A 57,671-nucleotide genomic window follows, 5' to 3' on the forward strand; every position below is an offset into this window, starting at 1 on the left:
GAGCAGGATCGGGCGGATGCCGTACTCGGTCTCACCCCGCTTGAACGACCACATGGCCTTGCCGAACCCCAGCGAGTACTGCGTCACCTTGACGTTGAACAGCTTCGCGAAGGACAGGTGCCCCAGCTCGTGGAGTCCGATCGAGACCAGCAGGCCGATGATGAAGACGACCACGCCGAGGACGAAGAGCAGGACGGATTCGACGGTCACCGGGAAAGGGTACGGGACGCTTGCCATGACGGAGCCGAGCGCCGTCTGGGAGGTGATCTGAGCTTCTCCCCACCGGCACGGCCGTCCCGCCGCTGGCGCGTCGCGCCGGAACCGGCGGTGTGGGCCCCGTCCGTCACGTGGTGACCATGCGACCGACGGGAGGCGCGGATCGCGTCAGCGGGTCAGCGCGCGGTCCGCCGCGGCGCGGGCCCAGTGCTCCGCAGCGAGCACGCCGTCGAGTGACGGCTCCCCCGCGGTGTGCTCCTCGACGACGCGCTCGACCGTGTCGACGATGTCGAGGAAGCCGATGGCGCCCGCGTGGAACGCGGCCACGGCCTGCTCGTTCGCCGCGTTGAACACGGCCGGGAAGGTCCCGCCGAGTTCACCGACACGCTTCGCGAGGGCGACGGCGCCGAACGCGTCGGCGTCGAGTGGCTCGAAGGTCCAGGTGCTCGCCGTGGTCCAGTCGAGCGGCACGCCGACCCCGGGCACGCGGTCCGGCCACGCCAGGCCGAGCGCGATCGGCAGACGCATGTCCGGCGGCGAGGCCTGCGCGATGGTGGAGCCGTCGACGAACTCGACCATCGAGTGCACGATCGACTGCGCGTGCACCGTGACCTCGATGCGGTCGTACGGCACGCCGAAGAGCAGGTGCGCCTCGATGACCTCGAGTCCCTTGTTGACGAGCGTGGCGGAGTTCGTCGTGACGACGAGGCCCATGTCCCACGTGGGGTGCGCCAGCGCCTGCGCCGGGGTGACGTCGCGGAGCTGCTCGCGGGTGCGGCCGCGGAACGGACCGCCGCTCGCCGTCAGGACGAGCCGCTGCACCTCGGTGTCGGCACCGGAGCGGAGCGCCTGCGCGATCGCCGAGTGCTCGCTGTCCACCGGGACGATCTGGCCCGGTGCAGCAGCCCGCTGCACCAGGGAGCCGCCCACGATGAGGCTCTCCTTGTTGGCGAGCGCCAGGGTGGCACCGGTCTCGAGCACCGCGAGCGTCGGCCCGAGGCCGACCGACCCCGTGATGCCGTTCAGGACGACGTCCGCCTCGACGTTGCGGACGAGCCGCTCGGAGTCCTGCGCCCCGAACGCCGTGTCGCGGACGCCGAACCGGGCAGCCTGTTCGACGACGAGGTCACGGTTGCTGCCGGCGGTCAGACCGACGACCTCGAACCGGTCCGGGTTGCGGGCGACGACGTCGAGCGCCTGCGTGCCGATCGAGCCGGTGCTGCCGAGGACGACGATGCGGCGCCGGGCCACGGTCAGCCCTTCGCGAGGATGTCGACCACGAAGACCAGGGTGGCGTTCTTCGGGATGCCCGAGCCCTCCTGCGGGTTCGCGCCGTAGGCGTCCTCCGGCGTCGCGACGATCAGCACCTGGGAGCCGACCTTCTGGCCGACGAGCCCGGTGACGAAGCCCTTGATGAGTGCGCTCTCGGAGACCGTGAAGGTCGTCGGGGCGCCCTTCGACCACGAGGAGTCGAACTCCTTGCCGGTGTCGTAGACGACGCCCTTGTACTGCACGAGGGCGGTGTCGCCGTCGGCGATCGCGGCGCCGTTGCCCTGCTTGAGGACCTCGACCGTCGTCTTCGTCGGGGCCTTCACGCCGTCGGGGATCGTGATCTCGGGCTCGCCGCTCGACTTGTCCGTGACCGTCGGCAGTGCCGGGTCCTGGTCCTTCGGGGTGCCGTTCGCCTTGGTGGGGGTCTGCGCGACGACGTCGGCGACGACCACGATCTCGCCACCGGTGTTGAAGCCGAGTGCCGACGACTGGCCCACGGCGGCCACACGGTCGCCGACCTTCGAGCACGCGAGCAGGGCTCCGAAGCCCGAGCCGCCGACGGACAGGACCTGCGGGTTGCCCTCGTCGAAGCCGACGGTGCCGAGCTTCTTGGCGTCCTTGGCCTCGTAGACCGTGTACGACACCTGGGCGTAGTCGCCCTCGTCGAGCGACGCGCCCTTGCCGGACACGAGCTTCGTGGCCTGCGGCTTCTTCGCCGAGAGGCCGGCCGTGAACTTCACCGTCGGGGCCTTCGTACCGCCGAACGAGCCGGTCGCGCGGATCGCGTCGGAGGACTTGCCGGGGTCCGGGCAGGACGTGATCGCCGAGGCGGTCGCGCTGGCGGTCGGGGTCGGCGAGGCCGTGGACCCGTCCGAGCCGGAGCCGGAGCAGGCGGCGAGTCCCAGCACGACGGCGGGGACGAGGGCGATCGGGAGCAGGCGCAGACGCTTCACGGGAACCTAGTCTGCCCCACCCGTTGAAGAGTCCCCTGCCAATGTCGCAGCACGGACGACGGTCTCGGCCTCGTGGTGCACCGGGAACGACACCGACCGGGCGATGAAGCACAGCTGGTTGGCCGTGGCGTGGGCGGCTTCGGCGTCGGCGACCCGGTCCGCCTCGAGGATCGTCACGACCGGGTGCAGCGTCGCCCCGGTGAGCTCGCCCGAGCCGTCGCGGTTCAGGTTCAGCGATGCCGTGGCCGTGTCGCGGTAGTCGACGACGGTGAAGCCCTGGGTCACCGCGACGTGCAGGTAGCTGAGCATGTGGCACTGGGCCAACGCGGCGACGACGAGTTCCTCCGGGTTCCAGCGGTCGCGGTCACCGCGGAACGTGGGGTCGGCCGAGCCGGCCACGTCGGGCTTGCCGACCGCCGAGACCACGTGCTCGCGCCCGTAGTCGCGGTAGCCGGAGGTACCGGTGCCGCGGTCTCCCGTCCAGCTGACGGAGACCTCGTAGGTGTGGTCCTGCACGGGTGCTGCCCCTTCGTCGGCGTCACTGGCGGTCGTCCGCCCTGGCTAGCATGGCGGCATGACGGTGAGCCACGAAGTCCGCACTGATCGCCATCCTCTCACCGCCGACGGGTCGGTCGAACTCGCGGTCCTCGACCGGTCGGGGTTCGACGAGAGCCGGCACATCGGCGCCGGGGTCGTGGTCGACTCCGCAGGTGCCGTGGTCGACTCGGTCGGCGACGTCGCCGCCAGCATCTACCCGCGCTCGACGATGAAGCCGTTCCAGGCCCTGGCCGTCCGCCGAGCCGGTGCCCGGTTCTCCGACGAGGAACTCGTCCTGACCACCGCGAGCCACGCCGGCACCCCCGCGCACCAGGCCCTCGCGCTGCACATGCTCGAGTCGTTCGACCACGTCGAAGCCGACCTCGGGTGCCCGCCGGACATGCCCTTCGACCGAGCCACCGGAAGGACGATGGACGGCCCCCGGCGCCTGGCGATGAACTGCTCGGGCAAGCACGCCGGCATGCTCGCCGCCTGCCGCGTCAACGGGTGGGACGAGGCGACGTACCTGGACATCGAGCACCCGATGCAGCAGCGGGTCCGCTCGGTGGTCGAGGAGTACACGCACGAGACGGTCGACCTGGTCGGCACCGACGGCTGCGGCGCCCCTGTGTTCCCGCTCACACTGACCGGACTGGCACGCGGGTTCGCCGGTGTCGTCGCTCGGGCCGACGACGACTCCGCGGCACTGACCGACGCCGTCCTGGCGCACCCGTGGGCGATCGACGGGGTCGGTCGGGCCAACACCGTCACGATCGAGCGGTTGCAGGTCCTGGCGAAGCTCGGTGCCGAGGGCGTCATGGTGATGGGGCTGCCCGGTGGGGCCGCGGTCGCGGTGAAGGTGCTGGACGGGTCGCAGCGTGCAGGCACCCTCGCAGCGCTGACCCTGCTGCAGCGGAACGGGCTGGTGGGTGCCGACGGCGTGGCCGATGTCCTGGCGGCGACGGGTGAGCAGGTGCTCGGCGGTGGCGTGCCGGTCGGCGCGGTCCGCGTCGGCTCCGGCCTGCGCTGAGGCCGTCACCCGACGAGCTCCGGGAGCTCCGGTGTGAGCATGACACCGCGTCGGTCGGGTGGGCGACGCACGGTGCAGCCGTAGCGGGTGACCTCGACCGCTGTGTCCCACGACCGCGGCATCGTGCCGAGACCCGGGACGAGCACGACCGTGCCGCTCGGACGTCCGGAGCGGTCGAGGCGAGCGAGCACCGCTGTGCCGTCGGGTAGGGCCCTAGCGTCGGGTAGGGCCGCGCCGGTGGGCAGCGCCGCGGCGTCCCCAGCGACAGTTCCGAGTCTGCCGGCTGCGCGGAGGTCGTCCCACGGATCGGCGGTGGCGCGGAGCTGATCGGCGATCGCCTGGAACACCGCGGCGGCGAGTGCCCCGGTGCCGACGACCACGACGTGACCGGCCGCGTGGGTCTCCCACGGGACACCGTCCGGGCCGTGGCCGAGCAGGAGCCGTCCGGGTGCGCTCGGACAGAGGGGCTCGATCGCCGCTGCGGATTCGTCGCCGGACAGCGACTCCGGTTCGCGGGGCCCGCCAGCGCCGGACCGGTGCAGCAGGACGTCGAGCACCGCGCAGCACACGGCGGCTGCGAACACCACCGCACGCGAAGCGCCGTCGATGGGCGCGATCACCCCGGCGAGGACGAGCACGACGGAGGTCCCGACCAGGACGCACCGAGCAGCGAAGGGTGTCATGGCTCCATCGCAACAGGCCGGCGGCGCCGCCGAGGGCGCCGACGGCCGATCTGTGGAGAAGTCCGGCAGCGCTACTGCACGAGGAAGAACTGCTCGCCGATGTCCACCCGTGCACCGCGCTCCACGCGGTACCGACGCCCGGGCTCGCACCGACGGATCGAACCGTCGATGTGGCGGACGACGGTGCCGTTGCCGGAGAACCGGTCGGACACCCACAGGTCGTCTCCGTCACGGCCGAGCTCGAGGTGGGTCTTCGACACCGACTTGCCCGGGTCGTGCACGGTCAGCAGGTCGTCGTAGCGCTCCCCCGGCTGCGGACGAGGCAGACGACCGAGCAGGCCGGTGCCGTGCACCCCGAACCGCTCACCCGTGCTGAAGTGCAGCAGGAACGGCGCGCGCGTCGGGGTCTTCGAGACGATGCGGGTCTCGTCGACGTCCTCGTCGAGCTCGTCGGCGTCCGCACTGGCCGCGGGACGGTCCGACGGCGGGAGCGGGAGCTCGGGTGCCGTCGCCCCGGGGACCGGAGGCAGGGGCGCGGCGAGCGGGGCCTGCGCCGGCGGGGCCCAGGACCGTTCAGGGTCCTGGGGTTCAACGTGCGGTGCCGCGTCCCCGGGCTCGGACGGCTCGGTCACCGGCGCCGCGTGTGCGCCGCGGGGACGCCCACCCGGGCGCGAGGCCTCGCTGTCCGGCAGGGCCGACTCGTCGTCGGCGGCGGTCTCGTCGGCGGCGGTCTCGTCGGCGGCGGCCTCGACGGACCCGTTCTCGTCGGACCCGGTCTCGCCGGACCCGGTCTCGTCGCTCGAGGCCTGATCGTCCGCAGGCGCATCGACCGGGATCTCGTCGTCCGGCACGTCGGTCGACGACGACCCGCCGGCTCCGGCCGACTCCACGCCGGAGTGCTCGGTCGCCCAGTCCGGACGCGCCATCGGCAACGGTACGACCGGTCCGGTGAACGCGGCGGTCACGGCGGGGCGGACTGCTCCGCACTCCCCGCAGAAGATGTCGTCGGGCTCGAGGCGGTTGCCGCAGACGTGGCAGATGGTCGTGGCGTGCATGCCCGGCGTCACGAGCGGCGCGGGCCGCGGCGGTCGGCGGTCGATCAGCGGCTCGACGACGGCGGTGTCCCCCGGCTGCGGCGGCGACACGACGGGCGCGGCGGCGGTCGGTTGGTCGAGCGCACCGTCCTGGACGGGTTCGCCGGAGCGGGTGGACGACGTGTCGTCGGCGTCGTCGGACTCGACGTGCACGGGCGAGTCGTCCGTCGCGTGCGGGGATGCCGCGGTGCCGTCGGGCGTGTCGTGGGACGTGTCGTGGGACGTCTCGTCAGCGGCGGCCGGTGCACTCGGGACCGGCGGGACGACAGGAGCGGACTCGGCTCCGGACGCGGGCGGTGCGGCCTCGGTGGTGGCACCGCGGCCGACCCACCAGGACGGTCCGGCCGGCGCCGCGGTCGGGGCCGGAGCGACCGGCGGCGCCCACACGGGTGCCGGCGCCTCGTCAGCACCAGGCGGGGTCGCGGGACGGTCCTCGACAGGAGCCAGCCGGGTCCGCTCGGGGTCGTCGGCGAGGACGTCTGCGGGCTCGGAGCGGTAGGCGTCCGGGTCCAGTGGCGGTTCGTCCGGAGCAGGGACGGCGTCGGGCTGCGCGGCCGCGTTCGACCAGTTGCCGAGGCCGGAGCCCGCACCGTGCACGTGCGACGGCGCCTCGCGCGGGGCGAGGTCGTCGGGGCGTTGGACCGGCACCGCGGCCGGCGGTTCGCTGCTGCGGCGGTCGGCACCGGTCAGCCAGGCGCGGGTGGCTGGGTCGAGGGTGGACTCGGGCAACCATGCGTCAGCCGCAGGGTCGGAGCGACGTCCGTGGGAGTCGGGCTGCTGCAGGGGCGGTGGCGGCGCCTGCTCGACGGGGGTCGGAGCGACCGGCCGGCGGCTCGCTCCGGCGGTCACCGCGCGTCCGCACTCACCGCAGAAGATCGCCCCCTCCGGGAGCATCGATCCACAGTGTTCGCATCTGATCACGGTCTGCCTCTGTCCTCACTCGGCCGTCCACGACGCTCGTCAGGCCTCCGGCCATCGTAGTCACCGCGTCTCGCCGAGCCCTGACCGGTGGTCGCGCGCGGCCGTTCGGGTCCGCGCAGGGACCGGAGCGACACGGCGGTGCGGAACCGCTCACGACGCGTCCGACCGGCGCGCAGGGTCCCCACCGCGTCGTCCGTCGCCGACCACATCCGGTCGGCAGCGGCCTGGTCGACGTCGCTCGGTCCGAACACCGCCCGGTCGGCGAGGGCGGCCAGTCCGGTCCCGCCCTCACCCGGAGCACCGGCGACGGTCTCGCGTCGCGTGGCCGATCCGGCCACGTCGTGTCCACGGTCGAGGAGCGCATCGCGGTACTCGTCCCAGGCCCCCACGATGCGACCGCGCGGCGTCGGAGCACGACGCCGCCGTCGGCGGCGGACCCGCTTCAACAGGACGATCACCCCGAACGGCAGGAGCACGAGGGCGATCAGCCCCAGTGCACCGAGCACCCACGGCAGCGCTGCGAGCAGGATCTGCAACCACAGCGGCTGCACAGGCGGCGTGTTCCGATCGCTCTGCGGCGGCGCCTGCTGGTCCTGGTCCTGCTGGTCGACGGGAGGCGGCGGCACGACGGTTTCGGGACGGGTCACCGGCTGCGGCGTCTGCTGCTGCTCGTTCGGGATCTCGCGGACACTCGGGTTCGGGTTGAGCATCACCCACCCCCACTGCGCGGTGTCGACCTCGATGCGCGCGGTGACGTCCGAGCCGCGGAACGTCGTGGTGCCCCCGCTCACCGACGCCCCGCCGGACCCCGAGTCGCCGCCCGCAGTGAAGCCCATGACCACCCGTGCCGGGAACCCGAGCTCGTCGGCCATCAGCGCAGCGGCCGCGGCGTACTGCTCCTGGTCGCCGATCATCAGCGGCGACGTCAGGAGCTCCTGGATGCGGTCGGCGCCGTGCCCCGAACGGCTCATCCGGTCGTCGCCCACGCCGTGGCTGACGTACCCGTTGCGCTTGAGCGCCTGGATCACCGCGACGAGCTTCGCACCAGACGTCGCATCGGCATCGGTCGTCGCCTCGACCGTCTCGCGGACGGCGTCCGGCACCTCGCGCGCCGTGGGGACCGCGGCGCTGCCCGGGCGGGCCGCCGCGAGCTGCTCGTCCGTCGGCTGGTCGGGGACCACGGCGGTCAGGTCGTAGGAAGTGCCTTCGCGGACACCGCCGACCACGGCGCCCGTCTGCGTCGAGCCGTTGTAGAAGAAGGACCCGCGCTCGTCGTCGGCGTCGGTCCCGGTGAAGTCGACGCGCTCCAGGTCCCCCACCGTCGGCAGCCAGACCCCGTTGTAGCCGTCGACGGTCACCCCGACGCGCACCGTGGTGCCGTCCACGCCACGGACGTCGACCGACGTCGGCACCCGCTCGAACGTCCCCGACGACGAGGAGCCGTCCGACCCGCCGACGCGGTAGACCACGCCGTCGTAGGTGTCGAGCGTCGCGATGCGCACGAACCCGTTCTCCGGCAGTCCGGTGACCCGGAGCTGTGCGGTGTCCGCCGCGCTCTGTTCCTCGTACGCGCGGAAGCCGCTCAGCGGGCTGACGTAGTCGCGGGGGTCGAACGGCTTCACGACGTCCGTCCGGGCCACGGTGCGCTCGTTCGCCGGCGGTGCGACCAGCCCGAGCCCCGTCGCGACGACGGCCGCCGCCACGATCGTCCCCGTGCCGACGAGCGCCGGGCGGACGACCGACCGGGCGATCGGTACCGACGACCCGATCGTGGTCGCCACGGCGACCGCGCGACGGGCGTGCCGCACCGTCAGCGCCCACACGAGCGCGACCGCGACGAGCACGACGGCCGTCACGATCGACGTGTCCAGCCGGCTCGGCCCGACGACCACCCCGATCGCGAACAGCACCAGCGCCGGGATGCTCGCGAGTTCTTGCCTGGAGGCCCGGGTCGCCACGCTCACGGCCGTCACCGTGGCGACGAGGAGCGTCACGAAGTACGGCACGAGGAGCGCCTCGTACGAGCCGACCGGCAGGCTGATGGTCACCAGCTGCTTCCACCCCAGCGCGACGCCGGCGAACAGCGCGAGCAGGCCAGGGCCCGTCGGCAGGACCCCGTTGGCCTGACCAGGCACGGCGGCGGGTACACCGGCGAGCGTGAACGCCGCCACCGTCGCGATCGCCACCACGACCAGCGGCAGCCGCAGGACCGCGCCGACGAGGGCGACGAGGGTGCCGAAGACGATCGCGGTCACCGCAGCGACGATCATCGAGTCATCACGGTAGACCGGCCACCACGACACACTCGCGACCGCGAGCAGGAGCCACACGACGAGGGTCCCGCCGGCCAGACGGAACGGCACGAGCCGCCGGGCATCGCGGCGATCGGAACGCCGGGTCGACCGACGGGCACGCTCCGCGGGCGGCGTCGGCGCGGCCACCGGAGGGGCGCTCACGCGGCGGCCGATCGGTGCAGGGCGTGCCGGAGGTCGTCCAGGTAGCCGATGGTCATCACGGTCAGGCCCGCGACCCGCAGGAACCGTGGCTGTGCTTCGGGCTCGCAGATCACCGCGACGACCTCGACCCCGACGGGGAAGCGGGTCGCCGCGAGCCGGAGCGCCGGCAGCCCGATCGTCGAACCGACGACCAGGAACGCCACCGAGATGCCTTCGGTGTCGCTGCCGACGATCCGGGAGACCTCGGCGATGGGCAGGCAGGCATCGGCGAGTCCGACCGAGGCGAAGTCGTCGAGCAGTCGCGTCGGGGTGACCGTCGGCAGGGTCCGCACCGCGTAGACGGCACGCTTCGCGAACTCCGGGGTGCGTTCCGACACCACGACCGAGACCTCTCGGCCGTCGCGGATCGCACGAGCACCGAGCGAGGCCGCAGCGCTCACCGCGAGCTCGAACTCCTCGTCGTCCCCGAACTCCGACCTGGCGATGCCCAGCGCCACGACCAGGTGCGAGCGGCGCGTGTCCTCGAACTGGCGCACCATCAGCGCGCCCGACTTCGCCGTCGATTTCCAGTGGATGGTGCGGGGATCGTCACCCGGCATGTACTCGCGGATGGCGTGGAACGCGATGTCCGCCGGCGACAGATCGGTGGTCGCCTGCCCCTCGAGGTCACGCACCAGGCCGGTGCTCGTCGACGGGATCGCGATCGTGCGCGGGTGCACGATGACCTGTTCGCGTGCGGTCCAGACGACCTCGCGACGGACGAGACCGACGGGGTCGGCGCGGACACCGGTGACCGGCCCCACATCGAGCACGCCGCGGCGCACGGTCGGCACGGGTACCAGTTGCTCGAACGTGCCGTGCGCGCCGATCGCCGGGATCGCGACGTCGACGAGACCCGGGCCGACCGGCACCTCGACCGTCGTCGGCACCGAGGGCAGACGCGTCGGGTTCTCCGCCGTGACCACCACACCGGCCTCGTCGCCGACCGCCACACGGTGCTGCGGCAGGCGCATCCGGATCACCAGCCGCGTGCGACCAATGAGCGCGATCGCGGCGACGACGACGAGCACCGCTCCCGCGAACCCGACGACGACGATCTCCCGCAGGCCGAACCGGTAGCCGGCCACGAACGCGACGAGCGTGAGGGCCGCGACCGTCCACCCGAGCCCGGTGACGACGGACGAGACCTCGCCCCAGGAACGCTTGACGAGCCTCCAGGCCGTTGCCCACACCCGGACGATCCCGACGACCGCATCCGCGGCGACGCCTTCGCGGTCACCGACGATGCGCGAGCGGACGTTGGTCAGGCCGGCGACCGTCCCCGTGCGCTCGTACGCCGTCGTCCCGCGACGCGACCGCGTCGAGGACGGACGGCGTGAGCGCGTGGAGACGGGCCGGCGGTCCGTCACGTCGTGACTCGGTCGGCCGGCGGCGGCGTCTCCACCAGCAGCTGTGCGATGACGCTCGGCGCGCTGACACCGTCGAACTCCGCCTCGGCGTCGAGCACCAGGCGGTGCGCGAGCACCGGGACGGCGAGGGCCTTGACGTCGTCCGGCGTGACGTAGTGGCGGCCGCTCAGCGCGGCGAGCACGCGTGCCGAACGGATGAGGCCCATCGCGCCGCGGACGCTGACGCCCAGGCGGACCTCACTGGCCGAACGCGTCGCGTCGACCAACCGTGCGACGTAGTCGGCGATGACGGCGTCGACGTGCACCGTGCGGGCCAGCGCGGCCATCTCGGTGATCGTCGCCGCAGGCACGACGCTCGCGAGCGGAACCGATGCCGACGGAGCCGACGAGGTCTCGAGGATCTTCACGGTGGCGGCGTGGTCGGGGTAGCCGATCGAGGTCTTCATGAGGAACCGGTCGAGCTGCGCCTCGGGCAGACGGTACGTGCCGGCCTGCTCGATGGGGTTCTGCGTCGCGATGACCATGAAGGGGGCCGCCAGGCGGTGGTTCACGCCGTCGACCGTGATCGCCGACTCCTCCATCGCCTCGAGCAGGGCAGACTGCGTCTTCGGGCTCGCACGGTTGATCTCGTCGGCGAGGACGATGTTCGCGAAGACCGGGCCGCGGTGGAAGTCGAACTCCTGCGTGCGCTGGTCGTAGACGCTGATGCCGGTGATGTCGCCGGGCAGCAGGTCGGGGGTGAACTGGATGCGGTTCGTCGTCCCCTGCACGCTCTGCGCCATCGCCCGCGCCAGGCTCGTCTTGCCCGTGCCGGGGACGTCCTCGAGGAGCAGGTGGCCCTCGCTGAGCATCGCCGTCACCGCGAGGCGGATCACGAACGTCTTCCCGAGGAGCACCTGCTCGACGTTGGTCACGATGCGGCCTGCGACGTCGGCGAACCAGGTGGCCTGCTCCGGGGTCATGCTCATGCGGGGTGGTCCTCGTCCTTCTGGATGGTCAGTTGCCGGCGGCGGGGGTGATGATGAACGTGTCCGGGCTCGGGTCGGGCGTGCCGTTGACGGTTGCGGTGACACGGATCGCATCGAACCCGACCGGCACGTTGTCGCTCAGCGCGTACTTCCCCGCACCGTCGGGCTTGTCCTCGGTGCAGTTGTAGCTTCCCAGAAGCCCGTCGGTGCAGTACTCCACCTTGTACGTGGGGATCAGAGCCGCGTTGTTGCTGTTGTCGGGTGGGTTCACGACCGGCGCCTGGCCGACCACGGCGCTCACCACCGAGGCGCGGGTGGTGTACGCGGTGCGCTTCGACTCGCTGCTCGATGCGCAGTAGTCACCATCGGTCGCACACGCGGTGAAGACCACCCTCGACTCGATCCCGTTCCCGGCGCCGGCACCGAGCGAAGCGCTGCCGTTGAACCGAACCCGGGGACCGTCGTTCACCGAGTAGTACAGGTAACGGGTCGTCCCGCTCGCAGCGATGTCGACGACGTGGTTCTGTGGGTTCCGGACGTCGGTTCCGATGCTGACGCTGCCGGTGGGCGCGTCCGGCGTCTGGTAGCCCTCGACGCCGGCGGGCTGGGAGGGCGCGCAGAACAGGCCGTTGTCGGCGTACGCGACGTAGCGGTACTGGCTCGTGATCGTGTCGCTGGCGCTGCTGCTCGACCAGGTCCTCTCCGCGCCGTCGGTCGAACACCCGGCCGGGATCGGAGTGTTGGCGGCGTACTTCGCGATCGTCCATCCCGGTGCTCCACCGGCCCAGTTCGACTCGGTCGCGTTCAACGCGACAGCAGTGGTCGAGCCCTGGCGGTTCCCCGTCGCGCTCAGGGAGGGGGTTCCGGGTCGACCGATTGCCGAGCCCGTCGCCGACGCCGAGTTCCACTGCACCACCGTGCCGTTGCGATCAGCGCTGTTCCGAGCCGACACGGTCACCGTGTACTGCGCCGCGCTCTGGGCACCGGCGAACGAGGTGTTCGTCGCAGTGCCGGTGTTGCGGGTGTCGGACAGCCCCGGACCCTCGATGGTCACGACGTAGTTGTCGACCGAGCTGCCCCGGTTCGGAGTGGCGACGGCGTTCCACTTCACGTCGAGCTGGTTCGGCGTCGACCCGTTCGGCGTGACGGTGATGCCCTTCGGCGGCGCCGGCACGAAGTCTGCACTGATCGGAGCGGAGCTGCCCGACGGCTTCGAGTCGCCGATCGCGTTGGTGGCGATGACCTGGAACCGGTAGGACGCCTTCGGGTCGAGCCCGGTCAGCGTGCAGACGGTCGCGGTGCCGCAGTTCTTCGAGACACCGTTCGTGCCCGTCACGCGGTACCCGGTGATCGGCGAGTTGTTCCCCTGCGGCGTCGACCAGGTCAGCGTGGCCTGACCGCCGTCGTACGAGCCGGTGCGGGTCGGCGTGCCCGGGGCGTCGGGGACGTCCTGCACGGAGACGGTCACGTCGCCCCACACGTACCGGTCCGGGTCGTTCGTGGCGTCCGCGACCTGGTACTGCAGGTGGGCGTCGACGGGCTTCGCGGTGTCGGAGACCCGGACCTGCAGGCGGGAGCGATCGGCGCTCGGCGTCACCGAGACACCGCTCGGCAGGCCGCCGGAGAGCCCGCGGATGTTCACGACGCGCAGCCTCTCACCGGGGAACGGATTGGTCGGCTGGTCGTTCGTCAGCACGTCGATGGTCGTGGTCGCACCACGCTTGGTGATCGACCTGTCGGCGCCGGGTTGCACGAGCGGTCGGGTGGACGCCACCACGCCGACGGTCACGGTGCCGGCACGTCCGGCGTTGGCGTCGTCCTGCACGCCGATGCCGATCGACGCCGTCGTGTTCTTCTTCGCGGTGTCCGGCACGGCGATGGTCAGCTGCTGGCCCGAGATCGTCGCGGTGGCACCGCTGGTCGGCTTGCTCACCACGGAGTACCGCAACTCCGGCAGGTCCTTCGGGTACGGGTAGTCGGTGAGCTTGGTCAGGTCGACGGTGCGGGTCTCGCCCGGCTGCATCTCGACCGCCGATCCGGTGAACGCCGGCGGCTGGTTCGACCGCGGCGTCACGGTGACCGGGAGCACGAGGGTCGCGACCCGGCCCTCCCCGCCGTTGGCCGCGGAACCGTCGGTGACCTCGAACGAGATGGACGCGTTGCCGTAGTAGAGCTTCGACGAGGTGAACTGCAGCGTCGACGAGTCCACGACCAGGCTCTGGCCGTTCGCGTGCGTCGCCTTCACCGTCCCGCGGTCCGTGATCTTCGCCGTCTGACCGTTCGCGGTCACGACGTAGTCCTCGAGCGGGATGCGGACCGTGGCCTCGCTCTTCACGGTGACGGCACCGGCCGAGCGGTTGATCTGCGGCAGGGCGTCGTCGAACCCGGGGACGTTGATGAAGCCGTAGGACACGATGTCGGGGTGGTCGACTCGTGCGACCGAGAACGGGATGACCTGGGACTCGTCGGTGAGCCGGACCGTGATCCGTCCGTCGTCGGTGAGCCGCGCGGTGTCGCCGTAGCCGTCCACGATCCCGACCCGCAGGTCGGCAGCGGTGCCCTCGGCGAAGAAGACGTTCTCGAGCACGTCCACGGTCACGCTCTCGCGCCGCAGGATGTCCTGCAGGTCCAGGGTGGTGTCGTCGACCTCGGGGCGGAGGGGCTGCGCGTCCGGGTCGACGGTGACGGTGAGGAACGCGGTGCTCGATCCCCCGCTCGCGTTCGCGACGGTGTAGAGCACGGCGTAGTCGCCCGACTTCGCGGTCTTCGGGGGTGTGACCCGGATCTGCTGCTTCCGCAGGATCTTCGCCGACACGTCGTCGGCGGTGGGCTCGGCCGCCGACACGGTGAGCTGGCCACCCTCGGGGTCGGAGTCGTTCTGCAGCACCCGGACGGTCACCGACCCGCCGGGGCGGATCGTCACGTGGTCGGCCTCGGCGACGGGGTTCGACGCCTGTTCGGCCCGGGGCGCGATGCCCACGCGGACGGTACCGGTGGCACGCGCCCCCAGGGCGTCGACCACGGTGTAGGTGAACTCGTCGGTGCCGGCCGAGTAGTCGCCCGCCTCATAGGTCAGGGCGTCGGACGCGACGTCGGTGACGGAGCCCTTGTCCGGGTTCGAGCCGACGCCGACGAGCTGCACGGAGTCACCGTCCGGGTCGATCCCGTTCAGCGGCACCGAGATCCGCACCGACGAACCGGCCACGACGCGGGCGGTGACGGTCTGCGGCACCGGCGGGTTGTTCGTCGCGGCGTCCCGCTCGCGCACCGAGATCGAGACGGCGGCGTCGGCGTACTGGCCGTCCGGACCCGCGACCCGGTAGACGGCGGTGTAGTTGCCGGGGGTCTTCGGCGCGAGGTAGCGCAGGTGGTCACCCGAGGCGAACAGCAGACCGCCGTCGCCGGGCACGTTCTGCACGAGCTCGGGCTCAAGGGTCAGGGGTTCACCCTCGGGCTGGGTGTCGTTGTCGAGCACGTCGATGTTCGCGACGTCGCCGACCCGGACGGTCGCACTGTCGGGCTGGGCGACGGGCGGCTGGATCCGGTCGGGCTTGGGGATCTCGACGACGGTGATCGTGCCGGTAGACGACGCGAGGCCGTTCGTCTCGGTGTAGCCGAACGACACCGGCCCGTCGAGCGGTGCGGTCAGCGTGACGCGCACGGTGTGCTGGTCGAGGATGCTCGCCTGGACGCCGCTGCCCCGCTCGGGTCCGTCGAGGGCGGTGACGAGCAGCACCCCGCCCGCGGGGTCGATGTCGGTCGCGGTGACGTCGGTGTCCTTGCTCGAGAGCGTGTTGACGAAGACCGTCTTCGGGGTCGTGATGGGCGCGGTCGAGGCGTCCGGTGGTGCGAGGATCGTGACGCGCACGATGCCGCTCGACGTCTTCACACCGTCGGTGACGGTGTACTCGAGTTGGTGGTCGCCGGCACTCGCACCCTGCACCCGGAAGGTACCGGCGTCGTAGCTCGGGGTGACCGTCAGCCCGGCCGACGACGACACGCTCGTGAGGGTCACGGTGCCGTTGCCGCCCCGGACGTGGTCGAGCGGTTCGACCGTGAGCGCCTTGCCTGCGTAGCCCTGCACCGGGAACGGGTCGGCACGCAGCGGCACACTCCCCTGCTTCGCCACGCGCACGGTCACCGAGCCGCGGCCGTCGGCGCGTCCGTCGCTCACGACGAGCTGCACGGCACGGTCGCCCGTCCGGCCGCTGTCCGCGCGGAAGTCGAGCAGGCCGTCCGGGGTGGTCGACACCCGGTCGCCGTCCGAGGCGGTCGCGGACTTCAGGTACACCGGGTCGCCGTCCGGGTCGACCCAGTCGCCGAGCACGCTGCTGACGACGTGTCCGTTCTGCACCACGTCCGTCGAGGTGTCACGCACCTGCCGTGGGGCCTCGTTCTGCGATTCCGGCCGCACCGTGACACGGACGGTCCCGGTGTCCGACCCGCCATTGCCGTCGGTGATCGTGTACGGGAAGGTCACGGTGCCGGTCGCGCGCGACGACAGCGTCACCTGCAGCCGCTGGCCGTCGGCGACGATGGCGACCCGGCCGGTGGACTCCGAGATGGACCCGACCTCGCTCACGATGATCGGGTCACCGTTCGGGTCGTAGTCGTTGAGCAGGACCGGGAGGCTCGTGGTGCGTCCCGGACGAGCGCCCAGGTCGTCGTCCACCGCCACCGGCGGCTTCTGGTCCTTGTCGACCTCGGGATCGTCGTCGGAGACCTGCTCCTGCTGCTGCTCGTCGTCCTGCTTGATGAGGTCGGCCCAGTTGTCGATGAGCTGGCCACTGCGGTCGATCGCCCACGAACGACCGCTCAAGGGGTCGTTGGCGACGACGGTCTGCCCGTTGTGCAGGATCTGCATCGTGCTGGTCCCACCGGTGCTCGCGAGCCGCTGGAGCGCGTTGCCGTCACAGGTGTCGATCGCCTGACCCCCGGCCCACGCCGCGTAGGTGCAGGACCCGTCGACGTAGGGGCGCGCCGCGCGTCCGGACACCTGGAGCGCGGTGGCGTCGACGGACCCCGAGGCGCTGACCCGGACGAGTCCAGCGGTGCCCGCGACGGTGACGTCCGACGAGGTGTCGGAAGACCGTTGGAGCGCGGGTGCCGCCCCGACCCGGTCCCCCAGCTCCACGGTGCGACCGTCGACCGACAGGGCGCCGCTGGTGCGGTCGAGCACGGCCAGGTGGCCGTCGAAGGTCGCGACCTGGAAGTCGTCGGTGCGGTCCATGTCGACCCTCCACCGTTGGTCGACGGACAACGTCGACCCGACGTCGACGAGCGATGCCGTGCCGGTCTTCGCCGAGTACACCGCGACGTGTCCGTCCGAGGCGTCGAAGACGGTGTCCGCCCCGAGCGTCAGGTCGGCCTTGGTCGAGGCGTCGAACTCGGCGAGGTCGGCCGCGGGCGTCGCCCACAGCTCGCCGGTGTCCTGGTTGCCGATCACCGCGGTGTCTCCCGCGAAGAAGACCTGCGGTGTCCCCGCGGGCAGGGTCACGGCATCGCCGACGGTGGCGTCGGCGACGTCGACCTTGGCCACGGTCCCCTTGGTCTGGTCGACGCTGTAGACCATGGACCCGCGCTGCAGCACGGACAGGTCGTCGCTCGCGGTCTCGACGGCGGTGTTCAGCTGGAGGACCCCGGTGTTGGCCCGACCGACCGCTCCGTACTCGGCGGAGGGCACCCACACCGTGCCGTCCCCGAGGTCGACGCGCTGCGTGTGGTACCCCGTCGAGACGATCGCGGTCGTCGCGACGACCGCAGCGACCAGGACGGAGACCCCGGTGGTGACGGCGGCGGATCGGTGCCTCGCGACGAGCGCGCGGATCACCCGGCGCTCCCGACGGTCGCGCACTTCTGCGCGCTCGCTGCACCGGTCTTGCCGTCGCGGTTGACCGCGACCGAGATGCACTCCTCGTCGCCGCGCTGCCCGGAGACGACGAACGTGGTGCCGGTCTGCTGACTGGATGCGCCGTTCGACGAGATGACGTAGGTGTCGCCGCTCTGCAGACCCGGGTCCGCCCACGAGAACGACACCGCCTGCGCCGAGGGCTGTGCGCGGACGTCCGCCACCACGGGGATCGCCCCGGCGCCGAGCCGCCCGACGACGACCACGGTCGCGATGGCGAGGGCGGCGACCACGACGACGGCGAGGGACGTCGCCCAGACGAGCGTCGACCGGGTGCGTCGACGCGCACGGGTGACCGATCCGGTGCGGTGGACGGTGCCGACGCTCTGCGAACCACCGGCGACGACGCCGCCCTGGACCGCGCGACGGGTGCGGCGGCGGGCGCCGACCCGCGACGGCGGCTGGAGCTCACGGATCATGGTCCGGTCGCCCTCCGGGGTCGGGGTCGCGATGGCCCACGCCTCGACCGCGACGTCGGCCGCGGTCTGCGGGATCCCGAGCTCGGCCTCGACCTGCTGGAACCCGCGCACGAGTTCGAGCACGGTCGTCGGGCGCGACGGCACCTTGCGGGACAGCGCGGTGGCGAGCAGGCGCTCGAGCGACGGTGGGACGTCGGTGCGACCGGTGGGTTTGACGCCGCCCTTGTCGATCCGGCTCATCAGGTCGCTCGCACCGTTCTTGCCGCCCCGGACCTCGAACGGGCTGCGGCCGGCGAGCAGGGAGTAGACGGTGGCGGCGAGGGAGTACACCTCGGACTGGATCGTGCCGCGGGATTCGTCGATCAGGACCTCGGGTGCCGACCACGGGATCGACATGCCGATGGGCTCGTCCGGGTCGGTCCCGCCGATGGTCGCCGCGATGCCGAAGTCGGACAGCACGGGGTTGCCGTACGCCGTGAGCAGGATGTTCGACGGCTTGATGTCACGGTGGAGCACGCCTTCGCGGTGCGCGGTCTCGAGGGCGGAGCCGATCCGGACACCGATCGAGAGCACCTCGGACACCGGGATCGGCTCGCGCCGGTACCGCTCGCTGAGCGACGAGGAGCACAGCTCCATCACGAGGTACGGACGTCCGTCGGCCGCGACGCTCGCCTGGAACACCGTGAGGATCGACGGGTGGGTGCTGAGCCGCGCCATCAGGTTGGCCTCGGCCTGGAACATCTGCCGGACGCGGTCGTCGACGACCTCATCGAGCAGCACCTTCACCGCGACCTGACGACGCGGCATGTCCTGTTCGTACAGGAAGACGTCGGCGAAGCCGCCGGAACCGAGGACGTGCACGGGGCTGAAGCCGCCGATCACGGGCGGGTTAGACGGCAGGCGACGCGCCATCGCTATCTCCTCCCCGGCCGAGCGGCCAACTCTCTCGTCGTGGCACAGTCATTGTACGAAGCGCCGGTGACCGTCGATCCGCGCGCCGACCACCTGTGGACGGGCGCACTCCCCCAGTTCGGGGGGTCCTGTGCCGGCGGTCAGTGCCGCGGCAGGGTGTCCTCGAGGTCGCCGTCGTCCGGGGCGGCGTCGACCTGGAGCACCACGACGGTGACGTTGTCGCGGCCCCCCGCGACGACCGCGTCACCGACGAGGCGTTCGGCGAGTCCCTGCGCACCGGCTTCTCGCGCCGCGATGCGCGCGATGCCGGCGTCGCCGAGCTCCTTCGTCAGGCCGTCGGAGCAGACGATGTACCGGTCGCCCGCGCGGAGCGGCAGGGTCCACCAGTCGGGCGCCGGCGGTTCGCCGAACCCGACCGCGCGGGTGATGACGTTGCTGTCCGGGTGCTGTTCGGCGTCCTCGGCCCGCAGCAACCCGGCGTCGACCATCTCCTGCACCACGGAGTGGTCCACGGTGACGCGGCGCAGCACGCCGTCCTCGATCCGGTAGGTCCGGGAGTCGCCGACGTTGAAGACGAGGGCCGCCGGCTGCCCGAGTGACGCGACCAGCGCGATGCCGGTGACGGTCGTGCCCGCTCCGATCGCGTTGCCGCCGGCTGCGCGCTCGATGTCGGCCGTGGCGAGCAGCAGCGCCCGCTGGATGCCCTGCCGCGTGGTGAAGGGTTCCTGCGTCACCTGCTCGAGTCGACGCACGACGGCGTCGCTCGCGCGGTCGCCGGCGAGGTGTCCGCCCATGCCGTCGGCGACGACGAAGAACGGTGCCCCGACGATGTAGCTGTCCTCGTTGTGGTCACGGCGACGACCGACGTCGGTCGCGGCTCCCCACGAGAGCGTCAGGGTGGCGCCGTCGGCACCGGGGACGTCGATGGCGTGCGCAGTCGCTGCTCGGCCGAGTTCGGTCACGTTTCAGGATCGCTCTCTGGGGGTTCGGGGCGTGCCGTGTGCTGTCTGGTCGGTGGGCCACGGGGGAACCGGTGGGAACCCGTCCGCCGTCGGTGCGACCCGGAGGTACGGCGAGAGGACCTCGATGGCGTTGCCGTCACCGACCTCGACTACCGTACCCGTCAGCGCGACGATCGACGCACCTGATGCCATGCGGTACACCGGCGCGCCGGCCGGTCGGACGACGGTGCCGTTCGTGGACCGCAGGTCCTGCACCACCACGGCTTCGCCCTCGGCGTGGATGCGGACGTGCGAGGACGACACCTGCCCGTTGGCGGAGCGCACCGTCACGAGTTCCGGTTCGGGGCCGCTGGTGATCCGCGGCAGCGACGGACGCCGCCCGATGACGACCGGGTGGTCCAGACGGAAGGTGCGGTCGCCGATGCGGATCGACGGCACACGCGCCGCGGGCGCGGCAGGGACGGACGGGAGGCCCGTGGCGGCTCCGGCGGGCACGCGCGGTCCGGCGGCGCTCCGGACACGGGCGCGGACGACCGTGTCCTCCGGGTCGGCTCCGTCGTCGGCAGGGTCGTCGGCACGGTCGCCGACCGGCTCGGATGGTTCCGTGCGCGGGCGGATGACGGTGTCGCCGAGCACGTCGTCGAAGCGATCGCCGCCGTCCGACCCGCGGGGTCGACGGATGACGGTGTCCTCGATGTCGTCGTCGCGCAACCGGAGCCCTTCGGGTGTGGTGTCCTCCACCGTAGACGATCCGGTCGACCCGTCACACCGCGCCGTCGGCGGTCGGCGCCGGTCACGATCGGTGCCGGTCACGACGGGGCCCGGCCCACGTCGGCGCGCTGCCGGCCAGGACCGACCGCAGGACCAGCCCGGCGAGCGGGTCGTCGGCCCGGGTCTCGAGGGCGTAGCGCGCCCGCGTCTCGGCGCGGGCCGACGACCCGAGCGCCCACGCGCACCAGGCCCCGAGTGCGAGCGCACCGGCGGCTCCGGCCGTGCTGTCCGCCTGACCGCCCTCGGCGCGCCAGACCCGCCAGGCCTCGGCACACCGGTCGCCAGCCGTGCGCAGCCGAGCACGGTCCGGTTCCGGTCCGAGGCCGTGCAACGCCGGCGGGGTGGGATCGCCGAACGGGTCGAACCCCCGGATGGCGCGCGGATCCGGCTGGTCTCGGGCGGCGAGGAACGGGATGAGCGCCATGCGGGTCGACAGCGCACCGCAGGCGGTGACGATCGCGATCGCGCCGACGCGGGAGCCAGCGCCGACGCCGGACGTGACCAGCGCTGCGGCCGCTGCTGGGAGGGTGACCGCCGCCGCGATCTCGCGAGGAAACCGGACTGCGGTGTGGTCAGGGGTGTGTGCCGTCAAGGGGATCATGCACGCCATCGAAGCGTGATCCGGGCCTCCAGTCAGGCACGAACCGACCACCTGTGGACAGCAACGCCCCGGCCCGCCCTGTGGAGGACGGACCGGGGCGATGGTCAGACGGTGACGGGTTCCAGGCTCTCGGCGACCAGGTCCCAGCCGGACTCGCTGCGTTCGACCACGACGCCGTTCGCGGCGGCCCAGTCGACCAGGTCGTCCATGGTCGCGACGACCGCTCCGGTGCGCGCGAGCAGCGCGACCAGTCGGCCCTTCGCCGTCTTGTTCCAGTGGTTCAACGCCCGCCGGCGACCGGAACCGTCGATGCTCACGATGCGCGGGGCGACCGCGTCCAGGACGGGACCGAGCTGCCGGTAGCCCTCGGACCGGAGGTCGAGGACCAGGCCGTCTGCCCGATCGGCCAAGACCCTGGACGAGGTCGCCGGCCAGTGCGACGCCAGCCGGATCGTCCCGAGCCGGGAGTCGTGCGACAGACGGTACGCCGGGATCGGGTCGCCAGCACCGATCGGTCCGAACATGGCCGACTGCACGACCACGTGGTCGTGCCACCACGCCCGCGTCGACGCGTCGGCGGTCTGCGCGCCCAGGGGGTCGTAGAGCACCCCTGTGTAGCGCTCGATCGCCGGCATCGTGCCCGACGTGTCGAGCTCGAGGTTGCGGAACCGTTCGGCGATCGACTTCGGGCCGAGCTTCAGAGCCGTCCTGGCCGAGGACTCCTCGGAACTGACAGAGCGGGCCGCGGTGATCACCGCGGCCCGCTCTTCGGCCAGTTCCGGGAACGAGAGTGCACGCAGATCGAGCGTGCGGCTCGTGTCCCCGCCCTCCCGCTTCGTCTCCGAAGGCGGGAGGAGGACGGTCAGTCCGGTCAGGACGCCAGCGCGGCCTGCCGCGCGACGATCGTCACCGTGTCGTGCTCCACCGACAGGAAGCCGTCTTCGGCGTCGACCGCGACGGTCGATCCATCGGCCCGCGTGATGCGGACCTGACCCTGCGCGAGGATCGCGAGCATCGGCTCGTGTCCTGCGAGGATGCCGATCTGGCCCTCCGTCGTGCGTGCGACGACCATGGTGGTGTCGCCCGACCAGACCTCACGGTCGGCCGAGACGACGCTCACGCTGAGACCCGCCATGTCAGCGGTTCTCCTTCTGGATCTGTGCCCACTTCTCTTCCACGTCGTTGATGCCACCGACGTTGAAGAACGCCTGCGTCGCAACGTGGTCGAACTCGCCGTCGGCGATGGCGCGGAAGGACTCGATGGTGTCCTTGAGCGGCACCGTGGAGCCCTCGACGCCCGTGAACTTCTTCGCCATGTACGTGTTCTGCGAGAGGAACTGCTGGATACGACGAGCGCGCTCGACCGTGATCTTGTCCTCTTCGGAGAGCTCGTCGACACCGAGGATGGCGATGATCTCCTGCAGTTCCTTGTTCTTCTGGAGGATCTGCTTGACGCGCGTGGCCGTCTCGTAGTGGTCAGCGCCCAGGTACCGCGGGTCCATGATCCGCGACGTCGAGGTCAGCGGGTCGATCGCGGGGTACAGACCCTGCGACGCGATCTCACGCGAGAGCTCGGTGGTCGCGTCGAGGTGCGCGAACGTGGTGGCCGGAGCCGGGTCGGTGTAGTCGTCAGCCGGCACGTAGATCGCCTGCAGCGAGGTGATCGAGTGACCACGCGTCGAGGTGATGCGCTCCTGGAGCACACCCATCTCGTCGGCGAGGTTGGGCTGGTAGCCCACGGCGGACGGCATGCGACCGAGCAGCGTCGAGACCTCGGAGCCGGCCTGCGTGAAGCGGAAGATGTTGTCGATGAAGAGGAGCACGTCCTGCTTCTGGACATCGCGGAAGTACTCCGCCATCGTCAGCGCCGACAGGGCCACGCGGAGACGCGTTCCCGGCGGCTCGTCCATCTGGCCGAACACGAGGGCCGTCTTGTCGAAGACCCCCGCCTCTTCCATCTCACCGATGAGGTCGTTGCCCTCACGGGTGCGCTCACCGACACCGGCGAACACCGACACACCGCCGTGGTCCTGCGCAACGCGCTGGATCATCTCCTGGATGAGGACCGTCTTGCCGACGCCCGCACCACCGAAGAGGCCGATCTTGCCACCCTGCACGTACGGGGTGAGGAGGTCGATGGACTTGATGCCGGTCTCGAACATCGAGGTCTTCGACTCGAGCTGGTCGAAGGCCGGGGCCTTGCGGTGGATCGGCCAGCGCTCGGTGATCTCGAGCTTCTCGTCCGTGTTGAGCACGTTCCCGAGGACGTCGAAGACCTTGCCCTTGGTGACGTCGCCGACGGGGACCGAGATCGGAGCGCCCGAGTCACGGACCTCCTGGCCACGGACCAGGCCGTCGGTCGGCTTCAGGGAGATGGCACGGACCAGGTCGTCGCCCAGGTGCTGGGCGACCTCGAGGCCGATCTCCTGCGACGAGTCACCGATGGTGATGGTCGTGAACAGGAGGTTGTACATCTCCGGGATTGCGTCGTGGGGGAACTCGATGTCGACGACGGGACCCGTGACACGGGCGATCCGGCCGACACCGGGCGCCGACGACGTCTCGACCGCGGTGGTTGCGGTGTCGGTCATGGCTGGTGCCTTCCTGAGGGTGGGTATCTGTCCGCGAACGACGCGGACTACTTCTTCTTCGACGAGAGGGCGTCGGCGCCGCCGACGATCTCGGAGATCTGCTGCGTGATCTCCGCCTGACGCGCGTTGTTCGCGAGTCGGGTGAAGTCACGGATCAGCGAGTCCGCGTTGTCGCTGGCCGCCTTCATCGCCTTCTGACGGGCGGCGTGCTCGGAAGCAGCCGACTGCAGCATGGCGTTGAAGATGCGGCTCTCGATGTAGACCGGGAGCAGCGAGTCGAGCACCGCATCGGCGTCCGGCTCGAACTCGTAGAGCGGCAGGGGCTCGTTGCCCTCGGGCTCCTCGACCCCTTCGACGACCTCGAGGGGCAGCAGGCGAACGACCTGCGGCTCCTGCGTCGCCATGCTGAGGAACCGGTTGAACACGATGTGGATCTCGTCCACGCCGCCCTCTGCGGTGTCCTGGAGGAACTTCGCCACGACGGCGTCGCCGATCTCCTTGGCCGTCGAGAACTCGGGCTGGTCGGTGTTGCCGACCCACTGCTGCTCGGACGCGCGCTCACGGAACGCGAAGTACCCGACGGACTTGCGGCCGACCAGGTAGTAGACGACGTCCTTGCCCTCGCTGCGGAGCAGGGAGGCGAGCTCCTCGCCCTGCTTGAGGACGTTCGTGCTGAACGCGCCGTTCAGGCCGCGGTCCGAGGTGAAGAGCACCACGGCCGCACGGGTCGAGGACTCCGGCTCGGTGGTCAGCACGTGGTCGACGTTCGAGAACGTCGCCACGGCCGACACCGCACGCGTCACGGCTCGCGAGTACGGGCCGGACGCAGCCATGCGGGCCTGCGCCTTCTGGATCCGCGACGCCGAGATCAGTTCCATCGCGCGAGTGACCTTCTTCGTGGTCTTCGCGGACTTGATTCGCTGTCGGTAGACCCGGACCTGCGCTGCCATCTAGCGACGACCCTTGACGATCTGCTCCTGGTCGACGTCCTCGGCGTCTGCCGCGTCGAACTGCTCGGAGCCGAGGGTCTTGCCGTCGCTCGTCTGGAAGCTCTTCGAGAACTCGTCGATCTGCTTCGACATCTCGGCGACGGTCTCGTCGCTGAGCTGGTTCGTCTCGCGCAGGGTCGTGAGGACCTCGGAGTTGCGACGCAGGTGGTCGAGCAGTTCGGACTCGAAGCGCAGCACGTCCGGCACCGGGACGGTGTCGAGCTTGCCGTTGGTGCCGGCCCAGATCGAGACGACCTGCTCCTCGACCGGGTACGGCGAGTACTGCGGCTGCTTGAGGAGCTCGGTCAGGCGGGCACCGCGGTCCAGCTGACGACGCGACGCCTGGTCGAGGTCGGACGCGAACATCGCGAACGCCTCGAGGGAGCGATACTGCGCCAGCTCGAGCTTCAGCGTGCCGGAGACCTTCTTGATCGACTTCACCTGGGCGTCACCACCGACGCGGGACACCGAGATGCCCACGTCGACGGCCGGACGCTGGTTCGCGTTGAAGAGGTCCGACTGCAGGAAGATCTGGCCGTCGGTGATGGAGATGACGTTGGTCGGGATGTACGCCGAGACGTCGTTCGCCTTGGTCTCGATGATCGGGAGACCCGTCATCGAACCGGCGCCGAGCTCGTCGGACAGCTTCGCACAACGCTCCAGCAGACGGGAGTGCAGGTAGAAGACGTCACCCGGGTACGCCTCGCGCCCCGGCGGACGGCGCAGGAGGAGCGACACGGCACGGTAGGCCTCGGCCTGCTTCGACAGGTCGTCGAAGATGATGAGGACGTGCTTGCCGGAGTACATCCAGTGCTGGCCGATGGCCGAGCCGGTGTACGGGGCGAGGTACTTGAAGCCGGCCGGGTCGGACGCGGGGGCGGCGACGATGGTGGTGTACTCCATCGCGCCGGCGTCCTCGAGCGCACCCTTGACGGAGGCGATCGTGGAACCCTTCTGACCGATGGCGACGTAGATGCAGCGGACCTGCTTGTCCTCGTCGCCGGACTCCCAGTTGGCCTTCTGGTTGATGATCGTGTCGATCGCGATGGCCGTCTTGCCGGTCTGGCGGTCGCCGATGATCAGCTGGCGCTGACCACGGCCGACGGGGATCATCGCGTCGATGGCCTTGATGCCGGTCTGCAGCGGCTGGTGGACCGACTTGCGGGCCATGACGCCGGGAGCCTGGAGCTCGAGGGCGCGACGGCCCTCTGCAGCGATCTCGCCGAGACCGTCGATCGGGGCGCCGAGCGGGTCGACGACGCGACCGAGGAAGGCGTCGCCGACGGGGGCGGAGAGGACCTCACCCGTGCGGGTGACCTCCATGCCTTCTTCGATGCCGGCGAACTCGCCGAGCACGATGGCGCCGATCGAGTCTTCATCGAGGTTCTGCGCGAGGCCGAGCGTGCCGTCCGCGAAGCGGATGAGCTCGTTGGCCATGACGCCGGGGAGGCCCTCGACGTGCGCGATGCCGTCGCCGGCGTCGGTGACGTGCCCGACCTCGGCCGTGGAGGCCTTCGTCGGCTCGTAGTTCGAGACGAAGTCCTTCAGGGCATCACGGATCTCATCGGGGCTGATGGTGATGTCTGCCATGGGATTTTCCTTGTGGTTTTCCGGGGCCCTTCGGCTCCGAGAGGGTGACGCTGCCGGACTCGGCAGTTCCCGTTGTGGACTTGGGAGGAGCGGCTTCGACCGTACGCCTAGCCGGCGAGCTGGAGCCGGAGCTCCGAGAGCCGCGTGGACACGGTGCCGTCGATGACGTCGCCGCCGATCTGCACCCGGACCCCGCCGACGACCGTGGGGTCGACGACCTGGTTGATGCTGATGTCCTTGCCGTAGCGCTCGGCCAGCCCGCGTGCAACGCGTGCCGACTGGGCGGTCGTGAGTGCCGTGGCGGTGACCACGGTCGCGACGAGCTTGCCGTCCTGCTCGGCTACGATGCGCGAGGCATCGCGGACGAGTTCACCGATGCGGCGGCCGCGAGGCTGCTGCACGAGCGCGGAGACGATCGTCACGGTCTGCTGCGACGCCTTGGGGCCGAGGAGCCGCTCGACGAGCGCGCCCTTCTGCGCCGGGCTGCCGAGCTTCGTGCCGAGTGCCAGCTCGAGGCCGGCGTCCGAACGGACAGCGGTCTCGAAGGCGAACAGCTCGGACTCGATCGGCGAGTCGGTACCCGCGGTGGCGGCGACGGCGCGGATGCCCGCGTCCTCGATGCCGGCGAGCAGGTCCTGGTGCGAGGACCAGCGCGAGCCGGCCACCGCGGTCAGGACCGCACGAGTCGCGTGCGACTGACCGGCGAAGACGCGGTCGATGAGGACCTTCTTGCCGGCCGGGTCGGCCGTCGGGTCGGACAGCAGCCCGAGCAGCTGCGGCGCACCGGCGATCGCGCGCCCGGAGGCGAGGATCTCGGCACCCACGGCCAGGTCGGCGCTCGAACCGAGGTCCGAGAGCACCGCCCTGGTGGACGCGAGTGCTTCTCTGGTAGCGCTGCGCATGCTCAGTGCTCCCCCGTCTTCGTGGCCTGCGAGGCCTCGAGGTCGGCGAGGAAGCGGTCGACGACTGCCGACGACTTGGCGTCGTCCTTGAGCGATTCGCCGATCACACCGGACGCGAGGTCGAGGGCAAGGGTGCCCACCTCGGACCGGAGGGACTGGACGGCGCTCTGACGCTCGGCTTCGATCTGCGCCTGGGCGTTGGCAGTGATGCGTGCTGCATCGGCCGCTGCCTGCTCGCGGACCTCGTTGCCGATCGCCGTGGCGTCGGCGCGGGCCTGCTCACGGATGCGGGACGCCTCGGAGCGGGCGTCGGCGAGCTGCTTGTTGTACTCGTCGAGCGCAGCAGCGGCCTGCTCCTGAGCAGCCTCTGCCTTCTTGATGCCACCCTCGATGGCCTCAGTGCGCTCATCGAGCATCTTCGTGATGCGCGGCGTGACGACACGCCACATCACCAGGAAGATGATGACGAAGGCCACCGCGGACCACACGATGTCGTACACCGGCGGAATGAGGGGGTTGTGCGTCTCCTCCGCCGCGATGATGAGTGCGTTGTGCATCGAGGAACCTTAGTTGGTGAAGATGAAGTACGTGGCGATGCCGATGAAGGCCAGGGCCTCGGTGAAGGCGATACCGATGTACATGAGGGTCGTCAGGCGGCCCTGGAGCTCGGGCTGGCGGGCGACGGACTCGATCGTCTTGCCGACGACGATGCCGACACCGATGGCCGGGCCGATCGCAGCGAGGCCGTAGCCAACCGTCGCGATGTTGCCGTTGATCTCCGCGAGAACGGTCGTTGCGTCCACGTGTTTTCCTTTCGAGGTGCGGGTCCGACGGTTGCCGGTCCCGTAGGGGGTCAGTGAGGAATCAGTGCTCGTCAGCCAGCGCCAGCTGGATGTAGACGGCGGTGAGGAGCATGAAGACGTAGGCCTGCAGCAGCGCGACGAGGATCTCGAAGAAGCTGAACGCGATGCCGAACGCGAGGGTCCCGACGCCGAAGGCCTTGAAGCCGAGCGAAGCGTCGAAGAAGAAGAACTGCGTGGCCGAGAAGAACAGGACGAGCAGCAAGTGCCCGACGACCATGTTCATCAGGAGTCGCAGCGTCAGCGTGACCGGACGGAGCACGAACGTCGAGACGAGCTCGATCGGCGTCACGATGATGTAGAGGAACCACGGCACCCCGGGCGGGAAGAGCGAGTTCCGGAGGAACGTGCCCGGGTGCTTGCGGAGGCCGGCGTAGATGAACGCGACGTAGGCGACGATCGCGAGGATCATCGGCATCGCGATGCGACTGGTGCCGGCGAGGTTCATGCCCGGGATCAGACCGGTCAGGTTCATGAACAGCACGCCGAAGAAGATCGTCGCCAGGAGCGGCAGGAATCGCTTGCCGTCCTTCTCTCCGAGGTTGTCGAAGGTGTTGCGACGAACGACGTCGAACGCGTACTCGATGAACGCCTGACCGCGGTTCGGGACGAGCTTCAGCGCGCGGGTTCCCACGAAGGCGAACACCAGGAGCACGGCGACGGCGAAGAAGCGGATGAGGACGACCCGATCGATCTCGAACGGCGTCCCTGCGAAGAAGATCGCATCCGGGAAGAACTCGTTGATCGACGGACCATGGAACTCGGCGGCCTTGCTGCTCCCCGCCGCAACGGTGTCAACCGCAGCAGAGAGGGACAGGGGAAGAGCGTGGGATAGCAGCGCTGTCTCCTGTGTCGGCGCGCGCACATCATGGCACGCGATGGTGGACGTTGTGGAGGCTTGCCCGCTCCGAGCGAAAGGCTCCGGTGGCGGACTCCGAGAAGCCTATCAGGTGCGAGAGGCTTCCCGGCTTCTCAGTTGCGAGGGGTCGGGTTCTCAGCGTCCGCGGAGCCACCGGACCCGTCACCGGGCAGCTGCACGCCGATCGGGATGCGGGCCTTCGCCACCGCGACGACGTCGATGACCAGGGACCCGACGACCCCCGCGATGATCACGATCGCGAGCACCGGGAAGTCCACCCAGGTGCGGTCCTTCAGTGCCACGAGCAGCACGATGAACACGATGAACTTGAGCAGCCAGGTGCCCATCACGATGCCGAAGAAGGCACCCGAGATCATCTGCCCCTTGGACACGCGCAGCGCGACGAGGACACTGACCGCGGTGAGGCCGAGGAACACCACGCTGAGCACGGCTCCGAGCAGGCCGCCGACGAGCCCGGGAGTGTCGGCGACGAGCAGTCCCACGACTCCCCCGACGATCGCGAGGGCGACCGCGAGCACGGCGCCCCACGTGATGATGCGGCGGAACACCGGCCGGACGTGGTCGAGCGCGTTCGGTGCGGTCACGTGATGTCTCCTGGGATCGTGCGGTCGTTGGCGGCCCGGTCGAGCGGGTCGAGGCTGGCGTCCACCACGGCGGCGGAGCGGTTGGCGGTCTGGGCGGCGATCTCGGTGCGCTTCCGGCCGAGCGGCGCGAACGTGGCGACGGCGCACACGGTGAAGCCGACCGCGACGAAGGCGACCACCCAGTACCAGTCCACGAACAGGAACAGCAGGCACCCGACCGCGACGGTGGCGGTCCACGCGTAGAAGATCAGGACGGCGTGGAAGTGCGAGTGCCCCATGTCGAGCAGACGGTGGTGCAGGTGCTTGCGGTCGGCCGAGAACGGTGACTTGCCGGCGCTGAGCCGACGGGTGACCGCCAGGCCGAAGTCCAGGATCGGCACGATCAGGATCGCGAAGGGCAGCAGGATCGGGATGAACGCCGGCAGCAGCGCCTGGCGTGTCTGCACCGCTGCGGGATCGATGTTGCCCGTGACCGACACGGCGCTGGTGGCCATCAGGAAGCCGACGAGCAGCGCTCCGGCGTCGCCCATGAACAGCTTCGCCGGGTGCCAGTTCAGGATGAGGAACCCGAAGCAGGAGCCGACGAGCACCGCGGTCAGCAGTGACGGCAGGTTGAAGAAGAACTCGGTCTGCACGACCACGCGGTTGATGAAGAACGTGTAGAGGAAGAACACCCCGCCGGCGATGATCGCGACCCCGGCGACCAGGCCGTCGAGTCCGTCGATGAAGTTCACCGCGTTCATCACGAGCACCACCGCCAGCACCGTGAAGATCAGGCTCATGTACGACGAGCCCACGCCCAGGGTGTTGCCGATCGGCAGCGACACGATCGCGACGCCCTGCCAGGCGAGGATGCCCGCGGCGATGATCTGCCCGGCGAGCTTCGTCATCCAGTCGAGGTCCCAGATGTCGTCCGCGACGCCCAGCACCACGATGATCGTCGCGCCCCCGAGCACCGCCAGCACGCGGCCCGGTTCGGAGAACACCAGCCGGAAGTAGTCGGTCCCCGCGATCGACGGGAACAGGAACCACGCCGCCAACAGCGACACGATGACGCCGATGTACATCGCGATCCCGCCGAGGCGCGGAGTCGGCGTGCGGTGCACGTCTCGCTCGCGCACCTGGGGATACCACTTGTACTTCAGACCGAGCTTCCACACCAGCACGCTGACCAGGAAGCTCACGACCGCGGCGATCGCCCCCGCCAGCAGGTAGTACTTCATCCGACGAGGTCGGCTCCGACGACCCGGATGATCTCGTCGTCGGAGATCACCCCGTGCCGGACGATGCGGAGTTTCCCGCCGTCCGACAGCCCCGTCGCGTCGACGATCGTCGACCCGGTGGAGGCTTCGAAGCCCTCGTGCTCCCCGATCGCGCCGCCGTCCAGGTACACGGCGACGCTGTCGCCGAGCATCCGCTCAGCGGCGTCGACGTCCATCGCGGCCGGGTCGCCGGTCGAGTTCGCGGACGAGACCGCGAGCGGACCGACCTCTTGCAGGAGCTCGAGCGCGATCCGCGAGTCCGGCATCCGCAGGGCGACCGTGCCCCGCGTCTCGCCGAGGTCCCAGTCGAGCGACGGCTGCGCGCGCAGGATCACGGTGAGGCCGCCGGGCCAGAACTCGGCGACGAGGTCGCGCACCTGCTGCGGCACGTCGCTCGCGAGCGCGTCGAGCGTCGGCGGGCCGGGGATCAACACCGGCGGCGGCGACTGCCGCGTCCGGCCCTTCGCGTCGAGCAGCCGCTGGACGGCGGCCGCGTTGAAGGCGTCCGCGGCGAGGCCGTAGACGGTGTCGGTGGGGACGACGACGAGGTCTCCGCGCCCGAGGGCGGCACGTGCGAGCCGCATCCCGGTCAGGAGCCCGTCGGAGTCGGTGCAGTCGTATCGGGATGCCATGACTCGACGATGATAGTGCGACACAATGGAGGACATCGTGAACGAGACCCCTGCGCCCCACCTCCTGTTTCTCTTCGACATGGACGACGTCCTCGTCCGGTACGACTGGCAGGTGCGGATGGCCGCACTCTCCGAGTTCACCGGACACGAGTTCGAGGAGCTCCGACGCCGCTGGTGGGACTGCGGCCACGAGATGCGTGCCGAGGCCGGTGGCTTCGCCGACGGCGACGAGTACCTCGCCGCGTTCGAGCGGGCGATGGAGTGCGACGTCCCCGAGGCCGAGTGGGCGCGCATCCGCGGGTCCGCGATGACCGAGCTGCCGGAGCGCATCGAGGCCGTCCGGATCGCGAGCGAGCACGGGCGTGTCGGCCTGCTCACCAACAACGGGCCGCTCGCGGGTCGGTGGATCCACCAGTGGGCACCGTCACTGCCGGGGCTGTTCGGCGAGCACCTGGACACGTCGAGCAACTTCGGCGCCCGCAAGCCCGAGCCCGAGGTCTTCCTCCGCGCGCTCGAGCACCACGGCGTTCCCGCCGAACGCACGTTCTTCGCCGACGACATGCCGGAGAACATCGCGGGTGCCCGGAGCGTCGGCATCCACGCGGTCCTGGTCGAGCGCGACACCGACCTGCGCGAGCACGTCCGCGCCTTCGTCGCGCAGCAGCGCGAGGCCTCCCCCGTCGCCTGATCCTTCCCATCACGTTCGCGATGGCAACAAGCAACGGGCGTACCTGGTCGTTCTGAACGGCCAGGTACGCCCGTTTCCGCTCGGTACGGCAACGCACGGCACGGCAGACAGCCCAGCACGGCAGACAGCTCGGCACGGCATACCCACCGGGAGGCCCGGGGTGCGTCCGCCTACCGGGTCGCGGTGGTCGTGCGGTCGCGACCCGTCAGGTCGACGTGCGTCTCCGGGGTCCGGAACCCCCGTCGCGCCAGGACCTCGCGGACGCCGGCGCCCTGCGGCTCGGCGTGCTCGATGACGAGCACCCCGCCGGGCACGAGCAACCGCCACGCCGTCTCGGCCAGGGCGCGCACGGCGTCGAGGCCGTCCGGCCCGCCGTACAGCGCCATCGCGGGGTCGTGGTCGCGGACCTCGGGGTCGATCGGGATCGCGTCGTCCGGCACGTACGGCGGGTTCGACACGACGACCGAGACGGTGCCGTCGAGTTCGGGCAGTGCGTCGGCGAGGTCGCCCTCGACGAGTCGCACCGTGCCGCCGTGGGCGTCGGTGTTCCGGCGGGTCCAGGGCAGGGCCTCGGGCGACCGTTCGACGGCGTACACGACGGCGTTCGGCACCTCGGTGTCCATCGCGATGGCGATCGCCCCGCTGCCGGAGCCGAGGTCGACCGCGATCGGCGCCGGCACCGCGACCGCCCGGAGCGCGTCGATGCCGAACTGCACGACGCCCTCGGTCTCGGGACGGGGCACGAACACGCCGGGTCCGACCGCCAGGGTCAGCGCTCGGAAGTACGCCTGCCCGGTGATGTGCTGGAGCGGCTCGCGGGTGCTCCGACGCGCGATCGCGTGCCGGAAGCGCTCGACGTGCTCCGGGGCGATCGCTCCCCCGGTCATCGCGCGGGCCTGCACGGCGCCGCGCGAGGTGTCGGTCGCCCACGCGAGCAACAGCTCCGCGTCGACCTGGGGCGTCGGGACGCCGGACGCGACGAGCGCCGCGGCCGCCTGCTCGAGCAGGCGATCCGCGGCGAACGTGAGGGGCGTGTCGGCGGTGATCCGGGCCTCCAGGCTGGGTGAGCGGTTACGCGTCCTGGTCGCCGATGGCGGCCAGACGTGCCTCTTCGTCCGCCTGGATGGCGGACTGGACGACGGGCTCGAGCGCACCGTTCATGACGCGGTCCAGGTCGTACGCCTTGTAGCCGGTGCGGTGGTCCGCGATCCGGTTCTCCGGGAAGTTGTACGTCCGGATGCGCTCCGAACGGTCCATCCCGCGGATCTGCGACTTGCGCGCGTCCGAGGCGATCGCGTCGAGCTCCTCCTGCTGCCGCGCGAGGATGCGTGCACGGAGGACGCGCATGCCGGCCTCACGGTTCTGCAGCTGCGACTTCTCGTTCTGCATCGCCACCGTGATGCCCGTGGGCAGGTGGGTGATGCGGACCGCGGAGTCCGTCGTGTTGACGGACTGCCCGCCGGGACCGGAGGACCGGTACACGTCGATCTTCAGGTCGTTCTGGTTGATCGCGACCTCTTCGGGCTCGTCGACCTCGGGGAACACCAGCACGCCGGTCGTCGAGGTGTGGATGCGCCCCTGCGACTCGGTCTGCGGCACGCGCTGCACACGGTGCACGCCGCCCTCGTACTTCAGGTGCGCCCAGACGCCCTGCGACGGGTCGGTCGTGTTCGACTTGATCGCGACCTGGACGTCCTTGTAGCCACCCAGGTCGGACTCGGTGCGCTCGAGGAGCTCGACCTTCCAGCCCTTGGTCTCGGCGTAGTGCGAGTACATGCGCAGGAGGTCGGCCGCGAACAGCGCCGATTCCTCGCCGCCCTCGCCGCCCTTGATCTCCATGATCACGTCGCGCCCGTCGTCGGGGTCGCGCGGGATGAGCAGCCGGCGGAGACGCTCCTGGCGCTCCGCCAACTGCTCCTCGAGCTCGGGGACCTCGTCCGCGAACGCCGAGTCCTCACGCGCGAGCTCCTGGGCGGCGGCGAGGTCGTCCCCCGCCGCCTGCCAGGACTCGTACGCGGACTTGATCTGGTTGAGCTCGGCGTAGCGCCGGTTCACCTTCTTCGCCCGGGCCGCATCGGCGTGGAGCGCGGGGTCCGACAGCTGCTGCGTCAGGTCCTCGTGTTCCGCCAGCAGCCCTGCCACCGACTCGAACACGCGTTACTCCTGGTGACCGTTGTGGTGAGCGCCGCCGGTCGTCGGGACCGACTTCTGCACCTGCACCAGGAACTCGACGTTCGACTGCGTCTCCTTGAGGTTCCGCAGCACGATCTCGAGGGCCTGCTGCGGGTCGAGCCCGGCGAGGGCTCGGCGCAGACGCCAGGTGATCTTGACCTCGTCAGCGGAGAGCAGCTGCTCCTCGCGACGGGTACCGGAGGCGTTGACGTCGACGGCCGGGAAGATCCGCTTGTCCGCCAGGTGACGGTTCAGGCGGAGCTCCATGTTGCCGGTGCCCTTGAACTCCTCGAAGATGACCTCGTCCATCTTGGAACCGGTCTCGACGAGCGCGGTGGCGAGGATGGTCAGCGAGCCGCCGTCCTCGATGTTGCGCGCCGCACCGAAGAAGCGCTTCGGCGGGTAGAGCGCCGCCGAGTCGACGCCACCGGAGAGCACGCGGCCCGACGCCGGGGTCGACAGGTTGTAGGCACGACCCAGACGGGTGATCGAGTCGAGCAGGAGCACGACGTCGTGGCCCAGCTCCACCAGGCGCTTCGCACGCTCGATGGCGAGCTCGGCGACCGTGGTGTGGTCCTCGGCCGGACGGTCGAAGGTCGAGGCGATGACCTCACCCTTCACCGTGCGCTGCATGTCGGTGACCTCTTCGGGCCGCTCGTCGACGAGGACGACCATGAGGTGCGCCTCGGGGTTGTTCTTCGCGACGGCGTTGGCGATGGCCTGCAGCACGACGGTCTTGCCGGCCTTGGGCGGCGAGACGATGAGGCCGCGCTGGCCCTTGCCGATCGGCGACACGAGGTCGATGATGCGGGTGCTGAGCTTGCCCGGCTCCGTCTCGAGGCGCAGGCGCTCGTTCGGGTACAGCGGGGTGAGGTCCGAGAAGTCGACACGGGCCGCTGCTTCTTCGGCGGTCTGGCCGTTGACCGAGTCGACGGTCACGAGCGCGTTGTACTTCTGACGGCTCTGCTGCTCGTTGTCACGGGGCTGCTTGATCGAACCGACGACGGCGTCGCCCTTGCGCAGGTGGTACTTCTTCACCTGGCCGAGGGAGACGTAGACGTCGTTCGGTCCGGGCAGGTACCCGGTGGTGCGGACGAACGCGTAGTTGTCGAGGACGTCGAGGATGCCCGCGATCGGGATCAGGACGTCGTCCTCGGTGACCTCGGGCTCGAAGTCGTCGTTCTGGCCGCCACGGCCGCGCTTGCGGTCACGCTGGCGACGGCTGCGGCCGCCCTCGGTGTCGTCGGCGTTCTGCTGGGCCTGCTGGCCCTGCTTCTGCTGACCGTTCTGCTTCTGCTGGTTGGCCGCCTGCTGCTTCTGCTCGGCGCGGTCGTCCTGCTTCTGGTCGCGCTGCTTGGCGTCGCCCTGCTTCGCGTCGGCCTGCTTGGCGTCGGCCTGCTTCTGCTGGTCGCCGCCGTTCTGCTTCTGCTGGCCGCCCTGCTGGTGCTGCTGGCCGTCCTGCTGCTCGCCGTTCTGCTCGCCGTTCTCGGCGTTCTGCCCACGGCCACGACCGCGACCACGGCTGCGACGGCCGCGACGCGAACCGCCCTCGCCGTTCTGGTCGTTCTGGTCGTGCTGCTCGCCGGAGTCGGCGGCACCGGACTGGTCCTGCGACTCGCCGTCGGTGCTCTGCTGCTCGGTCCGCGCCTGCTGGTCGCTGCGGGCCTGCTGGTCGGTCTGGGCAGGTGCCGAGGTCGGCGTCTGCTGGTCGGCCGACTCGTTCGGCTGCTGGGCCTGCTGGTCGGCGCCGCGCTGGCCGCGGCCGCGACGCTGCCCACCGGTCTGCGTCTGGGCGGCTTCCTGGGCGTCCTTCTCGGCACGCACCTGGTCGAGGCCCGCGAGCAGGTCCTCGGTGCCGGTGTGGCCGGCGTTGGTGTGCTCGGCGGCCGAGGTCGGGCCGGCGTTCACGGTGCCACCGGAGGACGCACGGCGCGAACGGCGGGCACGCGACGGCGCGGCCGGCTCGGACTCGACGGCGGGTGCCTCGGGTTCGGCGACCGGAGCGGTCGGTGCCTCGGCGGCGGGCTCCGGCAGCGTCGGCTGCTCGGTCACCGGCGCCGCGGCGGGGATCGTCGCGGGCGCTGCCGCGGCGGGGACGTCGTCCGTGACGGGGCGCTTGTCCTCGATGGAGGCGATGAGGTCGCCCTTGCGGAGCTTCGAGAGCCCGGTGATGCCGAGCGAGGAGGCGATGCGCTGGAGTTCCGGCAGGCGGAGGGCGCGCAGGTCGCTGGGGATCTCCACCGGGGTGGAGTTGTTGTCGGTCAAGGTCGGTGTTTCCTTTCGAACCGCAGAACGCGGAGAGTTTCCACCGTCCCGGATGCACGGGTATGCATCGACCGCCGTTCAGACGACGGACCGGGATTCGGTGATCAGAAAGAGATGCACACCCGCGCGCCGGACCCTGCGACGTCGCAGGCGCTGTCCTTGAGGACGGGCATACCGTGCGGTTACGCGGGTTCGGCTTCGAGCGCCGAGTGCGCCACCACTGTAGCACCACCGAGATCGACGGCCAGCATGAGCGCGCGCCAGTCGGATTCCCCGTGTCGGGCGACGAGATCCGCGGCCGTGAGCCGTTGTGCCGGGTCGCTGCCGAGCACGAGCAGGCTCGGTCCCGCCCCCGACACGACGGCCGCGAGGCCGTGCTGCCGGAGCAGTCCGATCAGTGCGTCGGTCTCCGGCATCGCGCTCGCCCGGTACGCCTGGTGCAGGCGGTCCTCGGTCGCGGCGAGCAGGAGCTCGGGGCTCTGGATGAGCGCGGCGACGAGCAGCGCGGAACGGGAGACGTTGAAGGCGGCGTCGGCGTGCGGGACGTTCTCGGGCTGCAGGGATCGGGCGAGCTTCGTCGACAGCGTGGACGTCGGCACGAACACGACCGGTGCGACGCCGCGGTGCACCAGGAGGCGCTTGTACGCGGGTCCCTCGGCCGTCATCCACGCGATGGTGAGCCCACCGAAGAGTGCGGGGGCGACGTTGTCCGGGTGCCCCTCCATCTCGGTGGCCAGGCTGAGCAGGGTCGAGGCGTCCAGGTCGACGATGCCCTCGAGCAGCCCGCGGGCCGCCATCAGGCCGGCGACGATCGCGGCCGCCGAGGAACCGAGCCCGCGGCCGTGCGGGATCGCGTTCGTGGCGTGCAGCTCGAGGCCGGGCTGGTCGACGCCGGCGTGCTCGAGGCCGCGGCGGACGGCGCGCACGACCAGGTTCGTGTCGTCGGTGGCGACCTCGCCGGCACCGACGCCCTGCACCGTGACGGTGGCGCCGGCTTCCGGTCGGACCCGGACGACGACCTCGTCGTACAGCGAGAGCGCGAGACCGAGCGAGTCGAACCCCGGCCCGAGGTTGGCGGACGTCGCCGGCACGCGGACGCGCACGGCCCGTCCGGCGGGCAACACGTGGGCCGCCCGCCCGGCGGGCACAGCGTGGACCGCCCGTCCGGCCGGTACAGCACTGTGGGCGGTGACGCCCTCCCCCGGTCCGGACGAGCGGTCGGGGCTCACTGCGCCGCGACCAGTCCGAGCACGTCCGCGATCGACTTGGTGTCGACCGGCACGCTCGTCGGGGTGACCTCGCTGCCGTCCTCGGTGCGCAGAGCCCACTGCGGGTCCTTCAGGCCGTGGCCGGTGACGGTGATGACGACCTTCGCGCCCTTCGGCACGATGCCGGCATCGGCGCGCTCGAGCAGCCCGGCGACACCGATGGCCGAAGCGGGCTCGACGAAGACGCCGACCTCGGCCGACAGGATGTGGTGCGCGGCGAGGATCGCCTCGTCCGAGATCGCGCCGAAGTAGCCGTCGGTCTCGTCGCGGGCCTCGAGGGCGAACTGCCACGAGGCCGGGTTGCCGATGCGGATCGCGGAGGCGATGGTGTCGGGGTTCTTGACGACCTCGCCACGGACGATCGGTGCGGAACCGGCGGCCTGGAACCCGAACATGCGCGGGAGCTTCGTCGTGCGACCGGCGGCCACGTCCTCGCGGTAGCCACGGGAGTACGCGGTGTAGTTGCCCGCGTTGCCGACCGGCAGGAAGTGGAAGTCCGGGGCGTCGCCGAGGACGTCGACGACCTCGAACGCAGCGGTCTTCTGGCCCTCGATGCGGTCGTTGTTGACCGAGTTGACGAGGTGCACCGGGTAGTTCGCCGCCAGGTCGCGGGCGATGTCGAGGCAGTCGTCGAAGTTGCCCTGGACCTGCAGCAGCTGGGCGTCGTGCGCGACGGCCTGGCTGAGCTTGCCCATGGCGATCTTGCCCTCGGGCACGAGCACCGCGGCGGTGATGCCGGCGTGCGTGGCGTACGCGGCGGCCGAGGCGCTGGTGTTGCCGGTCGAGGCGCAGATGACGGCCTTCGCGCCGTGCTCGACGGCCTTCGAGATCGCCATCGTCATGCCGCGGTCCTTGAAGGACCCGGTCGGGTTCATGCCCTCGAACTTGACGTAGACCTCGGCGCCGGTGCGCTCGGAGAGCCGACGAGCCGGGATGAGGGGCGTGCCGCCCTCACCGAGCGTGACGATCGGCGTCGCCTCGGTCACGTCGAGTCGGTCGGCGTACTCGCGCAGGACTCCCTGCCACTGGTGGGCCATCAGGCTTCTCTCTCTGTCCGGTGGGTCGGTCTGGTGGTGGTCATGGGTCGGCCTGGAGGCGCGTGGTGCGTCAGGCGCCGACGAAGCGCAGGACGCTGGTCACGTCCAGGACCACGTCTTCGCCGCGGAGCGTGCGGACGGTGTCCGCCAGGTCGGCTTCGCGCGCCAGGTGCGTGCCGATGACGAGCGCCGCCGTCCCCTCGGAGGCACCCGTGGTGGTCTGCTCGACGGTCTCGACGCTCACGCCGTGCTTCGCCAGCACGCCGGCGACCGTCGACAGCACGCCGGGGGCGTCCGTGACGTGCAGGGTGATCTGGTAGCGCGTGCGGACGGTGCCGATCGGGAAGACGGGCAGGTCCGACTGGGTCGACTCCGCGACGCCCGGGCCGCCGATGACGTGCCGACGTGCGGCGGACACCAGGTCGCCGAGGACGGCGGACGCGGTCTCGACGCCACCGGCACCGGCGCCGTAGAACATGAGGTCGCCGGCGGCCTCGGCCTCGACGAACACGGCGTTCTTCGCGCCGTGCACGCTCGCCAGGGGGTGCGACTCCGGCACGAGGGCCGGGTAGACGCGGGCGCTGACGCCCTCGCGGCCGTCCTCGTCGGTCAGTCGCTCGGCGGTCGCCAGGATCTTCACGACGTAGCCGGCCTTGCGCGCGGCGCGGACCTGCTCGATGGTGACCGAGGTGATGCCCTCGCGGTGCACGGCAGCGAGCGGCACCGAGGTGTGGAACGCCAGCGAGGCCAGGATTGCGGCCTTCTGCGCGGCGTCGTAGCCCTCGATGTCGGCGGTCGGGTCGGCCTCGGCGTACCCGAGCTCGGTCGCGGTCGCCAGGGCGTCCTCGAACGTCGCGCCCTCGCGGTCCATCAGGTCGAGGATGAAGTTCGTGGTGCCGTTGACGATGCCCATGATCCGCTCGATGCGGTCACCCGCGAGCGAGTCGTGCAGCGGTCGGATGATCGGGATCGCTCCGGCGACGGCGGCCTCGTAGTACAGCTGCGCGCCGACCTGCTCGGCCACCGCGAAGAGCTCCGGACCGTGGGTCGCGAGGAGCGCCTTGTTGCCGGTCACGACGTCCGCGCCGGACTGCAGCGCCTGCAGCACGAGCGTGCGCGCGGGCTCGATGCCACCGATCAGCTCGACGACGATGTCGGCACCGAGGATGAGCGACTCGGCGTCGGTCGTGTAGAGGTCCTTCGGCAGGTCGACGTCGCGCGCGGCGTCGACGTCGCGCACGGCGATCCCGACGAGTTCGAGGCCGGCACCGGCGCGCGAGGCGAGTTCGTCGGCGTGCTCGAGCAGGAGCCGCGCGACCTGGGACCCGACCGAGCCGGCCCCGAGCAGCGCGACGCGGACGTTGCGGTATTCGATCATCTGGAGTTGGTTCCTGTTCGTCGGGTCAGCGACCGGTGCCTGCGTGGGGCACGGGGCGGACCCCGGTGTCGCGGGCGAGGAGGTCGTCGATCGACTCGCCCCGCACGAGGATACGGGTTGTGCCGTCCGCCACGGCGACGACCGGCGGGCGGCCCACGTGGTTGTAGTTGCTCGACAGCGCCCAGCAGTACGCCCCGGTGGCTGCGACGGCGAGCAGGTCCCCCCGCTGGACGTCACCCGGCAGGTACTCGTCGTTGACCACGATGTCCCCGCTCTCGCAGTGCTTCCCGACGACGCGGGTGAGGACGGCCGGCGCCTCGGACGTCCGGGCGAGGCGAGCGGTGTAGTCGGCGCCGTACAGGGCAGGACGGGCGTTGTCGCTCATGCCGCCGTCGACGGACACGTAGGTGCGGGTGGCGTGGCCGGTGTCCGCGTCGCCGGTCTCGAGGGTGACGGGCTTGATCGTGCCGACACGGTAGAGCGTGATGCCCGCCGGCCCGACGATGTAGCGACCGGGCTCGACCGCGACCTCGGGCACCGGGATGTCCCGCTCGGCGCAGGCCTCGGCGATGATCGCGGCGAGGGCGTCGGCGACGTCCTCGGGAGCGAAGGCGGAGTCAGCCTCGGTGTAGTCGATGCCCCAGCCGCCGCCGAGGTTCAGCTCGGGCACCGGGCCCGTCTCGACGAGGGTGGCGTGCACGTCCATCAGGCGTCGAGCGGCTTCGCGGAACCCGGACTCGTCGAAGATCTGCGACCCGATGTGCGAGTGCAGCCCGACGAACACGAGCGACGACTCGGCGCGCACCGCCTCGGCCGCGGCGACGGCCTCGGTGAGCGGGACGCCGAACTTCTGGTCCTCGCGCGCGGTGGCGAGGTACTCGTGGGTCGAGGCGTGCACACCGCTGTTGATGCGGATCCGGACGCGCTGCACGACCCCGGCGTCGGCAGCGGCACGGGCGACGCGCTGGACCTCCTCGTGGCTGTCGAGCACGATCGTGCCCACGCCGACCTCGACCGCGCGGGCGATCTCGGCGTCGGACTTGTCGTTGCCGTGGAAGCCGAGCATCGCCGGGTCGATGCCCGCGGCCAGGGCGACCGCGAGCTCCCCGCCGGTGCAGACGTCCACGCGCAGGTCGGCCTCGGCCATCCACGCCACGACCTGGGTCGTCAGGAACGCCTTGCCGGCGTAGTAGACGTGCGCCCGGGTGCCGATGCCCTCGAACGCCTCGGTGAACGCGTTGCGCACGCGGACCGCACGGGACTGCACGTCACGCTCGTCGACGACGTACAGCGGGGTGCCGTACTGCCGGACGAGGTCCGTCGCGGTGACACCGCCGACCGCCAGGTCGCCGTCGTCGGTCCGCGTCGCGGACGCGGGCCAGATCCGGTCCACCAGCTCGGAGGCGTCCGTCGGGAACCGCAGTCGCGGCGGTGCAAGGGGGTTCTCGCTCACGGGACCCGATCCTACCGACGCGGGGCGGGCCTCCCGTCCGTGTGACGCAGCCACGGGATCAGCCGCAGCTGCCGACCGTCTGCAGGCCCTGCTCGTTGAGCGGCAGCGCGTCCGCGGTGACGCGGACCGTCGCGTCGGCCTTCGAGACGTCGAGCGAGCGCACGCGGAGCGCCTCGGGCAGGAACTGCGCCGTGCAGACCTGCACCGGCACGTTCGTGACGCCGGGGATCGAGTCCACCTTGAGGCCGAGGTCGGAGTTCGTGATCCGCACGCTCTTCGGGGTGATCGTGATGCCGCGGCCGTCGTCCTGCGCGACCACGTCGCCCTTCGCCGCGTAGGTGATGTCGTAGCCGAGCACCGCCGTGGAACCGGACAGCTCGACACCGCCGTCCACCAGGGTCAGCCGGTCGAACAGCGGGCTGTACTTCGACAGGTCCTTCACGCTCGACGACGCCAACGTGACGGTGCCCTCGACGTCGTGCACGTCGCCCTTGCCGTCCACGGGGACGTCCTTCGCGGTGACGTCGGCGGCGAGCGGGATGCCGTCGACGGTGAGCTTCTCGGACGTGATCTCGACCTGGTCGAGGGTGCCGCCGATCAGCTGCGGGATGACGATGCCGTCGGCGTGCGCCTCGACCTGGCCCGTCGTGCCGTCGGGCAGCGACTGCTCGACCTGCTGGGCGATGATGCGGTCGACGACCCCGCGGAGCACGAACTCGGCGATCACGACGAGGGCGGCGAGCACGACGACGACCACGAGCAGGACGACGGGCCAGCGGCGGCGCTTGCGGGGGCGTTCGGTGGCGGCGGACATGCGTCCCACCCTGCCAGGTGGTCCCGTCAGCCTGCCTGGAGGCGCGGTGCGCGGGGGGCGGGCCCGCTCGATCGCGCCCCGCCACGGTCATCGCGCCCCCGCACACCGGGGCGCGATGACCGTCAGGGGGCGCGTCACGACAACGGCTCGGCCGTCTGCTCGTGACGCCGCTCCGCTACATGCGGGACGGAGCGCTCACGCCGAGCAGGCCGAGGCCGTTGCGGACGACCTGGCCGGTGGCGTCGTTCAGCCACAGGCGCGTGCGGTGCAGGTCGGTGACCGGCTCGTCGCCGAGCGGGGTCACGCGGCAGGCGTCGTACCAGCGGTGGTACAGGCCCGCGAGCTGCTCGATGTACCGGGCGATGCGGTGCGGCTCGCGGAGCTCCGCGGCGTGGCGCACCACGCGCGGGTACTCGGCGAGGGCACCGAGCAGCGCGCCCTCGGAGTCGTGCGTCAACAGCGAGGCGTCGAACGCGGACCGGTCGACCCCCGCGGCCTCGGCGTTGCGGGCCACCGACTGGGTGCGCGCGTGGGCGTACTGCACGTAGAAGACCGGGTTGTCGTTCGTCCGCTTCGTGAGCAGGTCGAGGTCGATGTCGATCGCGGTGTCGCTGGCGAACCGGACGAGCGAGTAGCGGCCGGCGTCGACGCCCACGGCGTCGACGAGGTCCTCCATCGTGACGATGGTGCCGTTGCGCTTCGACATGCGCATCGGCTCGCCGTCCTTGAGCAGGTTGACCATCTGCCCGATCAGGATCTCGAGGTTCGTGCCCGGCTCGTCCCCGAACGCGGCGCACATCGCCATCATCCGGCCGACGTAGCCGTGGTGGTCCGCACCGAGCATGATCAGGTTGCGCTCGAAGCCGCGCTCGCGCTTGTCGAGGTAGTACGCCAGGTCGCCGGCGATGTACGCGGGCTCGCCGTCGGACTTGATGACCACGCGGTCGCGGTCGTCGCCGAAGTCGGTCGTGCGGAGCCACTCGGCACCCTCGGCCTCGTACATCACGCCCGCCGAACGCAGCCGGGCGATGGCGCGCTCGACGGCCTTCGACTCGTGCAGGGCGTTCTCGTGGAAGTAGACGTCGAAGTCCACGCCGAAGTCGTGCAGCGACGACTTGATGTCCGCGAACATGAAGTCGACGCCCTCGCGCCGGAAGAGTTCCTGCGCCTCGTCGCGCGGCAGGTCCTTCACGTCGACCGAGGAGTCGAGCGTCGCGATGACGCGGGCCGCGATCTCGGCGATGTACGCACCGCCGTAGCCGTCCTCCGGCGTGGGCTCACCGAGCGCCGACGCGACGAGCGAGCGGGCGAAGCGGTCGATCTGCGCGCCGTGGTCGTTGAAGTAGTACTCGCGGGCGACGAGGCCGCCCTGCGCCTGGAACACGCGAGCCAGGCTGTCGCCGACCGCCGCCCAGCGCACGCCGCCCATGTGGATCGGGCCGGTCGGGTTCGCCGACACGAACTCCAGGTTGATCCGGACGCCGTCGTACAGGTCGCCGTGCCCGAAGGCGTCGCCGCCCTCGACGATCGTGCGGGCGATCTCACCGGCCGCTGCGGCCTCGAGCGTGATGTTGATGAACCCCGGGCCGGCGACGTCGACCGAGGCCACGCCGTCGAGCTCGGTCAGCTCGCCGGCGATCTCCGTCGCGAGCTCGCGCGGGTTCGTGCCGATGCGCTTCGCGAGCTGCATGGCGGCGTTCGAGGCCCAGTCGCCGTGCGCACGGTTCTTCGGACGCTCGAGCACCACGTGGGAGTCCCCGATCGTCACGGTCTCGGACGCGCCTCGTCGCTCGACGATCCCGGTCAGGATCGACAGGTACGCGGCGGAGAGTTCGGCAGGAGTCACGGCGGACGAGTCTACCGGGACACCCAGGTGCACGCCGGACGATGGGCCATCATGTCGGGATGACCACCCGAAGCCGTGCCCGGGCGTGCTCCGTCGCCGTCGTCACCGCCGCAGCAGCACTCGCGTTGTCGGCCTGCTCGGGCGGCGGGGACAGCGACCCGACGCCCAGCCCGACCCCGGTCGGCAAGACGGTGTCGCAGACCTGCGCCGAGCTCTTGCCGACCGAGGCCCTGTCCGTGTACGGGACGACCTTCGCGCTCGACGACTCCTTCACGCCGGCCAAGGGCTCCCCCGCCGCCACGATCGCGAAGCAGCGGGGCCGCGTCTGCCAGTTCGTCGCCACCGACGACGACACCGAGACGATCACCCTGGCCGTCGCGGACCTGCCTGAGAAGTCGCTCACGAACCTGAAGGACGCGCTGTACGACCGGGGCGGCTCGGTCCCCACCTACCGCGTCGAGGGCTACTTCGCCCTGAACGACGACATCGGCCGCGCAGACGCCTTCGCCGACCCGTACTGGATCACCACGCAGTCGACGCTGTTCACGGAGCCCGGCGGCGCACAGCCCGTCGTCGACGCAGTGCGCGCCGCGCTGCAGCCGTCGGCGTCGGAGACGCCCGCGGGCTGACGCGCCCGCGCCGGCACGGTGCCGGGTCCGCCGCCCGGTGCGAGGTTGCACGCTTGGTGCGCGCTTGCAGCGCCGCACGGAGCGCGCAACCTTGCACGGGCCCGCGACGCACGCACGGTGCGGACGGGAGGCCCGTGGCGGGCCCGCACCGTGCCTCCCGTCCGACGGCCACCACGCACAGTGCCGGGTCCGCCGCCTGGTGCGAGGTTGCACGCTTGGTGCGCGCTTGCAGCGCCGCACGGAGCGCGCAACGCCCCACGGGCCCGCGACGCGCGCACGGTGCGGACGGGAGGTCCGTGGCGGCCCCGCACCGCGCCTCCCGTCCGACGGCCACCACGCACAGTGCCGGGCCCGCCACCCGGTGCGAGGTTGCACGCTTGGTGCGCGCTTGCAGCGCCGCACGGAGGGCGCAACCTCGCAAGGGCCCGAGACGCGCGCACGGTGCGGACGGGAGGCCCGTGGCGGAACCGCACCGTGCCTCCCGTCCGCCCTGCAGTCGCGTCTCGTGCACGACACGCGCTGTCCAGGAGCCCGCGCCGGACCTGCTACGGTTATTCCACCCCTTGGCCCCCATAGCTCAGGGGATAGAGCACTGCCCTCCGGAGGCAGGGGCGGAGGTTCGAATCCTCCTGGGGGCACTGTGACATTCCCGCGCAAGCAGTTGTCTTCGCTGCGCTCAGTCAGCTGCGCGCGACATCGCCTGCGGCGACCTTCCCCCGTTGAGACTCTCCGGGATGGGTTGCGCATGTCGTGGCGGATGTTGACGTTCGCGCGGATGATGAGCAGGAATGGTCTGGTCGGGGGAAGCGACTCGACAGTTTCTGCTCACGAAGCGCCCGCGCGCACCGCGCTACCCCGTGTTTCCCCGCGCGTCACGCGCACCCCCTAGGATCACGGGCTGGTCGTCCTGCACGCGACCGGGAAGAGGGAACCGATGACCACCGGCACCGGGAACGCGCAGCTCGAACTCGCCCGCGGCGGGCACGCCCCCGCACCACGGACCCTGTTCGACGTCCTCGCGGCGACGGCGGCCACCCACCCGACCGCCACCGCGCTCGAGGACCCCGCCGGCACCGTCGACTACGCCGCCCTGCTCGACCTGGTGCGCGCTCAGGCCGACGACCTCGCCCGCCGCGGAGTCCGACGGGGTGACCGGGTCGGGGTGCGGATCCCCTCCGGCGGGCGTGACCTGTACCTGTCGATCCTCGCGGTCCTCGCCGCCGGAGCCGCCTACGTGCCCGTCGACGCCGACGACCCCGAGGAACGCGCGACCCTCGTGTTCGGCGAGGCCGGCGTCGTCGGCGTCATCGGGGCCAGCGGCGTCCTGCGCGACCGCGACGGCGGCGAGCTGCCCGTGACGGACCCCACGGCGAGCGCCGCACTCCCCCACGAGGACGACGACGCGTGGATCATCTTCACCTCGGGGTCGACCGGGGTGCCGAAGGGCGTGGCGGTCACCCACCGCAGTGCTGCGGCGTTCGTGGACGCCGAGGCGCGGATGTTCCTGCAGGCGGCGCCGATCGGTCCCGGTGACCGGGTGCTGGCGGGGCTGAGTGTGGCGTTCGATGCGTCGTGCGAGGAGATGTGGCTGGCGTGGGGGCACGGTGCCGCGTTGGTGCCGGCGCCGCGGTCGCTGGTGCGGACGGGGGTGGACCTCGGGCCGTGGTTGATCGCGCACACGATCACGGTGGTGTCGACGGTGCCGACGCTGGCCGCGCTGTGGCCGGACGACGCGTTGGAGCAGGTGCGGCTGGTCATCTTCGGTGGTGAGGCGTGCCCGCCGGAACTGGCCGCCCGGATCGCGAGTCGCGACCGTGAGGTGTGGAACACGTACGGTCCGACGGAGGCGACGGTGGTGGCGTGCGGGTCGCTGCTCGACGGCGGGCAGCCGATCCGGATCGGGCTGCCGCTGGACGGGTGGGACCTGGCGGTCGTGGACGGTGCCGGGCAGCGGGTGGAGCCGGGCGGGGTCGGTGAGCTCGTGATCGGCGGTGTCGGGTTGGGGCGGTACCTGGACCCGGCGAAGGACGCGGAGAAGTACGCGCCGTTCCCGGAGCTCGGGTGGGAGCGCGCGTACCGGAGTGGTGACCTGGTGCGGTACGACCCCGAGGGGCTCGTGTTCCAGGGGCGTGCGGACGACCAGGTGAAGCTCGGTGGTCGACGCATCGAGCTCGGGGAGATCGACGCGGCGCTGCAGGCGCTCGACGACGTGGCCGGTGGTGTGGCCGTGGTGCAGCGGACCCCGGCGGGCAACCAGGTGCTGGTGGGGTACGTGGCGCCGGTGGCGGGTGCCACGGTGGACGTCGCGGCTGCGAACGCCCGGTTGCGGCGGGAGCTGCCCGCTGCGCTCGTCCCGCTCGTCGCCGTGGTGGACTCGTTGCCGACGCGGACGTCGGGCAAGGTCGACCGTGCCGCGCTGCCGTGGCCGTTGCCCGGGGCGACGGACGCAGCGATGCTGCCGGACACGGTGGCGTGGATCGCGGAGCGTTGGGCGGCGATCCTCGGGGTGCCGGTGTCGAGCGTCGACGACGACTTCTTCGCGCACGGTGGCGGGTCGCTGACGGCGGCGCAGCTGGTGTCGGCGATCCGCGAGCGGTTCCCGACGACCACCGTCGCCGACGTCTACGACCACCCGCGCATCGGGGCGTTGGCGGCCGCGTTGGACGAGTCCGGTCCGGTGGCGGCCGCATCGCGCGACGTGACGCCGGTCCCGCCGACGACGGGCCTCGCGATGACGCTGCTGGGTTTGCCGGTGCAGGTGCTGCGTGGGTTGCGGGTCCTGACGTGGACGGCGCTGGTCGCGGCGGTGCTGCACGCGACGACGCTGCCGTTCCTGCCGGTGCTCCCCTGGCCGGCGCTCGTCGTCGCGCTGCTGGTGTTCGTGACGCCGATCGGCAAGATGGCGCTCACGGTCGTGCTGGCTCGGCTGCTGCTCGTCGGGGTCCGGCCGGGCGACCACCCCCGGGGTGGCTCGGTGCACCTGCGGGTCTGGCTGGCGGAGCGGATCGCCGAGGCGGTCGACGGTCCCTCGGCCGCCGGGGCGCCGTGGATCAGCTACTACGCCCGTGCGCTCGGGGCGCGGATCGGCACGGACGTCGACCTGCACACGCTCCCGCCGGTCACCGGGATGCTCACGATCGGCAAGCGTGCGTCGATCGAGCCCGAGGTGGACCTCGCGGGGCACTGGGTGGACGGTGACGTGTTCCGGCTCGGCCGGGTCCGTGTCGACGACGACGCCGTCGTGCACAGCCGCACCACGCTGCTGCCCGGTGCGCACGTGGGCGCGGGCGCCGAGGTCGAGGCCGGCTCGGCCGTCGCCGGCCGGGTGCCCGCCGGTCAGCGCTGGGCGGGTTCGCCCGCCGAACGCGTCGGGTCGGCCAGGCACGGCCGGGAGGCCCGTCCCCCGTCGCGTCGACGCTGGCTACTGGCGTACGGGGCCGGCTCCGTGGCCGTGGCCGGGTTGCCGGTGATCGGTGTCGCGGTCGGGCTGCTGGTCGCCGTCGCCCTGGTCGGGCGCGCGTCGACGCTCGGCGACGCGGTGCTGCGCGCCCTCGCGACCGTGCCGCTCGCGACCGTCGTCGCCGGGGCCGTGTACGCGCTGCTCGTGGTGGGGTCGGTGCGGTTGCTCGGCATCGGGCTGCACGAGGGGCGTCACCCCGTGCGTTCGCGGATCGGCTGGCAGGCGTGGTCGACGGAGCGGGTGCTCGACGCTGCGCGGACGCTGCTGTTCCCGCTGTACGCCTCGCTCGTGACGCCCGTGTGGTTGCGGCTGCTCGGGGCGAAGGTCGGCCGGAACACGGAGATCTCCACGGTCCTGCTCATCCCCGCGCTGACGCAGATCGCGTCCGGCGCCTTCCTGGCCGACGACACCATGGTCGCCACGTACGAGCTCGGTGGTGGCCGGGTGCGGATCGGCCGGTCGAAGGTCGGGCGGCGGGCGTTCCTCGGCAACAGCGGGATGACGGGCGCCGGACGCTCGGTCCCGCGCGAGGCGCTGGTGGCGGTGCTGTCCGCCGTGCCGAAGAAGGCCAAGCGCGGGTCGTCGTGGCTCGGCTCACCCCCGGTGCGGCTGCGCCGTGCGGCGACGCAGTTCGACGAGGAGCGCACCTTCCGTCCGCCCGTCCGACTCAAGGTCGCCCGCGGCTGCTGGGAGCTGCTGCGGCTCGTCGCCCCGATGGTGTCCGCCGCGATCGCCCTCGGGGTGGCGGGCACCCTGCTCGCCCTGTGGTCGGCGGTCGGCGTCGGGTGGACGGTGCTGCTCGCCGGACCGGTGCTCATCGTCGCCGGGGCCGTCGCCGCGGTGGTGTCGACGATCGCGAAGTGGGCGTTCGTCGGCCGGATCACCGCCCGGGAGCACCCGCTGTGGTCGTCGTTCGTGTGGCGCAACGAGGTGCAGGACACCTTCGTCGAGACGGTCGCCCGACCCTGGTTCGCCGAGCAGGCCACCGGCACCCCGGCCCTGGCGGCGTGGCTGCGGAGCCTCGGCGCGACGATCGGCCGCGGCACCTGGCTCGAGACCTACTGGCTGCCCGAGGCCGACCTCGTCACGATCGGGGCCGGCGCCTCGGTGGCGCGCGGGACCGTCGTGCAGACCCACCTGTTCCACGACCGGGTGATGCAGCTCGACACCGTGCGCCTCGACGCCGGCGCGACGCTCGGCCCGCACAGCGTCGTCCTGCCCGCCGCCGGCATCGGCACGGGCGCCACGGTGGGGCCCGCCTCGCTCGTGATGCGCGGCGAGCAGGTGCCCACCGGGTCCCGCTGGTCCGGCAACCCCATCGCTCCGTGGACAGCCGAACCAGCCACCGTGGCGGACTGACCGGCGCCATGGGGTTGACTGGGACCGTGCCGAACACCCCCGCTGCCGACCCGTACACCCCGCACAGCGGCGACCGACGCTGGAGCGCCGAGCACTACGACCTCCGCCTCGACTACCGCGTGGCCACGAACCGCCTCGACGGCACGGCGACGATCACCGCCCGAGCCCACGAACCCCTCGACCGGATCGTCATCGACCTGCACGGCCTGAGCGTCGAGCGCGCCGACGTCGACGGCACCCGCGCGAAGAAGGTGTCGAAGGCGGTGCACAAGGTCACCGTGACCCCGGCGTCGCCGATCGCTGCCGACACCACGTTCACCGTGCACCTGCGGTACCGCGGCAACCCGCGCCCCGTCCGCAGCGCCTGGGGCCAGGTCGGGTGGGAGGAACTCACCGACGGCGTCATCGTCGCGGCCCAGCCGACGGGGGCGCCCTCGTGGTTCCCCTGCAACGACCGACCGGACGACAAGGCGACCTACCGGTTCGAGATCGCCGCCGAGGCCGCGTACGACGTCCTGGCGAACGGTGAACTGCTCGGCAAGGAACGCGACCGCATCGGCACCAGGTGGACCTACGCCACCACCGAGCCGATGGCGACGTACCTGGCGACGGTGCAGATCGGGCGGTACCGCACGACGAGGCTCCGCGGTGCCGTCGTCCCCGTGACCCTGCACCACCCCGCCGACCTGGCGGCCGCCGCGAAGACCGACTTCGGGCAGGCGCCGGAGATGCTCGCGCTGTTCTCGGACCGCTTCGGCCCGTACCCGTTCGCGGCGTACGGCGTCGTGGTCACCGACGACGAGCTCGAGATCCCCCTCGAGGCCCACGGGCTGGCGGTGTTCGGCCGGAACCACGTCGACGGCGAGCACGGCACCGACCGGCTCATCGCGCACGAGCTCGCACACCAGTGGTTCGGCAACTCGGTGACGGTCACCCGCTGGCAGGACATCTGGCTGCACGAGGGGTTCGCCTGCTACGCCGAGTGGTTGTGGTCCGAGCACCACGGCGGCGACACCGCCGACACGCTCGCGGCGCAGTACCGGCAGGGACTCCTCGACCAGCCCGAGGACCTCGTCGTCGGTGACCCCGGCGCGAAGGACATGTTCGACGACCGGGTCTACAAGCGCGGGGCCCTCGCACTGCACGCCGTCCGCCGCACGTTCGGCGACGACGCGTTCACCGCCGGGCTCCGCAGCATCACCGAACGGCACCGGCACGGTTCGGTGACGGTGCCCGACGTGCTCAGTGCGTTCGCCGGCGCCGCCGGCCGTTCCGTCGCGGACGTCCGGGCGGTGACCGGGCCCTGGATCGACGAGGCGTCGGTACCGGCGCTGCCCGCGCCGCGCGTCGACTAGCCAGCCAGCTCGCCGTCGGCCGGGTCGCAGCTGACCTCGGACCACACCGCGTCGAGCGACAGTCCGACCACGCCGGCGACGGACGCGATGGTCGAGAACGCCGGCGTCGCGATCCGCCCGGTCTCGATCTTGCGGAGCGTCTCGGGCGAGATCCCGGCGGCGAGGGCGGTGTCGACGATCGACCGTGAGCCACGTGCGCGGCGGAGCAGGGCACCGAGACGGCGGCCGCGCGCGACCTCGTCGGGGCGGAGCGGGAGACGGACCATCCCCACATAGTAATACCGGTATGATCATCCGCGTGATCGAGATCCTGACGCCCGCCGAGGTCGAGAAGGCCCGTGCCACCGGAGCCCTCGTCGGCACCATCCTGCAGACCCTGCGCGAACGCACCCGCGTGGGCACCAACCTGCTCGAGATCGACCGGTGGGCGAAGCAGATGATCGAGGCCGCCGGCGCGGACTCCTGCTACGTCGACTACGCACCCTCGTTCGGCCGCGGTCCGTTCGGCCACCACATCTGCACCGCCGTGAACGACGCCGTGCTGCACGGGCTGCCGCACGACCGGGTCCTGGCCGACGGCGACCTGCTCACCCTCGACCTCGCGGTGTCGCTGGACGGCATCGCCGCCGACGCCGCCGTCAGCTTCATCGTCGGCACCCCGCGCGCCGAGGACCTCGCCCTCATCGACGCGACCGAGCGCGCCCTGGCCGCCGGGATCGCCGCCGCAGGACCAGGTGCGCGCATCGGGGACCTCTCGCACGCCATCGGGACCGTGCTCGAGGGTGCGGGCTACCCGGTCAACGTCGAGTTCGGCGGCCACGGCATCGGCTCGACCATGCACCAGGACCCGCACGTGTCGAACACGGGCCGCGCGGGCCGTGGCTACACGCTCCGGCCGGGCCTCCTGCTCGCGCTCGAACCGTGGGTGATGGCGGACACCGACGTGCTCGTCACCGATGCCGACGGCTGGACGCTCCGCAGTGCCACGGGAGCCCGGACGGCCCACACCGAGCACACCATCGCGATCACCGAGGACGGCACCGAGGTGCTCACACTCCCCCGCTGAGCGACCCCTCGACCAGGACGGGCAGCCCGCCGGCCGCGACGACGAGCACCAGGTCGGGCGCCGGCCGGTGGATCGTCACCGGGTGGTCTCGCCCCTCGAACCGCGCGGTGCCGGCAGCGACGTCCACGTCGACCGACAGCGGATCGACGCGCAGGCCCCGACCGTCGCGCTTCAGCACGGCCTCCTTCGCCGCCCAGCAGGCCGCGAGCAAGCCGGCATCACCGGCCGAGCGCTCGCGTTCGCCGGACGTGAAGACGTCGAGGGGCGCTGCGCCGACGCGGGACACCCGCTCGAGGTCGACGCCGACCGGGCCCGGCGCGACCGCGAGCGCGAGCACGCCGGTCGTGCGCGACAGGCTGACGCCGACCGCGGTGCCGTGCACCGTGGCCCAAGGACGACCGTGGTCGGTGCCGGCACAGTGTGGGCAGACGCGCCCCGCGCGCACGGCTGGCGACTCGACTGCCGCAGCCGCCGCGACGGCGGCGACCAGGGCCTCCCGGTCGGCCGCGCGGTCTGGACCCGTCGCGCAGAACGTCACCACGACGGCCTGGAGGCCCGACTCACCCACGCACGCAGCCTACGGTGCGCGGACGGCCGGCCCAGGGCCGTGGTCGCTACGCGTGCGTAAGTGCGATCAGTGCGACGTTCATCGTGCTGTAGAGACCCTCGGATCGGGTCGCCTGGCGGACGCGTCCGCGCAGCACTTCGTAGCGGCCGTCGTGCTCGCGCACGAAGCCGATCACGCCGGTCGCCGGCGTCGAGACGCGGTGGTAGCCGTCCTCGAGCGGGACGACCTCGGTACTCGTGGTTCGCTCCATTGCTGTTCCCTTCCGTTCGTCGTCGAACAGTGGCGCCAGCCTACCCCGCTCCGGGGGACAAGACACCCATGGATCGGCTTGTCCACAGTGTTCGCCGAGAGTCCGTCCGTCGCTTGCGCGCCGTGGATAGACTCCGGGCGACGGCGCTCTCAGGGCGCCGTTCGGGACGGCGTCGACGGCGCCGACCGGCGACGGACGGAGGACGGATGCGAACGGTCCAGCGCGGATCGGGCACAGGCGGGTCGAGGACGGAACGGGGGACAGCGCGGCTCTGGGGTCGCGTCACGGCAGCGGCCGTGGCGATGCTGATCGTCCTGGCTCCGGCGGCGACCGCGCAGGCCACGGCACCCGTCGACCTGGGTGGGGCGTACGTCCTCGACGAAGCCGACGCCCTCAGCTCCTCGCAGCAGGCGCAGGTCGAACAGGCGGTGCAGGACCTGTACGCCGAGACCCAGACGCAGCTGTACGTCGTGTTCGTGCCCACGTTCACCGATCCGACGGACCACACCGCGTGGGGCTCCGCGGTCATGGAGCAGAACCAGATCGACACCGACGGCATCCTGCTGTCGGTCGCCGTCGACGACCGCAACTACGACGTGCAGCAGACGAACGAGACCGCCATCTCCGAGTCCGACGTGCAGAGCGCCGTGAACGACTCGCTGCTCCCCGCGCTGAAGCAGGGCGACTGGTCCGGCGCGGCCGTGGCGTTCGCGAACGGCCTGACGGACACCCAGGCGCCGCCGAACCTGACCTGGCTCTGGATCCTGTTGCTCGTCATCGTCGTCGGCCTGATCGTCGTCGTGCTCGTCATCCGCACCCGCAACAAGCGGAAGACCGCCGCGGCCACCCAGGCACAGCAGGAGTCCCTCGCCGACCTCGAGCGCACCGCCGGCGGCGCGCTCGTGACGATCGACGACGAGCTCCGCACCGCCGAGCAAGAGGTCGGGTTCGCCACGGCCCAGTTCGGTCCCGACGCCGCGAAGCCCTTCGCCGACGCCGTCGCCGCTGCGCAGCAGGCCGTGCGCAAGGCCTTCACGTTCCGGCAGCAGCTCGACGACGAGATCCCGGACTCCCCCCAGCAGCGTGCGGACTGGGCGAACCAGATCATCGCGATCTGCCAGCAGGCGCACGCCTCGATCGAGGAACAGACCGAGTCGTTCGACAAGCTCCGGTCGCTCGAGGACGGCGTCGAGGAAGCAGCCGCCGCACTGGCCCAGGCCGTCGCGGAAGCACCGGCGTCGGTCGGCGCTGCAGCAGCCGCGCTCGACCGCGTGCGAGCCAACTACACCGGCCGTACCCTCGCGACCGTCGCCGACAACGTCGACCAGGCACACCAGGTGCTCGCCTACGCCACCGAGCGCTCGAACGCGGCCACCGCGGCGATCGCGGCCGGCGACAAGGGCGAAGCGGTGGTCGCCGTGCGCGACGCCCAGCACGCCTTGGCCCAGGTGCAGCAACTCACGAACAGCGCGGTCGCGGCCGAGGGCACCTTCACCGAGGCCACCGCACGCGCCGAGGCGATGCGCATCGACATCGAGGGCGACGTCGCCGCGGCCCGGACCCTCACCGTGGGCGGGCCCGACCTCGCCGCGGCCGTGACCCGGGCGCAGACCGTGCTGCGGCAGGGGTTCGACCCGAAGGACCCGATCACCGCGGTCGACGCCCTCACGAAGGCGAACACCGAGATCGACCAGGCCATCGCGGCCGCCCGGGGTGCCGAAGAGCAGCAGCGCCGGGCGTCCCGCGCCCTCGATGACGCCCTGCGCGACGCCCGGAACCGGATCAGCCAGGCGCGCGAGTACATCTCGCTGCACCGTGGCGGCATCGGACCGACCGCTCGCACCCGCCTGTCCGAGGCCGAACGCGCCCTCGACGACGCCGTGCAGCTCGCCACCACCGACCCCGGACAGGCACTGCAGGCAGCACGGGCGGCCGAGCAGTACGCCGCCGCGGCGATGGACTCGGCGAACGACGACATGGGCGGCTGGGGCGGCGGTGGCGGCGGCTTCGGTGGTGGCGGCGGCAACGGCGCCCAGCTCGGCGGCCTCGTCACCGGCATCGTGCTCGGCGGCCTGCTCGGCGGTCGCGGTGGCAGCTTCGGCGGCGGCTCCTTCGGGGGCGGCGGGGGCGGCGGCTTCGGCGGCGGGGGCGGTTTCGGCGGTGGCGGAGGCGGCGGCGGAGGCGGGTTCTCCGGCGGCGGCCGCTTCTGACCCCGACCCACCCGACGACCAGACCACACACCCGACAGACCAGTACCAGACAGACCAGACACACCACGTCAGACCTTCCAGGAAAGGGAACAGCAATGGCAAAGCAGACGATCTTCGGCCGCATCTCCACCCTCGTGCGGGCGAACATCAACCAGCTCATCGACAACGCCGAGGACCCGCAGAAGATGCTGGACCAGCTCGTGCGTGACTACACGAACAACATCGCCGACGCGAAGACGGCGATCGCGCAGACGATCGGCAACGTGCGGCTGCTCGAGCAGGACCACGAAGAGGACAAGCGCGCCTCGTCCGAGTGGGGCCAGAAGGCCGCCAACGCCTCCACCGCCGCGGACAAGTACCGCGCCGAGGGCAAGACGGCCGAGGCGGACAAGTTCGACAACCTCGCCAAGATCGCGATCGGCAAGCAGATCGCGGCCGAGCAGGAAGTCAAGGACGCCGAGCCGAACCTCGCCTCGCAGAACGAAGCGGTCGAGAAGCTCAAGACCGGGCTCGCCGGCATGGAGCAGAAGCTCGAGGAGCTCCGTGCGAAGCGCGACAACCTCGTCGCCCGCTCGAAGACGGCCGAGGCGCAGTCCAAGGTCAACGACGCCCTCGGCAACATCGACGTGCTCGACCCGACGAGCGACCTCGGTCGCTTCGAGGAGAAGGTCCGTCGTGAAGAGGCCAAGGTCCTCGGGCAGCAGGAGCTGCAGTCGTCGAGCCTCGACGCCCAGTTCGAGAGCCTCGAGGACGTCGGTAAGGACGCCGAGGTCGAGGCGCGACTCGCCGCGCTGAAGTCCGGCGGCTCGTCGAGCCTCTGACGTTCCCGGACGACCTTCCCGGACGACGCCGGACCCCAGCTGACAGACTGAGACGATGCAGTTCCTCGTGGTCGGTCAGTGGCAGGGTTCGGCGTCGTCGCGCGCGATGCGCCTCGGGGACGGAGCGACCGCGATCGCGGCCGACCTCCCCCGTGCGTCCACCACCGTGGTCGACGTCCCCGCCGGCGCGGGCGACCGGCTCGAGACGGCCGTCGCCCGGTACACCTCCGTGCTCGCCGTCGCCGACCGTGTGGCCGAGGAGACCGGCGTCGCGAGCGAACCGGTCCTCGTCGTCGGTGGGGACGGTGCGAGCGTCCTCGGTGCCACCGTCGGCCTCGGCCCGGACACCGCGTTCGTCCGCATCGCCGGGTCCAGCGGGTACCGCGCACTCAACCGCGCCCAGCCCGTCGCCGCTGAGACCGCAGCCCTCCGGATCCTGGTCGACCGCGCCGACGAGCTGTTCCCCGGGCTGCCGGTGCTCCCCGCCTCGTCGGTCGTGGTCGCGGGCGTCCGCGGGCTCGACGACGTCGAGGACGCCGCACTCGACCGTGCCGGGATCACCCGACTCGACGTCGACGCCGCCACCCCGGACGCCCTCGCCGCCGCCGTCGACGCCACCGGAGCGACCTCGGTGTTCGTGCACGTCGACCTCGACGTCCTCGACCCGTCCGAGGTCGACGGCCTGCTCGAGCCGGTGCCGTTCGGACTCGACGGCGCGGGACTGGTCGAGCGGATCCAGGCCGCGACCCGCGGCCGCCGCCTGGCCGGCGCCGCGCTCACCGGATTCGCTCCGGTCGACCCGGAGCGTGCAGTGGACGACCTCGGCGTGATCCTGCGCGTCGTCGGGGCGTTGACCAGCGCCTCCCGGGTGGCCTGAGAACCGACCCGGCGCGCCGGGCGCACCCCATGCCGGTCCGCGTACGCTCGGCCTCATGACGGACTACGACCTCATCGTGATCGGCGCCGGCGCAGTCGGCGAGAACGTGGCGGACTACGCCCACAAGCGCGGCCTGGCGGTCGCGATCGTGGAGTCCGAACTGGTCGGCGGCGAGTGCTCCTACTGGGCGTGCATGCCGTCGAAGGCACTGTTGCGCAGCGGCCACGCCCTGGCAGCGGCGAAGCGGCTCGACGGCGCGAAGCAGGCCGTCACCGGCGAGCTCGACGCCGCCCACGTGCTCGCCCGCCGCAACTCGTTCACCTCGGACTGGAAGGACGACGGTCAGGTCTCCTGGCTCGAGTCCGCCGACATCGCCCTGATCCGCGGCCACGCCCGCATCACCGGCGAGAAGACCATCGAGGTCGGCGGTGAGACGCACACCGCCCGTGCCGCCGTCGCCGTCGTGACCGGGTCGCTGCACGCGCTGCCCGACGTGCCGGGACTCGCCGAGGCGAAGCCGTGGGGCACCCGCGAGGGCACCAGCGCCCAGCAGGTGCCGGAGAGCCTGCTCGTGATCGGCGGCGGTGTCGCCGGCTCCGAGCTCGCCACCGCCTGGGCATCGCTCGGCGCGAAGGTCACCCTCGTCGCCCGGCACGGACTACTCGGCGGCATGGAGCCGTTCGCCGGCGAACTCGTCACCGATGCCCTCCGCGAGCTCGGCGTCGACGTCCGCACCGGCGTGAACCCCGTGCG

Annotated in this window: 48 protein-coding genes and 1 tRNA gene (2 of these 49 cut by a window edge); 11 read left to right on the forward strand and 38 right to left on the reverse strand. The window is 71.5% G+C overall.

Going from position 1 to position 57,671, the window contains the following annotated elements:
* From ITJ69_RS08850 to ITJ69_RS08865, 4 genes are all read right to left on the reverse strand, one after another.
* Positions 1-210, reverse strand: partial view of a M50 family metallopeptidase gene (locus tag ITJ69_RS08850; RefSeq protein WP_194672565.1) — the 5' portion only. It extends 1,125 nt beyond the left edge of the window; the window shows 210 of its 1,335 coding nt (coding positions 1-210); it begins with the start codon at positions 208-210; its stop codon lies beyond the left edge, outside the window.
* 174 nt (positions 211-384) lie between these two features.
* Positions 385-1,467: a 1-deoxy-D-xylulose-5-phosphate reductoisomerase gene (dxr, locus tag ITJ69_RS08855; RefSeq protein ID WP_159571132.1), complete on the reverse strand. Its 1,083-nt coding sequence runs from the start codon at positions 1,465-1,467 to the stop codon at positions 385-387.
* Between the two features lie 2 nt (positions 1,468-1,469).
* Positions 1,470-2,441, reverse strand: coding sequence for an FKBP-type peptidyl-prolyl cis-trans isomerase (locus ITJ69_RS08860; protein WP_194672566.1), 972 nt, complete (start codon positions 2,439-2,441; stop codon positions 1,470-1,472).
* A gap of 6 nt (positions 2,442-2,447) precedes the next feature.
* The gene (locus ITJ69_RS08865) at positions 2,448-2,957 is read right to left on the reverse strand and encodes an OsmC family protein (protein WP_159571128.1); all 510 of its coding nucleotides are present in this window, start codon (positions 2,955-2,957) and stop codon (positions 2,448-2,450) included.
* Positions 2,958-3,015: 58 nt separating this feature from the next.
* On the opposite strand from ITJ69_RS08865, the gene ITJ69_RS08870 reads away from it, so the two are divergent.
* The gene (locus tag ITJ69_RS08870) at positions 3,016-4,008 is read left to right on the forward strand and encodes an asparaginase (RefSeq protein ID WP_159571126.1); all 993 of its coding nucleotides are present in this window, start codon (positions 3,016-3,018) and stop codon (positions 4,006-4,008) included.
* 5 nt (positions 4,009-4,013) lie between these two features.
* Here the strand turns inward: ITJ69_RS08870 and ITJ69_RS08875 are convergent, their stop codons facing one another.
* The 22 genes from ITJ69_RS08875 to ITJ69_RS08975 form a co-directional block, all read right to left on the reverse strand.
* Entirely contained in the window at positions 4,014-4,691 is a 678-nt protein-coding gene (locus tag ITJ69_RS08875) for a hypothetical protein (RefSeq protein WP_159571123.1), read from the reverse strand.
* Positions 4,692-4,762: 71 nt separating this feature from the next.
* Positions 4,763-6,514 carry an FHA domain-containing protein gene (locus ITJ69_RS08880; RefSeq protein WP_194672567.1) on the reverse strand — a complete coding sequence of 584 codons (1,752 nt, stop codon included), beginning with the start codon at positions 6,512-6,514 and terminating at the stop codon, positions 4,763-4,765.
* 188 nt (positions 6,515-6,702) lie between these two features.
* Complete coding sequence (locus ITJ69_RS08885; RefSeq protein WP_194672568.1) at positions 6,703-9,162, reverse strand: DUF3488 domain-containing protein; 2,460 nt, start codon at positions 9,160-9,162, stop codon at positions 6,703-6,705.
* Entirely contained in the window at positions 9,159-10,571 is a 1,413-nt protein-coding gene (locus ITJ69_RS08890) for a DUF58 domain-containing protein (RefSeq protein ID WP_111083878.1), read from the reverse strand. The genes ITJ69_RS08885 and ITJ69_RS08890 overlap by 4 nt, the downstream gene beginning before the upstream one ends.
* Complete coding sequence (locus ITJ69_RS08895; protein ID WP_123294288.1) at positions 10,568-11,539, reverse strand: AAA family ATPase; 972 nt, start codon at positions 11,537-11,539, stop codon at positions 10,568-10,570. Before ITJ69_RS08895 ends, ITJ69_RS08890 begins: the two co-directional genes overlap by 4 nt.
* A gap of 28 nt (positions 11,540-11,567) precedes the next feature.
* Entirely contained in the window at positions 11,568-17,369 is a 5,802-nt protein-coding gene (locus tag ITJ69_RS08900; RefSeq protein WP_194672569.1) for an Ig-like domain-containing protein, read from the reverse strand.
* Positions 17,366-18,778 carry a serine/threonine-protein kinase gene (locus ITJ69_RS08905; RefSeq protein WP_159571111.1) on the reverse strand — a complete coding sequence of 471 codons (1,413 nt, stop codon included), beginning with the start codon at positions 18,776-18,778 and terminating at the stop codon, positions 17,366-17,368. The genes ITJ69_RS08900 and ITJ69_RS08905 overlap by 4 nt, the downstream gene beginning before the upstream one ends.
* 140 nt (positions 18,779-18,918) lie before the next feature.
* Positions 18,919-19,740, reverse strand: a complete 822-nt coding sequence (locus tag ITJ69_RS08910; RefSeq protein WP_123294286.1) for a PP2C family protein-serine/threonine phosphatase — start codon at positions 19,738-19,740, stop codon at positions 18,919-18,921.
* Positions 19,741-19,743: 3 nt separating this feature from the next.
* Positions 19,744-20,481, reverse strand: a complete 738-nt coding sequence (locus ITJ69_RS20415) for an FHA domain-containing protein (protein ID WP_323743072.1) — start codon at positions 20,479-20,481, stop codon at positions 19,744-19,746.
* A gap of 52 nt (positions 20,482-20,533) precedes the next feature.
* The gene (locus ITJ69_RS20420) at positions 20,534-21,112 is read right to left on the reverse strand and encodes a hypothetical protein (protein WP_228505237.1); all 579 of its coding nucleotides are present in this window, start codon (positions 21,110-21,112) and stop codon (positions 20,534-20,536) included.
* A 104-nt stretch (positions 21,113-21,216) separates the two neighbouring features.
* Positions 21,217-21,987: a YaaA family protein gene (locus ITJ69_RS08920; RefSeq protein ID WP_323743076.1), complete on the reverse strand. Its 771-nt coding sequence runs from the start codon at positions 21,985-21,987 to the stop codon at positions 21,217-21,219.
* Positions 21,984-22,247: a F0F1 ATP synthase subunit epsilon gene (locus ITJ69_RS08925; protein WP_027465776.1), complete on the reverse strand. Its 264-nt coding sequence runs from the start codon at positions 22,245-22,247 to the stop codon at positions 21,984-21,986. Before ITJ69_RS08925 ends, ITJ69_RS08920 begins: the two co-directional genes overlap by 4 nt.
* 1 nt (position 22,248) lies before the next feature.
* The gene (atpD, locus tag ITJ69_RS08930) at positions 22,249-23,703 is read right to left on the reverse strand and encodes a F0F1 ATP synthase subunit beta (RefSeq protein WP_065959250.1); all 1,455 of its coding nucleotides are present in this window, start codon (positions 23,701-23,703) and stop codon (positions 22,249-22,251) included.
* 47 nt (positions 23,704-23,750) lie between these two features.
* On the reverse strand, positions 23,751-24,653 hold the full coding sequence (locus ITJ69_RS08935; protein WP_123339744.1) for a F0F1 ATP synthase subunit gamma: 903 nt from the start codon (positions 24,651-24,653) through the stop codon (positions 23,751-23,753).
* Complete coding sequence (atpA, locus tag ITJ69_RS08940) at positions 24,654-26,282, reverse strand: F0F1 ATP synthase subunit alpha (RefSeq protein ID WP_123294282.1); 1,629 nt, start codon at positions 26,280-26,282, stop codon at positions 24,654-24,656. It abuts the gene before it with no gap.
* A gap of 107 nt (positions 26,283-26,389) precedes the next feature.
* Complete coding sequence (locus tag ITJ69_RS08945) at positions 26,390-27,184, reverse strand: F0F1 ATP synthase subunit delta (protein WP_123937769.1); 795 nt, start codon at positions 27,182-27,184, stop codon at positions 26,390-26,392.
* Between the two features lie 2 nt (positions 27,185-27,186).
* Positions 27,187-27,741 (reverse strand): F0F1 ATP synthase subunit B, encoded by a 555-nt coding sequence (locus tag ITJ69_RS08950; RefSeq protein WP_123294280.1) that lies wholly within the window; start codon positions 27,739-27,741, stop codon positions 27,187-27,189.
* Positions 27,742-27,750: 9 nt separating this feature from the next.
* Entirely contained in the window at positions 27,751-27,987 is a 237-nt protein-coding gene (gene atpE, locus ITJ69_RS08955; RefSeq protein ID WP_027465781.1) for an ATP synthase F0 subunit C, read from the reverse strand.
* A 61-nt stretch (positions 27,988-28,048) separates the two neighbouring features.
* Positions 28,049-28,909, reverse strand: coding sequence for a F0F1 ATP synthase subunit A (atpB, locus tag ITJ69_RS08960; RefSeq protein WP_333925860.1), 861 nt, complete (start codon positions 28,907-28,909; stop codon positions 28,049-28,051).
* A 107-nt stretch (positions 28,910-29,016) separates the two neighbouring features.
* Positions 29,017-29,508, reverse strand: coding sequence for a hypothetical protein (locus ITJ69_RS08965; RefSeq protein WP_123294279.1), 492 nt, complete (start codon positions 29,506-29,508; stop codon positions 29,017-29,019).
* Positions 29,505-30,731, reverse strand: coding sequence for an MraY family glycosyltransferase (locus ITJ69_RS08970; RefSeq protein ID WP_111083866.1), 1,227 nt, complete (start codon positions 30,729-30,731; stop codon positions 29,505-29,507). The genes ITJ69_RS08965 and ITJ69_RS08970 overlap by 4 nt, the downstream gene beginning before the upstream one ends.
* Positions 30,728-31,402 (reverse strand): L-threonylcarbamoyladenylate synthase, encoded by a 675-nt coding sequence (locus tag ITJ69_RS08975; RefSeq protein ID WP_123294277.1) that lies wholly within the window; start codon positions 31,400-31,402, stop codon positions 30,728-30,730. The genes ITJ69_RS08970 and ITJ69_RS08975 overlap by 4 nt, the downstream gene beginning before the upstream one ends.
* A gap of 37 nt (positions 31,403-31,439) precedes the next feature.
* Between ITJ69_RS08975 and ITJ69_RS20940 the strand changes: the two genes are divergently transcribed.
* Positions 31,440-32,090 carry an HAD family hydrolase gene (locus ITJ69_RS20940; RefSeq protein ID WP_194672570.1) on the forward strand — a complete coding sequence of 217 codons (651 nt, stop codon included), beginning with the start codon at positions 31,440-31,442 and terminating at the stop codon, positions 32,088-32,090.
* A gap of 170 nt (positions 32,091-32,260) precedes the next feature.
* On the opposite strand, the gene prmC is transcribed toward ITJ69_RS20940, so the two are convergent.
* The 9 genes from prmC to argS all read right to left on the reverse strand — a co-directional run bounded on the left by prmC (position 32,261) and on the right by argS (position 44,323).
* Positions 32,261-33,136 (reverse strand): peptide chain release factor N(5)-glutamine methyltransferase, encoded by an 876-nt coding sequence (gene prmC, locus ITJ69_RS08985; protein WP_416354930.1) that lies wholly within the window; start codon positions 33,134-33,136, stop codon positions 32,261-32,263.
* Positions 33,137-33,161: 25 nt separating this feature from the next.
* On the reverse strand, positions 33,162-34,244 hold the full coding sequence (gene prfA, locus ITJ69_RS08990; protein WP_123294274.1) for a peptide chain release factor 1: 1,083 nt from the start codon (positions 34,242-34,244) through the stop codon (positions 33,162-33,164).
* Between the two features lie 3 nt (positions 34,245-34,247).
* The gene (gene rho, locus ITJ69_RS08995) at positions 34,248-36,527 is read right to left on the reverse strand and encodes a transcription termination factor Rho (RefSeq protein WP_194672571.1); all 2,280 of its coding nucleotides are present in this window, start codon (positions 36,525-36,527) and stop codon (positions 34,248-34,250) included.
* 182 nt (positions 36,528-36,709) lie between these two features.
* Positions 36,710-37,651 carry a homoserine kinase gene (gene thrB / locus ITJ69_RS09000; protein WP_123294435.1) on the reverse strand — a complete coding sequence of 314 codons (942 nt, stop codon included), beginning with the start codon at positions 37,649-37,651 and terminating at the stop codon, positions 36,710-36,712.
* A 101-nt stretch (positions 37,652-37,752) separates the two neighbouring features.
* A complete protein-coding gene (gene thrC / locus ITJ69_RS09005; protein WP_111083860.1) occupies positions 37,753-38,832 on the reverse strand; it encodes a threonine synthase in 1,080 nt (359 codons plus the stop codon).
* 70 nt (positions 38,833-38,902) lie between these two features.
* Positions 38,903-40,210, reverse strand: coding sequence for a homoserine dehydrogenase (locus ITJ69_RS09010; RefSeq protein WP_123339754.1), 1,308 nt, complete (start codon positions 40,208-40,210; stop codon positions 38,903-38,905).
* A gap of 25 nt (positions 40,211-40,235) precedes the next feature.
* Positions 40,236-41,663, reverse strand: a complete 1,428-nt coding sequence (gene lysA / locus ITJ69_RS09015) for a diaminopimelate decarboxylase (protein ID WP_194672572.1) — start codon at positions 41,661-41,663, stop codon at positions 40,236-40,238.
* Positions 41,664-41,721: 58 nt separating this feature from the next.
* Complete coding sequence (locus ITJ69_RS09020) at positions 41,722-42,477, reverse strand: LmeA family phospholipid-binding protein (RefSeq protein WP_194672573.1); 756 nt, start codon at positions 42,475-42,477, stop codon at positions 41,722-41,724.
* 175 nt (positions 42,478-42,652) lie between these two features.
* On the reverse strand, positions 42,653-44,323 hold the full coding sequence (argS, locus tag ITJ69_RS09025; protein ID WP_194672574.1) for an arginine--tRNA ligase: 1,671 nt from the start codon (positions 44,321-44,323) through the stop codon (positions 42,653-42,655).
* Between the two features lie 59 nt (positions 44,324-44,382).
* Between argS and ITJ69_RS09030 the strand changes: the two genes are divergently transcribed.
* The 4 genes from ITJ69_RS09030 (at position 44,383) to ITJ69_RS09045 (ending at position 51,126) form a co-directional block, all read left to right on the forward strand.
* The gene (locus ITJ69_RS09030; RefSeq protein ID WP_159571096.1) at positions 44,383-44,952 is read left to right on the forward strand and encodes a hypothetical protein; all 570 of its coding nucleotides are present in this window, start codon (positions 44,383-44,385) and stop codon (positions 44,950-44,952) included.
* Positions 44,953-45,518: 566 nt separating this feature from the next.
* Positions 45,519-45,590: transfer RNA gene (locus ITJ69_RS09035), tRNA-Arg, on the forward strand.
* 296 nt (positions 45,591-45,886) lie between these two features.
* Entirely contained in the window at positions 45,887-49,771 is a 3,885-nt protein-coding gene (locus tag ITJ69_RS09040) for a Pls/PosA family non-ribosomal peptide synthetase (RefSeq protein ID WP_194672575.1), read from the forward strand.
* A 26-nt stretch (positions 49,772-49,797) separates the two neighbouring features.
* Positions 49,798-51,126, forward strand: a complete 1,329-nt coding sequence (locus ITJ69_RS09045; RefSeq protein ID WP_323743073.1) for a M1 family metallopeptidase — start codon at positions 49,798-49,800, stop codon at positions 51,124-51,126.
* On the opposite strand, the gene ITJ69_RS09050 is transcribed toward ITJ69_RS09045, so the two are convergent.
* On the reverse strand, positions 51,123-51,392 hold the full coding sequence (locus ITJ69_RS09050) for a helix-turn-helix domain-containing protein (protein ID WP_194672576.1): 270 nt from the start codon (positions 51,390-51,392) through the stop codon (positions 51,123-51,125). The genes ITJ69_RS09045 and ITJ69_RS09050 overlap by 4 nt on opposite strands.
* A 32-nt stretch (positions 51,393-51,424) precedes the next feature.
* Between ITJ69_RS09050 and map the strand changes: the two genes are divergently transcribed.
* Positions 51,425-52,192, forward strand: coding sequence for a type I methionyl aminopeptidase (map, locus tag ITJ69_RS09055; RefSeq protein WP_194672577.1), 768 nt, complete (start codon positions 51,425-51,427; stop codon positions 52,190-52,192).
* On the opposite strand, the gene ITJ69_RS20945 is transcribed toward map, so the two are convergent.
* On the reverse strand, positions 52,176-52,760 hold the full coding sequence (locus ITJ69_RS20945; protein WP_194672578.1) for a 4'-phosphopantetheinyl transferase family protein: 585 nt from the start codon (positions 52,758-52,760) through the stop codon (positions 52,176-52,178). The genes map and ITJ69_RS20945 overlap by 17 nt on opposite strands.
* Before the next feature lie 46 nt (positions 52,761-52,806).
* Positions 52,807-53,010 (reverse strand): hypothetical protein, encoded by a 204-nt coding sequence (locus tag ITJ69_RS09065; RefSeq protein WP_071255966.1) that lies wholly within the window; start codon positions 53,008-53,010, stop codon positions 52,807-52,809.
* 302 nt (positions 53,011-53,312) lie between these two features.
* On the opposite strand from ITJ69_RS09065, the gene ITJ69_RS20720 reads away from it, so the two are divergent.
* The 4 genes from ITJ69_RS20720 to ITJ69_RS09085 form a co-directional block, all read left to right on the forward strand.
* Positions 53,313-55,220, forward strand: a complete 1,908-nt coding sequence (locus tag ITJ69_RS20720) for a TPM domain-containing protein (RefSeq protein WP_267239461.1) — start codon at positions 53,313-53,315, stop codon at positions 55,218-55,220.
* A gap of 95 nt (positions 55,221-55,315) precedes the next feature.
* Positions 55,316-56,041 (forward strand): PspA/IM30 family protein, encoded by a 726-nt coding sequence (locus tag ITJ69_RS09075; RefSeq protein ID WP_123294264.1) that lies wholly within the window; start codon positions 55,316-55,318, stop codon positions 56,039-56,041.
* 55 nt (positions 56,042-56,096) lie between these two features.
* Positions 56,097-56,918: an arginase family protein gene (locus ITJ69_RS09080; RefSeq protein WP_194672580.1), complete on the forward strand. Its 822-nt coding sequence runs from the start codon at positions 56,097-56,099 to the stop codon at positions 56,916-56,918.
* Positions 56,919-56,973: 55 nt separating this feature from the next.
* A protein-coding gene (locus ITJ69_RS09085; RefSeq protein WP_123671673.1) for a dihydrolipoyl dehydrogenase family protein crosses the window boundary here: on the forward strand, positions 56,974-57,671 show its beginning. Its footprint extends 706 nt past the window's final position; 698 of the gene's 1,404 nt are visible here — the first part of the coding sequence; it begins with the start codon at positions 56,974-56,976; the stop codon falls past the right edge of the window.

Source organism: Curtobacterium sp. VKM Ac-2887 (genome assembly GCF_015350935.1).
Lineage (GTDB): Bacteria > Actinomycetota > Actinomycetes > Actinomycetales > Microbacteriaceae > Curtobacterium.

Coding starts and splice junctions, on each gene's coding strand:
- ITJ69_RS08870 (WP_159571126.1), top strand. CDS start 3,016: ATGACGGTGAGCCACGAAGTCCGCACTGATCGCCATCCTCTCACCGCC.
- ITJ69_RS08875 (WP_159571123.1), bottom strand. CDS start 4,691: ATGACACCCTTCGCTGCTCGGTGCGTCCTGGTCGGGACCTCCGTCGTG.
- ITJ69_RS08895 (WP_123294288.1), bottom strand. CDS start 11,539: ATGAGCATGACCCCGGAGCAGGCCACCTGGTTCGCCGACGTCGCAGGC.
- ITJ69_RS08905 (WP_159571111.1), bottom strand. CDS start 18,778: ATGGCGCGTCGCCTGCCGTCTAACCCGCCCGTGATCGGCGGCTTCAGC.
- ITJ69_RS20420 (WP_228505237.1), bottom strand. CDS start 21,112: ATGATCCCCTTGACGGCACACACCCCTGACCACACCGCAGTCCGGTTT.
- ITJ69_RS08925 (WP_027465776.1), bottom strand. CDS start 22,247: ATGGCGGGTCTCAGCGTGAGCGTCGTCTCGGCCGACCGTGAGGTCTGG.
- atpD (WP_065959250.1), bottom strand. CDS start 23,703: ATGACCGACACCGCAACCACCGCGGTCGAGACGTCGTCGGCGCCCGGT.
- ITJ69_RS08935 (WP_123339744.1), bottom strand. CDS start 24,653: ATGGCAGCGCAGGTCCGGGTCTACCGACAGCGAATCAAGTCCGCGAAG.
- atpA (WP_123294282.1), bottom strand. CDS start 26,282: ATGGCAGACATCACCATCAGCCCCGATGAGATCCGTGATGCCCTGAAG.
- ITJ69_RS08945 (WP_123937769.1), bottom strand. CDS start 27,184: ATGCGCAGCGCTACCAGAGAAGCACTCGCGTCCACCAGGGCGGTGCTC.
- ITJ69_RS08950 (WP_123294280.1), bottom strand. CDS start 27,741: ATGCACAACGCACTCATCATCGCGGCGGAGGAGACGCACAACCCCCTC.
- ITJ69_RS08970 (WP_111083866.1), bottom strand. CDS start 30,731: ATGAAGTACTACCTGCTGGCGGGGGCGATCGCCGCGGTCGTGAGCTTC.
- ITJ69_RS08975 (WP_123294277.1), bottom strand. CDS start 31,402: ATGGCATCCCGATACGACTGCACCGACTCCGACGGGCTCCTGACCGGG.
- thrC (WP_111083860.1), bottom strand. CDS start 38,832: ATGGCCCACCAGTGGCAGGGAGTCCTGCGCGAGTACGCCGACCGACTC.
- ITJ69_RS09010 (WP_123339754.1), bottom strand. CDS start 40,210: ATGATCGAATACCGCAACGTCCGCGTCGCGCTGCTCGGGGCCGGCTCG.
- ITJ69_RS09020 (WP_194672573.1), bottom strand. CDS start 42,477: ATGTCCGCCGCCACCGAACGCCCCCGCAAGCGCCGCCGCTGGCCCGTC.
- ITJ69_RS09030 (WP_159571096.1), top strand. CDS start 44,383: ATGACCACCCGAAGCCGTGCCCGGGCGTGCTCCGTCGCCGTCGTCACC.
- ITJ69_RS09040 (WP_194672575.1), top strand. CDS start 45,887: ATGACCACCGGCACCGGGAACGCGCAGCTCGAACTCGCCCGCGGCGGG.
- ITJ69_RS09050 (WP_194672576.1), bottom strand. CDS start 51,392: ATGGTCCGTCTCCCGCTCCGCCCCGACGAGGTCGCGCGCGGCCGCCGT.
- ITJ69_RS09065 (WP_071255966.1), bottom strand. CDS start 53,010: ATGGAGCGAACCACGAGTACCGAGGTCGTCCCGCTCGAGGACGGCTAC.
- ITJ69_RS20720 (WP_267239461.1), top strand. CDS start 53,313: ATGCTGATCGTCCTGGCTCCGGCGGCGACCGCGCAGGCCACGGCACCC.
- ITJ69_RS09075 (WP_123294264.1), top strand. CDS start 55,316: ATGGCAAAGCAGACGATCTTCGGCCGCATCTCCACCCTCGTGCGGGCG.
- ITJ69_RS09080 (WP_194672580.1), top strand. CDS start 56,097: ATGCAGTTCCTCGTGGTCGGTCAGTGGCAGGGTTCGGCGTCGTCGCGC.